Annotated in this window: 51 protein-coding genes and 3 pseudogenes (1 of these 54 running past the window's edge); 17 read left to right on the top strand and 37 right to left on the bottom strand. The window is 67.5% G+C overall.

Going from position 1 to position 57,671, the window contains the following annotated elements; all coding sequences use genetic code 11:
• The 5 genes from benC to NM2_RS32635 all read left to right on the top strand — a co-directional run.
• On the top strand, positions 1 to 2,075 hold the 3' portion of the coding sequence (gene benC, locus NM2_RS32655) for a benzoate 1,2-dioxygenase electron transfer component BenC (protein WP_067676996.1). The gene continues 862 nt to the left of window position 1, outside the view; the window shows 2,075 of its 2,937 coding nt (coding positions 863-2,937); its start codon lies beyond the left edge, outside the window; its stop codon occupies positions 2,073 to 2,075.
• Positions 2,076 to 2,137: 62 nt separating this feature from the next.
• Positions 2,138 to 5,041, top strand: coding sequence for a LuxR C-terminal-related transcriptional regulator (locus NM2_RS32650; RefSeq protein WP_245718321.1), 2,904 nt, complete (start codon positions 2,138 to 2,140; stop codon positions 5,039 to 5,041).
• Between the two features lie 192 nt (positions 5,042 to 5,233).
• On the top strand, positions 5,234 to 5,584 hold the full coding sequence (locus NM2_RS32645) for a hypothetical protein (RefSeq protein ID WP_157121447.1): 351 nt from the start codon (positions 5,234 to 5,236) through the stop codon (positions 5,582 to 5,584).
• Positions 5,585 to 5,794: 210 nt separating this feature from the next.
• On the top strand, positions 5,795 to 6,043 hold the full coding sequence (locus NM2_RS32640; protein ID WP_067676993.1) for a thioesterase, FlK family: 249 nt from the start codon (positions 5,795 to 5,797) through the stop codon (positions 6,041 to 6,043).
• A gap of 256 nt (positions 6,044 to 6,299) precedes the next feature.
• Positions 6,300 to 6,731 carry a hypothetical protein gene (locus NM2_RS32635; protein ID WP_067676991.1) on the top strand — a complete coding sequence of 144 codons (432 nt, stop codon included), beginning with the start codon at positions 6,300 to 6,302 and terminating at the stop codon, positions 6,729 to 6,731.
• A gap of 32 nt (positions 6,732 to 6,763) precedes the next feature.
• Here the strand turns inward: NM2_RS32635 and NM2_RS32630 are convergent, their stop codons facing one another.
• Together NM2_RS32630 and NM2_RS32625 are read right to left on the bottom strand one after the other, a co-directional pair.
• Positions 6,764 to 7,213 (bottom strand): VapC50 family PIN domain-containing toxin, encoded by a 450-nt coding sequence (locus NM2_RS32630; RefSeq protein ID WP_067676989.1) that lies wholly within the window; start codon positions 7,211 to 7,213, stop codon positions 6,764 to 6,766.
• Complete coding sequence (locus NM2_RS32625) at positions 7,213 to 7,689, bottom strand: helix-turn-helix domain-containing protein (protein WP_067676987.1); 477 nt, start codon at positions 7,687 to 7,689, stop codon at positions 7,213 to 7,215. The genes NM2_RS32630 and NM2_RS32625 overlap by 1 nt, the downstream gene beginning before the upstream one ends.
• Before the next feature lie 157 nt (positions 7,690 to 7,846).
• On the opposite strand from NM2_RS32625, the gene NM2_RS32620 reads away from it, so the two are divergent.
• Positions 7,847 to 8,575 (top strand): DsbA family protein, encoded by a 729-nt coding sequence (locus NM2_RS32620; protein ID WP_067676985.1) that lies wholly within the window; start codon positions 7,847 to 7,849, stop codon positions 8,573 to 8,575.
• Between the two features lie 111 nt (positions 8,576 to 8,686).
• Here the strand turns inward: NM2_RS32620 and NM2_RS32615 are convergent, their stop codons facing one another.
• Positions 8,687 to 9,046 (bottom strand): DoxX family protein, encoded by a 360-nt coding sequence (locus NM2_RS32615; RefSeq protein ID WP_067676983.1) that lies wholly within the window; start codon positions 9,044 to 9,046, stop codon positions 8,687 to 8,689.
• A gap of 172 nt (positions 9,047 to 9,218) precedes the next feature.
• Here NM2_RS32615 and NM2_RS32610 point away from each other — a divergent pair, with 172 nt between their 5' ends.
• Positions 9,219 to 10,055 carry a sigma-70 family RNA polymerase sigma factor gene (locus NM2_RS32610; RefSeq protein WP_174575712.1) on the top strand — a complete coding sequence of 279 codons (837 nt, stop codon included), beginning with the start codon at positions 9,219 to 9,221 and terminating at the stop codon, positions 10,053 to 10,055.
• Positions 10,056 to 10,346: 291 nt separating this feature from the next.
• Here NM2_RS32610 and NM2_RS32605 read toward each other — a convergent pair whose 3' ends face one another.
• Genes NM2_RS32605 through NM2_RS32575 form a run of 7 tightly spaced genes read right to left on the bottom strand, consistent with a single transcriptional unit; the run spans position 10,347 to position 18,098 of the window.
• Positions 10,347 to 11,378, bottom strand: coding sequence for an aldo/keto reductase (locus NM2_RS32605; RefSeq protein ID WP_067676979.1), 1,032 nt, complete (start codon positions 11,376 to 11,378; stop codon positions 10,347 to 10,349).
• Positions 11,375 to 12,142 (bottom strand): ABC transporter ATP-binding protein, encoded by a 768-nt coding sequence (locus NM2_RS32600; protein ID WP_067676978.1) that lies wholly within the window; start codon positions 12,140 to 12,142, stop codon positions 11,375 to 11,377. Before NM2_RS32600 ends, NM2_RS32605 begins: the two co-directional genes overlap by 4 nt.
• A gap of 46 nt (positions 12,143 to 12,188) precedes the next feature.
• Positions 12,189 to 13,283, bottom strand: a complete 1,095-nt coding sequence (locus NM2_RS32595) for an ABC transporter substrate-binding protein (protein ID WP_084531801.1) — start codon at positions 13,281 to 13,283, stop codon at positions 12,189 to 12,191.
• Positions 13,268 to 14,128 carry an ABC transporter permease gene (locus tag NM2_RS32590; protein WP_084531800.1) on the bottom strand — a complete coding sequence of 287 codons (861 nt, stop codon included), beginning with the start codon at positions 14,126 to 14,128 and terminating at the stop codon, positions 13,268 to 13,270. Before NM2_RS32590 ends, NM2_RS32595 begins: the two co-directional genes overlap by 16 nt.
• A gap of 30 nt (positions 14,129 to 14,158) precedes the next feature.
• A complete protein-coding gene (locus NM2_RS32585; RefSeq protein WP_067676977.1) occupies positions 14,159 to 15,568 on the bottom strand; it encodes an LLM class flavin-dependent oxidoreductase in 1,410 nt (469 codons plus the stop codon).
• 3 nt (positions 15,569 to 15,571) lie between these two features.
• The gene (locus NM2_RS32580; protein ID WP_067676974.1) at positions 15,572 to 17,035 is read right to left on the bottom strand and encodes an NtaA/DmoA family FMN-dependent monooxygenase; all 1,464 of its coding nucleotides are present in this window, start codon (positions 17,033 to 17,035) and stop codon (positions 15,572 to 15,574) included.
• 52 nt (positions 17,036 to 17,087) lie between these two features.
• Complete coding sequence (locus NM2_RS32575) at positions 17,088 to 18,098, bottom strand: aldo/keto reductase (protein ID WP_067676970.1); 1,011 nt, start codon at positions 18,096 to 18,098, stop codon at positions 17,088 to 17,090.
• Between the two features lie 365 nt (positions 18,099 to 18,463).
• Here NM2_RS32575 and NM2_RS32570 point away from each other — a divergent pair, with 365 nt between their 5' ends.
• Together NM2_RS32570 and NM2_RS32565 are read left to right on the top strand one after the other, a co-directional pair.
• Complete coding sequence (locus NM2_RS32570; protein WP_084531804.1) at positions 18,464 to 19,252, top strand: IclR family transcriptional regulator; 789 nt, start codon at positions 18,464 to 18,466, stop codon at positions 19,250 to 19,252.
• Positions 19,253 to 19,437: 185 nt separating this feature from the next.
• Positions 19,438 to 20,649: a GNAT family N-acetyltransferase gene (locus NM2_RS32565; RefSeq protein ID WP_067676968.1), complete on the top strand. Its 1,212-nt coding sequence runs from the start codon at positions 19,438 to 19,440 to the stop codon at positions 20,647 to 20,649.
• A 183-nt stretch (positions 20,650 to 20,832) separates the two neighbouring features.
• Here the strand turns inward: NM2_RS32565 and NM2_RS32560 are convergent, their stop codons facing one another.
• Positions 20,833 to 21,534 (bottom strand): NAD(P)-dependent oxidoreductase, encoded by a 702-nt coding sequence (locus NM2_RS32560; protein WP_067676967.1) that lies wholly within the window; start codon positions 21,532 to 21,534, stop codon positions 20,833 to 20,835.
• Positions 21,535 to 21,642: 108 nt separating this feature from the next.
• Between NM2_RS32560 and NM2_RS32555 the strand changes: the two genes are divergently transcribed.
• Positions 21,643 to 22,359: a TetR/AcrR family transcriptional regulator gene (locus tag NM2_RS32555; protein WP_245718320.1), complete on the top strand. Its 717-nt coding sequence runs from the start codon at positions 21,643 to 21,645 to the stop codon at positions 22,357 to 22,359.
• Here the strand turns inward: NM2_RS32555 and NM2_RS32550 are convergent.
• The 6 genes from NM2_RS32550 to NM2_RS32525 all read right to left on the bottom strand — a co-directional run bounded on the left by NM2_RS32550 (position 22,356) and on the right by NM2_RS32525 (position 31,422).
• Positions 22,356 to 26,117 carry an ABC transporter ATP-binding protein gene (locus NM2_RS32550; protein WP_067676964.1) on the bottom strand — a complete coding sequence of 1,254 codons (3,762 nt, stop codon included), beginning with the start codon at positions 26,115 to 26,117 and terminating at the stop codon, positions 22,356 to 22,358. The two genes, NM2_RS32555 and NM2_RS32550, sit on opposite strands and share 4 nt — an antisense overlap.
• Positions 26,114 to 27,457, bottom strand: a complete 1,344-nt coding sequence (locus NM2_RS32545; protein WP_067676962.1) for an LLM class flavin-dependent oxidoreductase — start codon at positions 27,455 to 27,457, stop codon at positions 26,114 to 26,116. The genes NM2_RS32550 and NM2_RS32545 overlap by 4 nt, the downstream gene beginning before the upstream one ends.
• 39 nt (positions 27,458 to 27,496) lie before the next feature.
• Complete coding sequence (locus tag NM2_RS32540; RefSeq protein ID WP_067676960.1) at positions 27,497 to 28,252, bottom strand: ABC transporter ATP-binding protein; 756 nt, start codon at positions 28,250 to 28,252, stop codon at positions 27,497 to 27,499.
• Positions 28,228 to 29,079: an ABC transporter permease gene (locus NM2_RS32535; RefSeq protein WP_067676958.1), complete on the bottom strand. Its 852-nt coding sequence runs from the start codon at positions 29,077 to 29,079 to the stop codon at positions 28,228 to 28,230. The genes NM2_RS32540 and NM2_RS32535 overlap by 25 nt, the downstream gene beginning before the upstream one ends.
• A 4-nt stretch (positions 29,080 to 29,083) precedes the next feature.
• Entirely contained in the window at positions 29,084 to 30,130 is a 1,047-nt protein-coding gene (locus NM2_RS32530; RefSeq protein ID WP_157121445.1) for an ABC transporter substrate-binding protein, read from the bottom strand.
• Between the two features lie 92 nt (positions 30,131 to 30,222).
• The gene (locus tag NM2_RS32525) at positions 30,223 to 31,422 is read right to left on the bottom strand and encodes an ROK family transcriptional regulator (protein ID WP_084531797.1); all 1,200 of its coding nucleotides are present in this window, start codon (positions 31,420 to 31,422) and stop codon (positions 30,223 to 30,225) included.
• A 348-nt stretch (positions 31,423 to 31,770) separates the two neighbouring features.
• On the opposite strand from NM2_RS32525, the gene NM2_RS32520 reads away from it, so the two are divergent.
• Both NM2_RS32520 and NM2_RS32515 read left to right on the top strand, forming a co-directional pair.
• Positions 31,771 to 32,736, top strand: a complete 966-nt coding sequence (locus NM2_RS32520; protein ID WP_067676952.1) for a TauD/TfdA dioxygenase family protein — start codon at positions 31,771 to 31,773, stop codon at positions 32,734 to 32,736.
• A gap of 109 nt (positions 32,737 to 32,845) precedes the next feature.
• Positions 32,846 to 33,904 (top strand): LLM class flavin-dependent oxidoreductase, encoded by a 1,059-nt coding sequence (locus tag NM2_RS32515; RefSeq protein ID WP_067676950.1) that lies wholly within the window; start codon positions 32,846 to 32,848, stop codon positions 33,902 to 33,904.
• A gap of 67 nt (positions 33,905 to 33,971) precedes the next feature.
• Here the strand turns inward: NM2_RS32515 and NM2_RS32510 are convergent, their stop codons facing one another.
• From NM2_RS32510 to NM2_RS32470, 10 genes are all read right to left on the bottom strand, one after another.
• Positions 33,972 to 35,309 carry an NtaA/DmoA family FMN-dependent monooxygenase gene (locus tag NM2_RS32510; RefSeq protein WP_067676948.1) on the bottom strand — a complete coding sequence of 446 codons (1,338 nt, stop codon included), beginning with the start codon at positions 35,307 to 35,309 and terminating at the stop codon, positions 33,972 to 33,974.
• Positions 35,310 to 35,480: 171 nt separating this feature from the next.
• Entirely contained in the window at positions 35,481 to 36,695 is a 1,215-nt protein-coding gene (locus NM2_RS32505) for an acyl-CoA dehydrogenase family protein (RefSeq protein ID WP_067676946.1), read from the bottom strand.
• Positions 36,692 to 37,660, bottom strand: a complete 969-nt coding sequence (locus NM2_RS32500; protein ID WP_067677042.1) for an LLM class flavin-dependent oxidoreductase — start codon at positions 37,658 to 37,660, stop codon at positions 36,692 to 36,694. Before NM2_RS32500 ends, NM2_RS32505 begins: the two co-directional genes overlap by 4 nt.
• Before the next feature lie 37 nt (positions 37,661 to 37,697).
• Positions 37,698 to 37,832, bottom strand: coding sequence for a hypothetical protein (locus NM2_RS52680; protein WP_281182561.1), 135 nt, complete (start codon positions 37,830 to 37,832; stop codon positions 37,698 to 37,700).
• A 37-nt stretch (positions 37,833 to 37,869) separates the two neighbouring features.
• Positions 37,870 to 39,114 carry an LLM class flavin-dependent oxidoreductase gene (locus NM2_RS32495; RefSeq protein ID WP_067676943.1) on the bottom strand — a complete coding sequence of 415 codons (1,245 nt, stop codon included), beginning with the start codon at positions 39,112 to 39,114 and terminating at the stop codon, positions 37,870 to 37,872.
• Positions 39,111 to 40,385, bottom strand: a complete 1,275-nt coding sequence (locus tag NM2_RS32490; RefSeq protein ID WP_067676941.1) for an acyl-CoA dehydrogenase family protein — start codon at positions 40,383 to 40,385, stop codon at positions 39,111 to 39,113. The genes NM2_RS32495 and NM2_RS32490 overlap by 4 nt, the downstream gene beginning before the upstream one ends.
• Positions 40,382 to 42,028 carry a dipeptide ABC transporter ATP-binding protein gene (locus NM2_RS32485; protein WP_439956952.1) on the bottom strand — a complete coding sequence of 549 codons (1,647 nt, stop codon included), beginning with the start codon at positions 42,026 to 42,028 and terminating at the stop codon, positions 40,382 to 40,384. Before NM2_RS32485 ends, NM2_RS32490 begins: the two co-directional genes overlap by 4 nt.
• Positions 42,025 to 42,900 carry an ABC transporter permease gene (locus NM2_RS32480; RefSeq protein ID WP_067676939.1) on the bottom strand — a complete coding sequence of 292 codons (876 nt, stop codon included), beginning with the start codon at positions 42,898 to 42,900 and terminating at the stop codon, positions 42,025 to 42,027. The genes NM2_RS32485 and NM2_RS32480 overlap by 4 nt, the downstream gene beginning before the upstream one ends.
• Entirely contained in the window at positions 42,897 to 43,919 is a 1,023-nt protein-coding gene (locus NM2_RS32475; RefSeq protein ID WP_084531803.1) for an ABC transporter permease, read from the bottom strand. The genes NM2_RS32480 and NM2_RS32475 overlap by 4 nt, the downstream gene beginning before the upstream one ends.
• 12 nt (positions 43,920 to 43,931) lie before the next feature.
• Positions 43,932 to 45,557, bottom strand: coding sequence for an ABC transporter substrate-binding protein (locus NM2_RS32470; protein WP_067676935.1), 1,626 nt, complete (start codon positions 45,555 to 45,557; stop codon positions 43,932 to 43,934).
• A 255-nt stretch (positions 45,558 to 45,812) separates the two neighbouring features.
• Between NM2_RS32470 and NM2_RS51050 the strand changes: the two genes are divergently transcribed.
• From NM2_RS51050 to NM2_RS52675, 3 genes and pseudogenes are all read left to right on the top strand, one after another.
• Positions 45,813 to 46,154 (top strand): hypothetical protein, encoded by a 342-nt coding sequence (locus tag NM2_RS51050; RefSeq protein WP_218026037.1) that lies wholly within the window; start codon positions 45,813 to 45,815, stop codon positions 46,152 to 46,154.
• Between the two features lie 15 nt (positions 46,155 to 46,169).
• Positions 46,170 to 46,469 (top strand): annotated as a pseudogene (locus tag NM2_RS53120) (nucleotidyl transferase AbiEii/AbiGii toxin family protein); the annotation flags it as partial.
• 47 nt (positions 46,470 to 46,516) lie between these two features.
• On the top strand, positions 46,517 to 46,651 hold the full coding sequence (locus NM2_RS52675) for a hypothetical protein (protein ID WP_281182558.1): 135 nt from the start codon (positions 46,517 to 46,519) through the stop codon (positions 46,649 to 46,651).
• Between the two features lie 176 nt (positions 46,652 to 46,827).
• Here NM2_RS52675 and NM2_RS53485 read toward each other — a convergent pair whose 3' ends face one another.
• From NM2_RS53485 to NM2_RS32425, 7 genes and pseudogenes are all read right to left on the bottom strand, one after another.
• Entirely contained in the window at positions 46,828 to 47,103 is a 276-nt protein-coding gene (locus NM2_RS53485) for a hypothetical protein (RefSeq protein ID WP_067676932.1), read from the bottom strand.
• A 63-nt stretch (positions 47,104 to 47,166) separates the two neighbouring features.
• A pseudogene (locus tag NM2_RS32450) lies at positions 47,167 to 48,201 on the bottom strand (aldo/keto reductase).
• Positions 48,198 to 49,238, bottom strand: coding sequence for an aldo/keto reductase (locus tag NM2_RS32445; RefSeq protein ID WP_067676930.1), 1,041 nt, complete (start codon positions 49,236 to 49,238; stop codon positions 48,198 to 48,200). The pseudogene NM2_RS32450 and the gene NM2_RS32445 overlap by 4 nt, the downstream one beginning before the upstream one ends.
• 38 nt (positions 49,239 to 49,276) lie before the next feature.
• A complete protein-coding gene (locus tag NM2_RS32440; protein WP_067676928.1) occupies positions 49,277 to 50,893 on the bottom strand; it encodes a dipeptide ABC transporter ATP-binding protein in 1,617 nt (538 codons plus the stop codon).
• A complete protein-coding gene (locus NM2_RS32435) occupies positions 50,890 to 51,768 on the bottom strand; it encodes an ABC transporter permease (RefSeq protein ID WP_084531794.1) in 879 nt (292 codons plus the stop codon). Before NM2_RS32435 ends, NM2_RS32440 begins: the two co-directional genes overlap by 4 nt.
• Positions 51,765 to 52,718 carry an ABC transporter permease gene (locus NM2_RS32430; protein WP_067676926.1) on the bottom strand — a complete coding sequence of 318 codons (954 nt, stop codon included), beginning with the start codon at positions 52,716 to 52,718 and terminating at the stop codon, positions 51,765 to 51,767. The genes NM2_RS32435 and NM2_RS32430 overlap by 4 nt, the downstream gene beginning before the upstream one ends.
• A gap of 4 nt (positions 52,719 to 52,722) precedes the next feature.
• Positions 52,723 to 54,375 carry an ABC transporter substrate-binding protein gene (locus tag NM2_RS32425; RefSeq protein WP_067676924.1) on the bottom strand — a complete coding sequence of 551 codons (1,653 nt, stop codon included), beginning with the start codon at positions 54,373 to 54,375 and terminating at the stop codon, positions 52,723 to 52,725.
• 274 nt (positions 54,376 to 54,649) lie between these two features.
• On the opposite strand from NM2_RS32425, the gene NM2_RS32420 reads away from it, so the two are divergent.
• Both NM2_RS32420 and NM2_RS32415 read left to right on the top strand, forming a co-directional pair.
• Positions 54,650 to 55,987 (top strand): NtaA/DmoA family FMN-dependent monooxygenase, encoded by a 1,338-nt coding sequence (locus tag NM2_RS32420; RefSeq protein ID WP_067676922.1) that lies wholly within the window; start codon positions 54,650 to 54,652, stop codon positions 55,985 to 55,987.
• Between the two features lie 251 nt (positions 55,988 to 56,238).
• Positions 56,239 to 56,721: a hypothetical protein gene (locus tag NM2_RS32415; protein WP_157121444.1), complete on the top strand. Its 483-nt coding sequence runs from the start codon at positions 56,239 to 56,241 to the stop codon at positions 56,719 to 56,721.
• Here the strand turns inward: NM2_RS32415 and NM2_RS49520 are convergent.
• The 3 genes and pseudogenes from NM2_RS49520 to NM2_RS32405 form a co-directional block, all read right to left on the bottom strand.
• Positions 56,697 to 56,852, bottom strand: a pseudogene (locus tag NM2_RS49520) (23S rRNA (adenine(2503)-C(2))-methyltransferase RlmN); the annotation flags it as partial. The gene NM2_RS32415 and the pseudogene NM2_RS49520 sit on opposite strands and share 25 nt — an antisense overlap.
• A gap of 57 nt (positions 56,853 to 56,909) precedes the next feature.
• Positions 56,910 to 57,341: a RidA family protein gene (locus NM2_RS32410; RefSeq protein WP_067676919.1), complete on the bottom strand. Its 432-nt coding sequence runs from the start codon at positions 57,339 to 57,341 to the stop codon at positions 56,910 to 56,912.
• A gap of 23 nt (positions 57,342 to 57,364) precedes the next feature.
• A partial coding sequence (locus tag NM2_RS32405; protein WP_157121443.1) for a M24 family metallopeptidase occupies positions 57,365 to 57,671 on the bottom strand: 307 nt, incomplete at its 5' end.

Below are 57,671 nucleotides of genomic sequence, written 5' to 3'. Positions count from 1 at the left end.
TCCGCGACGAGCACCTGTACGACGGCGACGTCGCGGTGTATCTGTGCGGACCACCCGCGATGGTTGAGTCGGTGCGCAAGGAATTCGCCTCGCGTGGAATCGAACCCACCGGGTTCTACTACGAGAAGTTCGCATTGTCGGGCACAGCGTCACCGGTGAGCCGTGGCGATGCGAAGCCGGACCGCGGGACCGATGACGCGGCCGCAGCCGAGCGCGAGCCCACCGTCACGCCGATGTCCGATGCGGAAGCTTCTCCACCGCAAGTGGATTCGATGATCTCCACGCTGCATGACGAAAATGTCTCCGCCACCGCGACTTTCGGTGGTCGCGCCATCGCGGGCCAGGAAATCTTCGCCGCCATGTCTATCGCCGCACTCGAAACGACCCGGACACCCGACGCCGCACCAGACGCGGACACCGTACGGGACAACGGCGGTCGCGCTGTCGCGGGTCAAGAGATCTTCGCTCCCACATCCATCGCCGCGCTCGAAACGACCCGGACACCTGACGCCGCAGCAGCACCCGCACCAGACGTGGGAACCGTATCGGACAACGGCGGTCGCACGACCACGTCCCGGAAGCTCTCCCTCGCCACCTCATTGACCGCGTTGAATTCTGCTGCGCCGCTACAGGATTCGACCGAAATCCGGTCGATCGCGAGCCGAGCCGACCGACCGGGCGAGGGCACTGCCCCCGAGCTGGACCCCGTCGATCCGATGCGGCCGAGCTGGGCGGCGCGCGACATCGCCGGGCAGCCGATGTTTCCCACGCTCGAATCCCTCGTGCCACTGCTCGTACCGGCCGAGTCCACCGGCGGATACGAGATCGGTGAGGAGCATCCCTCGATCCACGAGTCCGACGCGGTCTTCGAGGCGCGCGAGGCCCTCGAACTCGGTGCACTGGAACTGACCATCGGCCGCCTGGACATCGGGCAGCTGGCCGGATACCGGCTGCTGGCCGAGTCCACGCTGCCGTACGTGGACGGGGACCGATTCGTCGATGCCGCGGCCTACACCGAGGCTAATGCCGCATTCCATGATTACCTGTTCACCCTCACCGGCAACGAGCACCTGTTGCAGGCCTACCGCGCGCTGGGCGTGCAGGGCCGCATGGAGGAGACGCTGCGCCATGCGACGTGGTGTCATCCACGGTGTGCGCGGGACCACGTCGACATCGTCGCCGCGTTCGAGGCCGGTGACCGGCAGACCGCGCGACAGCTGATCGTCGAGCACGCCGAACGGTCGAAGACCACGATGCGGCGGGCGATGACCGACAAGGCGGCCGAACAGCGTCCGGCATTCATCTCCCCCGGCCGGTTCGACGGCAAGGTCGTCGTGGTGACCGGTGCGGCACAGGGTATCGGGGAGCGAACCGCTCGGCGGATCAGTGCCGAGGGTGGTGCGGTCGTCCTGGTCGATCGATCCGAGCTGGTGCATCAGCTGGCCGGTGAGCTGCCCCGATCGAGTGCGGTGACCGCCGATCTGGAGACCTGGACCGGCGCCGAGCGGATGATCACCCGGGCACTGGACCGGCACGGGCGGATCGACGTGCTGATCAACAATGTCGGCGGGGCCATCTGGTTCCAACCGTTCACCGAATTCACCGCCGCGCAGATCCAGGCCGAGATCACCCGCTCACTGATGACGACGCTGCTGGCCTGTCGCGCGGCCCTGCCGTCCATGACCGAGCGCGGCCGGGGCGTCATCGTGAACGTGTCCTCCGCGGCCACGCGCGGCATCCACCGCATCCCGTATTCGGCGGCCAAGGGCGGCATCAACGCGCTGACCGCTTCTCTCGCAATGGAATACGCCAACGCCGGAATCCGCGTCGTCGCCACCGCGCCCGGCGGCACCGACGCCCCGCCCCGCCGGATCTCCCGCGGCGGATCGGCCCGGCACAGCGCGCAGGAGCAGGCGTGGTTCCAGGCGCACATCGACCAGACGATCGATTCCAGTCCGATGAAGCGCTACGGAACCCTGGACGAGCAGGCGGCCGCGATCACGTTCCTCGCCTCCGACGAGGCGTCCTACATCACCGGGACGGTCCTGCCGGTGGCGGGCGGGGATCTGGGCTGAGCCGACCACCGTGCACCCCGCGATCGCGTTCCCGCGCCGGTCGCGGGGATTACCGTGAGGGTGTGACTGGAACGAGCCCGTCGAGCGCGGTACATCCGGCCGCCCTCGCGGCCCTGATCACACACCTGCACGCGGTCACGAACTACGGCCCCGGCCTCATCCTGCTGACCGGCCGCCACGGCGACGGCAGAACCACGTTGCTCCGCGAACTGGCCGCCCAGCACGACGGCCCGGTCCTCTGGTCCACCGCCGCGTCGTGGGAGACGCACTACCCCTTCGGCGTAATCCGCCAACTGTTCCCCGGACTCGCCACCGCCGCCGATCCCGGCCGAGTCGATGCTCCTGCCCCGGATCGCACTGTCGCCCGCGACCAGATCGAGGCCACAGCGGCCGCGACGCTCGGAGGGGCCACACGCTCAACATCAACTACCGGCCCCAGCGATTCCGTGACATCCGCCGAGGCTGCGATCCCCGGCACAGCATCCGATCCAGAGCCGGACTCCGAAGAGATGGACGCAACGACCACGAATCTGGGCAATGAGCCGGGGCCCGTGGAGGTTGCGGCGGCGATTGCGCGGCAGATCGGTGCCAGGGGCACGGTACTGGCCCTGGTGGATGACGCACAGTGGGCGGATATTGCCTCGTTGCAGGCACTTTCGTCGACGGTGCGGCACCATCGCGGAGCTCGGCTGCTGATCGTGGCCGCGACGGTCGTCGCGGATACGAATGTCGCGCCGGACACGGTCGAGTTGTTGCCGCGGATCGCCACGGACACCGTCCGAATCGGCCCACTCGGTACGGCCGAGGTCGGGCAGCTCGCCGCGCGGCACGGGATCGCGTTGCATCCGTCGATGGCCGAACGACTGTGCGCGCACACTGGCGGGCTGGTTCGCGACGTCGAGCAGTTGCTGGCCGAGGTTCCGGCGCGGGTGTGGGCGGGCTTCGATCCGGATCTTCCGGCTCCGGCCACTGTCAGGGCGAAAGTACGTGCGGCACTGAGTGATTGCACACCTGCGGCACGTCGCCTGATCGAGGCGACGGCCGTTCTCGGACCCGGGACCCCGGTGCACGATGCGGCGACGTTGGCCGGTATCGATGACGATCTGCTCACCGTCCTGGACGAGGCGGCCCGGACCGGGCTGGTGCGATCGGGACCGCAAGGGCTCACCGAGATCGGTCCGGCCGGCCCGATGCCGCGCGCTGCGGTGCTGGCGGATATGGGTCCGGCCGCGACGGCCGCATTGCGTTGTCGCGCAGCCGAATCCACCGAGGATCCGGTCCGTCGGCTCCGGCTGCTGGTCGCCGCCACACCGGTCCCGGATGCCGGACTGGCCGAACGACTCGACATGCTGGCGGGTGAACAGGCGGCGCAGGGCGCGTGGGGAACCGCGGCCTCGCTGCTGCGCGACGCCGGACGCCTCACCGCCGATCGGCTCACCCGCGAAGGGCGATTGACCCGCGCGGTGGACGCGCTGATCGGGGCCGGTGACATCTTCGCCGCCGCGGCCCTGATTCCCGAGGTGGAAAGTCTGCGCGAGACGCCGCTGCGCAACGCGGTTCTGGGCTATCTCGCGATGGTCCGGGGGCGGCCCGCCGAAGCGGAGATGCGCCTGGCCCGCGCCTGGGATCTGGTGAACGCCGAACGGGAACCCGATGTGGCGGCGCTGATCTGCCAACGCTATGTACTTCATGCGCTGTGCCGTTGTCGCCCCGCGGATCTGGTGGACTGGGCGGACCGATCCATCGCACTGGTCGGGTCGGGCGATCCGGCGGCGGTCGAGGCGGCGGCGATTCGCGGACTCGGCCTGATCCACGGCCGCGCCGACGAGGCCCGGCAATCGTATGCCGAACTGTCCCGACAGGTCCGGACCGGAGCCCAGGTGCAGCGCATCATCATGGGACGCGGCTGGCTCGAGCTCATCACCGACGAATTCGACGATGCCCGTGCGGATCTGGAAAGTGCGGTCCCGACAACATATCTCGGCGGATCCACCCGAATCTCGCTGTGGGCCAGAGCATGGCTGGCCCGCGTCCAGTTCCTCACCGGCGATTGGGACGACGCGCTGAACACCGTCGCGGAGGCCGCCGAACTGGTCGAACGCACCGGCATCGTGCTCTCGGCCCCGCTGCTGCACTGGACCGCGACAGCCGTGCACTGCCTGCGCGGCGACTGGGCCGCGGCGCAGGCCGCGCTACAGCATGCGGCGACCGGGCCGCAGGATTACGAAATCATGCGGGTGCCTTCCTATCTGGCGCGCGCCCAGTGGGCCGAGGCACGCGCGGATGCGGCCGGAGTGCTGCGCGCCCTGCATCCGATGACGCAGGCGTGGGCGGTCGACGGCCTGGACGATCCCGGCCAGTGGCCGTGGGCAGACATGTACGCGCACGCGCTGATCACCGAGGGCCGATACGACGAGGCCGAAACACTGCTCACCCGGCACGAACACCATGCCGCCGAACTCGGACGTCCCAGCGCGCAGGCGCGGTTGCAGGCCGTGCGGGGTCAACTGTTCGGGGCACGCGGCGATCTCGAACGCGCCCGCGCGGCCTTCGCGGCGGCACTTGAACAGCTCGAGGGCATGCCGCTGCGATACGACCGCGCCCGGGTGAGCCTGAGCTACGGGCAGATGCTCCGCCGCGCCGGTAAACGCCGCGACGCCGACGCCGAACTCTCCACTGCCCGTGACCTTTTCGCCACTCTCGGCGCACACACCTACGTGATCCGCTGCGACCGGGAACTCAAGGCGGGCGGCGTTCGAGCCCAGCGCGCGGGCCGGACCGGCGACCAGTTGACCCCGCAGGAGGAGGCCGTCGCCACGCTGGTCGCCCGCGGCATGCCCAATCGGGAGGTCGCGGCCGAACTGTTCATCACCGCGAAAACCGTTCAGTACCACCTGACTCGGATCTACACCAAGCTCGGCATCCGCTCCCGAGCCGAGCTCGCGGCCCTGCACGGCGACATCTGAGCACCGCCCGCCGCCTGAGCGCACCCGTGCACCACTACACGTACCGGGCGGTACCCACCGAAGGCCGCCGCGGTCACAGACACACATCATGGAAAGTGCGGACAGTCACGACACGATCCGGAAATCGCCGATCTGCACAGAAGCAGTTGCTGACTAGTGACTAATTCTCGAACTTCCGGTATGTTCTGAAGGGTGGCGGATGCTAGAGAGTTGCTCACCTACCAGGTGACGATCTCGCGGCCCGACAACTACGGCGAGACGTGGTGGCGGGTCGGCAATGCGGGCAGCCCCGCGCAAGCCGCTGCCGCGCTGGTCGAACTGGCTGTTCGCTGCGCCCTGGAACCGACCTCGCCCACGGGCCGCTGCTGGTTCGTCTGCGATGTCCGTTTTGCCGATGACGTGCAGGTCGACTACTTCGTAGGTTCCATAAGCACCACCCATCTGGGCGATCAGCTCCGGGGTGCGGCGGCCCGTATCCGCGAGGTGACCGATGCGGCCTCACACGCCACTCACCCGACGCTCCCACCGCGCGGCTCGCACTGACCGAACCCTCACACAGCACCATCCAGCGAATACACATTCGACTAACAGCTAACTCTTAGCAATGCATGATCGGCGTGTGCACCGCCAGTCGTCGAATCCGACCGAACGGTCGCGCGCCCACTGTGTGGCCGCCATCCGAATTCGGAGCGCGATCCGGTCGAGAGCAGAGCGCGATGAACCGCGGGCAAACTCCCGGGCAGCATTCGCCCAATGCCGATCGGCACCCGCCAGTACCTCGGTCATCTCGGCCCGATCACGGTCGGCGCTGAGATCACCCTCACCACCCGATGCGTCCGCGCCCGCGGCCGTTTCAGCAGTTGGCAAGTGACAGTGCGTGATTCGCACGAGATCGTCGGCGAAGGCCGGATGGACTTCGTCGCCGTCCGCCGTCCCCACTATGAGGCCCGCCGCCTCGCACCCAAACGCGCCGCTGCGTCCTCTGCCCTCAACACCAACTGAACAGCCGAATCCCACACGAGCGCAGGCGAAGTCGGAGGGCCTGCGAAAACGATGGAAGCCTCCCTCGGCCCAGCGGCGGAGGGAGGCTTCGGCATTCTGCGTCTCCATCACGTCCATCCACCAGTTTCGCCGGTCATCGCTACGACCAGCTGGAACATCGAATCAGCCGTGCGTTCGCAGCCGAACCCCCTCAGGTTTCATCCAATATCAGCTTGTATAAATAGCGCATGAGCGGAGGCGGGACAGGACACACCGTATGAGTTCATCCCAGGCCGTCGTCACCGCCATCCTGTTCATCTGGCTCGGGATGGTGCTGGCGATCTCCTTCGTGGAGGCGCCCCTGAAATTCCGCGCGCCACAGGTCACCCTGCCGATCGGACTCGGCATCGGCCGCTTGGTGTTTCGCGCGCTCAACAGCATCGAGGTCGGCTTCGCCATGGCCACGGTGGTGGCTCTGCTGTTCGCACCGGTCGGCGGCGGCTCGGTCGCGGCGGTGATCGCCGTGGCGATGCTCGCGGTCCAACTCCTGTTCGTCCGCCCCGGTCTGACCCGCCGCAGCGACGCCGTCCTCGCCGGTGACGACGCTCCCCGCTCGAAGGCCCACTACGTATACATCGCCTTGGAGGTCATCAAGACGATCGCCCTGCTGGTCGGCGGAATCCTCGTCCTGACCGACGCCGTCGCCTGAGCGCGGCCCCGACAAGCTCGATCCCGAGCCATTCAGTCGAGACGCCTGCGGACCTCGGCTGCGAAGCCCGGCACGCCAGATCGGTCGAGCACATCGAGCAGCCCCTGGATGTGCTGCGGCGGACGCTTGTGTTCAGCCACTTGCCTGTACAGCAACCTGATCACCTGGCCAGGCGCCAGGTCCAACATGTCCAGCAGGAACGTGTCCGGGTGCAACAGCTCGGGAAGACCCTCGCCGATGGGTCTGACCTCGAAGTCGACCAGCGCATCGGAGAAGAACCCGTTCAGCGTGCTGATCAAACGGTCGACCTTGGCCAGCACCGAGTCGTCGCCCGGCTGTCGAGCGGACAAGTTGCGCCGCAGTTCGGCCAGGATCTCCCTCGACCACAACGGCTGGATCAGATCGGCCTCGGCCAGACGCGGGATGGTGTCACGAAAATGGGCCGGATACAGAACGCAGGTGTCGAGGAAAACTCGCTGCATCAGTCCTGTCGCCTCAACGGTTCGACGGGGATGTCGTCGTAGAGGCCGAGGCCTTCGGAGATTCTCGTCAACTCCGACAAACCGGCCGTGCGCTCGGCACGACGATACTCGCGGAATGCCAGCACGTCGGTCAGGCGGACGCGACGATGCCGTCCTGGTCGGGTGAACGGAATCTCGCCCGCTTCGAGCAGTTTCACGAAGGTAGGTCGGCTCATACCCAACAGCTCGGCGGCCTCCTGCGTCGTCAATGTGGTGTGCAGGGGTGCAACCGTGACCGCCTTGCCCTCGGACAGTGCCAGCGCCACCAGACGAAGGCCCTCGAATACCTCGGCCGGCAGGGTGACCGCCTCGCCCTCGGCCGAGCGAAGGACCGCCGCGCCGGAGGACACGGGGGCGGAAGACAGGAACCGGCGTACCTCCGCGAGCTGATCCGGATGCTCCGGCAGCAGCGTGCGCTCATTCAACGTCTCGCTCATAACACCTCCTCCGACAGCCATTCGGCCTCACTTTCGAATAAATCGAAAACGGCGGGATGGGGATCCGGGGTCGGTGGATGGTGGAGTTGGGTCGCCTCGGGTGGGAAAGGCCGCTTAAGCTGAGGCCCCGAACGTCCGGTGAACGGGGGAGGCTGAGATGAGTTTCAATCCTGGCGGTCCGCCGCCGCAAACGAATCGCAAGTATCTGGTCGTGGTTCCGATCGTGGTGGTGTTGGCGGTGGTCATCGCGGCCGGTGTCGTGCTGGTGTCCCGGAACGCGTTCGCGAAGGAGATTCCGGGGAACGCGATCGCGGTGGCCGGGGCGTCGTCGGCGCGGAATGTGCTGGCCGACGGTGCGGTTCGGATCGGCGATCCGCATGCCAAGGTGACCGTGCGGGTCGTGATGGATCTGCAGTGTCCGTACTGCAAGATGTTCGAGGCGAACAACGGGGCGACGCTGGAGAGTGCGGTGCGCGACCACAGCGCCGCGGTCGAGTACAGCGTCATCACCTTTCTCGACCGCGCGAGCACCACGCAGTACTCCTCACGCGCGGGCAACGCCTCGTTCTGTGTCGCGAACTCGGGGCTCGAGCACTACCAGTCGTGGCTGGCGGCGATGTTCGCCCAGCAGCCCGAGGAGGGCGGCGACGGCCTCACCGACGATCGGCTGATCCACATCGCACAATCGGCGGGATACACCGAAAGCACTGTGGCGCAATGCATTATCAACCGCAGCTATGACACGTACCTGCGCGCGAAGACCCGGGCGGTACTCGCCGGCGGCGTGGACTCCACCCCCACGGTCACCGTCAACGGCAAACAGGTCACCGACAGCAACGCCCTCATGACCCCGGGCGGCCTCGCCCCGGTCATCGCGGCAGGCTGAGTCCGCGCCCTCGGCGTGCGGCTCCTACGCACAGCTCGCAGTTCTTCGGTCGCGTATGGAACGCCGAATCCGCACTCCCCCAACAACTCCCGATGATCCGTCTCGCCTGGTTCACGCACCGACCGCAACGTGGGCCAGGTACACGGCAGACGCCAGTGCGAGGAGCAGGTAGAGGCCCGGAAAGGCGATGTTGTACACAACGCGCGCTCGGATGTGAGCGACGATCGCGCCGACGAAGAACAGGATCAGTCCGATCCCTGCCGCGACGCCGAGCCAGGGCACCCGGATCAATCCGATGACGAGCCCGGCCGCCCCGGCCAGCTTCAGCGTCGCGAGGTAGGGCAGAGTTCGGGCGGGAACGTGCACCTCGGCGGAATTCTTCAGCACGAACCCGGCGTGGGCGTAGTCGGCGACCGCGATGGAGGCGTTCGCCACGATGCACACGATCGTGGCGATGAGCAGCGCGATCATGCCTCGCACCCGCCTCGGTCGGTGGCCGTGCGGATCTGTGGGGATGTGGTCCGGAACCGGACCCTCTGTACGCTCATCAGCAGGTTGCTTCCTCGAGTATTGGTGAACTTCGGAACGAGATGTGGTCGTCTCGTCCATCCCGACGTCCCCCGCCTCGGAAAGGTGACACCTGGTGGTACCGGTTGTGGAATTCGAAGCGGCCCGGCCGCAGCTGACCGCGGTGGCATTCCGTTTGCTCGGATCCGTGCACGACGCCGAGGACGCCGTGCAGACCACCTGGATAAAGGCATCGACCGCCGACGCGGCGGATGTGCGCAACCCGGCGGCATGGTTGACCACGGTGCTCACCCGGGTCTGCCTCGACCAGTTGCGAGCGCGGCACCGCCGCCGCGAGGAGCCCTTGCTCGCGGACATGATCCCCGCCGAGGAACTCGCGGCGGACGAACATTATCTGCGGCGCGAGAACGTATCCCGGGCTCTGCTGGTGGTCCTGGACCGCCTGACCCCGCCCCAACGTGTCGCCTATGTCCTGCACGACCTGTTCGACGTCCCGTTCCGGGAGGTGGCCCGGACCCTAGACACCACCTCCGACAACGCGAAGAAGCACGCCAGCCGGGCACGCCGACGAATCGAACAGACCACCCCGGCATTCGACACCACGGTCGACAGCGCGGTCGTCGATGCCTTCCTCGCCGCAGCGGCCGGTGGCGACATCGACCGGATGCTCGCTCTGATGACCGACGACTGCGTGCGCACCGCCGACCCCGCCCTCATTCCCGCGGGCACGCCGTCCGTCGTCACCGGGGCACGCCCGGTTGCCGAGGAGACGAGGCTGTTCGCCGACCGAATCCGCGCCGCCACACCGATGGTGGTCGCCGGTCGGCAGACCCACGTCATCGCCCCCGGCGGCCACGTATTCGCCGTTCTCGACATCACCACCCGGAACGGTCTGGTCAGCCGCATCGCCATCGGTCGAGCCGGCGCGCGCACTCCCGTCTCGATGCCGTAGACAACGGGATCATCGACGAGATCCGCTGGGACAGCGGCATACTCGGAGACCATCCCGCCATCGCCTGTCGCGTGTCGATGGTGTCCCGACTCGGGCGACGTTGCGTTGCAGGCGAACACAACGCCGCCCGGGGCGGAAGACTCGAGCTGGGCGTCGCCGCGTGTCCACCTTGTGGCGCGGGAAGGTTCGCGCGGGCGGCGGTGTCCGGGATTCCGGCCCGCGCCCGGTTCCCGCCGCGCGGTCAGCGGTGCCCGGACGACGTCGGCGAAAGCTGGGGTGAGCGCCGAAAGCTCAACGCCTCGAACCAGTTCCGTGCACACCATGCTCGTCGATGAGCGCCAGTTCCTCGTCGGTCAGTGCGGGAAAGGACAATGCCGCGAGGTTGTGGTCGAGTTGTTCGGTGGAGCTGGCGCCGATCAGCGCCGAGGTGACTTCGGGCCGACGCAACACCCATTGCAGCGCCAGCTGCGCCAGTGACTGGCCCCGCGATTCGGCGATCTTGTTCAGTGCCGAGGTGCGCTGCCGATACGTGTCGTCGATGACCTCCGGCGACAGGAAGGCGCTGTTGCGCGCCCGCGCGCCGTCGGGAATCGTCTCTAGATACTTGTCGGTCAGAAGTCCTTGTGCCAGTGGCGAATAGACGATCACACCGAAACCGTCGGCGGTCGCGGTGTCGAGCAGCCCGCTGCGCTCGGGCCCGCGGTCGTAGATCGAATACCGGGTCTGATGGATGAGCAGCGGCACACCCTCGCGCCGCAGCAGCTCCGCGGCCTCGTGCGCCCGGTCGGGCTGGTAGTTGGAGATGCCCACGTACAGGGCCTTGCCGTGGCGCACCGCGTCTACCAGCGCGCCGACCGACTCCTCCAGCGGAGTGTCCAGGTCGGGGCTGTGGTGATAGAAGATGTCGACATGGTCGGTGCCCAGATCGCGCAGGCTGTGCTCCAACGAGGTCAGCAGCGACTTGCGCGAGCCGCCCCGCAGGTAGGGGCTCGCACCGATCGGGTTGCCCGCCTTCGTCGACAGGATCAGCTCGTCGCGATAGGGCGCCAGATCCTTGGCCAGCACCGCACCGAAGTTCTGCTGCGCGGTCCGATGCGGCGGCCCGTACCGATCTGCGTTGTCGAAGTGGGTGATGCCGAGATCGAAGGCGCGCAGGATGATTCGGCGCTGGGTGTCGAAGGGGTAGTCGACGCCGAACTTCTGCCACAGGCCGAACGAGATCGACGGCAGATCCAGACCGGAACGTCCGCTGCGGCGATACGGGATCGTCTCGTAGCGATCGGAAGCCGCGGCGTAGGGCGAGTCGGGGGTGTGGACGGTCATCGGGTCCTCTCTGGTTGGTCTTCGATCCGGATCAGCGCCTCGTAGATCTCGCTTTCCCGCGCGAGCAGGCCGATATCTCCCCGGCGGCGCGGCCGGGGCTCATCGATGACGAACTCGCGGGCCACTCGCCCCGGCCGCGGCGACAACAGAATCACCCGGTCGGCCAGGTACACGGCCTCGCCCACATCGTGCGTGACGAACACGACCGTCCGGCGGCGAGCCTCCCACAGCGCCAACAGGTCCCGCTGCAACTGAATCCGAGTCAGGTGATCGACGGCGCCGAAGGGTTCGTCCATCAGCAGGACCTCCGGCTCGGTCGCCAATGTCCGCGCGATCCCGGCGCGCTGGCGCATCCCGCCCGACAGCTGGTGCGGATACTTCTTCTCGAATCCCGAAAGACCCACCTGGGCAAGATATTTCGCAGCCGTAGCCCGGCGCTCGGCCTTGCGCACGCCGCGAAATTCCAGCCCGATCTCGATGTTCCGCTGCACCGAACGCCACGGATACAGGGACGCGTCCTGGAACACCACCCCGACGCGGTCGCTGGTTCGGTGCACCGGCTCGCCGTCGAGCAGCACCTGTCCCTCGGACTTGTCCTGCAACCCGGCCAGAATCTCCAGCAGAGTGCTCTTACCGCACCCGCTCGGGCCGAGCAGGACGACGAATTCCCCGTCCTGGATGGTCAGATCGATGCCCGCCAGCGCCTGCACCGGCGGATCGGTCGGAAATTGTTTGCCCAGGCCCCGCACCTCGAATGTTGCCACGAGCAATCACCTCACTGATGTCGTTGCGCCGCTGTGCTTTCGGGGCTCAGCGGACCGGCTTCGGATACGAGAAGGGTTTGACGAACTCCTGCGGGATGAACCGGGTATCGATGTACTTCGCGGCGTCGTACTTCGAATTCTGGAAGCCGACGGAGATCTCCGTCTCCTGGGTGTCATCGATGGCACGGGGGTCGACGGCCGGATTGTCGTCCCAGATGTCGTCCTCCTGTTTCAAGGCCAGATCGACCGCACGGGGGTCGATGGTGCTCAGCTTCGCCTGGAGCCAGGGCAGGTACTCGGCGTAATGCTCCTTGGCGTAGGTGTAGGCCGTGAAGTAGGCCCGCAGGCCCTTGCGCAGCAGTTCCGGGTTCTTGTTGATCACGTCGTTGCCCGCGATCAGCACCCCCGTGTGGTAGGTCGGCAGGTAGTCCCATCCGCGAGCGAGCGTCACCGATTTGCCTTGGAGCTGTCCCAGAGCGGGGAACGGCTGGTGAATGATCGTCGCGTCGACCTGGCCGGTGGTGAGCGCGCCGTACGCCTGCTGGTTCACACCGTCCGCGACGAACTTGACATCCTTGTTGGGATCGACACCGTTGGCGCTGAGTATCTTTCGCGTATAGGTTTCCATTCCGCTGCCGGACTGGGCGATTCCGATCGTCTTGCCCTTCAGATCGGCGATCGAATTGATGCCGGGGCGAGCGACGAGGAAGAACGGCCCCTTGCTCCGGAACGCGGAACTGACGATCTTGATGGGCGCGCCCTTGGCCGCCGCCCGCAGGTAGGTGCTGGTCGGGCCGAACGCGAAGGTCAGCTCCCCCGTCGCGACCCCGGTCACCGCGTCCTCGACCTGGGTGAACTTCACATCGAGGCCCTCCTTGGCGAAGATGCCCTTCTCCACTCCGAAACGAATCGGCAGCTGCGTGTACTGCGTGCTGTCCTGGAGAATCAGAGTGCTGTGACCATCGGTGCCGGAGCTGTTTCCGGCGAGCGAATCGACGGTTCCCGAGCAGCCGCTCACGGCCGACACCAGCGCGACCGCGACGGCGAGAACCACCGGAATTTTCTTCTTGAACAACGTTTTTCCTTCGATGCTGTGCTGTGTCTGCTCGCGTGCGCCGTGCTCGGTCAGGCGTATTTCCATCGGAGCAGGACCTTCTTCTCCAGCAGATTGACGGCCGAGACGATGAGGACCGAGAAGATCGTGATCGAGAGCACCAACGCGAAAAGTTTCGCGGTGTCGTAGACGCCGATCGCGCGATTGAGCAGATTCCCGAGTCCGGCCTTGGACGCGACGATCTCGGCGAACAACGCCGCCACCAATGCCGTGGCCGACTCGATGCGCAGTGCGGCAACGATATTCGGCGCGGCGGACGGCAGGATCACCTTGACGATCGTCTGGATCTGCGATGCTCCGTTGGCCCGCGCCACCTTCAGATGACTTTCCTGTACCTGCTTGATGCCCGCGATCGTGTTGAAGACGAACAGGAAGTAGCCGAACAGGAAGACGATGACGATCTTGTGATTGACGCCGACGCCCAGATACAACGTCAGCAGCGGGATGATCGTCACCTTCGGCACGGCCATCGCCGCACTGACGAACGGATTGAGAAAGCGCTCTCCCGTTCGCGACAAGCCCATGTAAACGCCTGTGCCGACACCGAATACGAAGGCCAATGCCGTACCGACGACCGCCTCGTACAGGGTGATCAGCAGATTGCCGAACAGATGTTCCTGGGTGATCAGCTGCGGGAACACGCCCAGAATCTGGGTGGGCGAGGCGAGGTAGATCGTGCCGATCCGCCCCGAGTCGACGAGCCACTGCAACAGGGCGAGCACCGCGGCCACGACGCCGAGCTGGCCCGTCAGAATTGCCAGGTTCTTCGGCGACAGCACGGCGCGCAGCCGCCGCTTCGGCCGGGCCGCCGCCGGCGTGCGAGGCGTCCGGACGACCTGTCCGGCGGCGATCTCCGCCTGGTCGAGACTCATGCTGACACTCCTGTCTTGGTTCGCATCGGCTCAGCCACCGAATCCGTTGTGCCGGTTGGCAGGTCGCGGCAGGCTCAAATGGTCCCGGAAGGTCGGACCGGTGTATTCCGTGCGATAGAGCCCGCGGCGCTGCAACTCGGGCACCACCAATTCGGTGAAGGCCCGGACCGATCCGGGGACGAAATCGGGAAAGATGTTGAAGCCGTCCGCGGCCCGCTCCTCGAACCAGTGCTGGATGTGATCGGCCACCTCGACCGCATCACCCACCACCGTCCTCGAGCCCACGGTGATGCCGTTGATCAGGTCGAAGAAGGTGATCGGCGCGGCACCGGCCACAGTGCGCCGGGTGGTCTCGGTGATCTCGCGGAACACCTTGCGCCCCGCGGCGCTGCTCCGGTCGAAGACCTCGCGCGGCACCGCGTCGTGATAGCCGTAGCCGGTCACGTCGACACCGAGCACCTGGGACACCGAGGCCAGATTGCGTTTCAGGCCCTGCCCGAGCCCGCCGTACCGCACCGAATCCACCACCTGCCCTTCGGGATCCAGCGGCAGCAGCGAGTTGAGCCGGTCGTACACCCGCACGGCCTCGGCGGTGGTTTCAGCCACCACGACACTGAGTCCGGGCAGTATCTGGATGTCGTGGTCGGTGCGTCCGTACCGGGCCGCCCGCGCCTTCACATCGGCGTAATACTCCTTGGCCGCTTCGAGATTCGGCTGACCGGCGAAGATCACGTCGGCCTCGCGCGCACCCAGTTCCCGCGAGCGGTCCGAGGTGCCCGCGTGCAGCAGGACGACCTGCCCCTGTGGCGGCCGTGCGACATTCAGCGGGCCGCGCACCGAGAAATGCTTGCCGACATGGTCGATCGGGTGGAGTTTGGCTTCGTCGAGGTAGCGACCGGTGGATTTGTCCCGCAGGAAGGCGTCGTCCTCGGTGCTGTCCCACAGCGCGCGCACGACATCGACGAATTCCTCCGCCCAATCGTAGCGAGTATCGGTGTCCCAGTGGACATCTCGGCTGAAGTTGTAGGCCGCCGCGCCGTCCGCGCCGGTCACCAGGTTCCACGCCGCCCTGCCGCCGCTGAGGTGATCCAGTGATGCCATCAGCCGCGCGACGGTGTAGGGATCGTAATAGGTCGGGTTCGCGGTGACGGCGATGCCGATGTGCGTGGTCGCGGCCGCGATCGCCGACGCCACGGTGAACGGCTCCATCCGCGACATCTGCGCCGGATTCGTCTTCGCCAGTGCGGGATCGGTCGCCAGGCGGTCGCCCAGGAACAGGAAATCGAACTTCGCCCGCTCGACGAGCCGGGTCACCTCCTGGATGAATGCGATGTCGAAGGCCCCGTCGGACTTCGCACCGGGATATCGCCACCCCGCGGTATGCGTTCCGGTCGCCCAGAACATCAGCCCCAGATGCAGTTCACGTCGTGGTTCGGACACCGGTCACCGTCCTTCGGCAGATGTGTCGGCCTGCGCCCAGTGGTTCACCGGACGCTCCAGCCCCAGATGTTCGCGCAGGGTGCGGCCGGTGTACTCGCGGCGGAACAGTCCCCTGCGCTGGAGCTCCGGGACGACCAGCTCGACGAATGTCTCCAATTGCTCTGTGAGAAAAGCGGATTGGATGTTGAAGCCGTCCGAGGCGCCCGCTTCGAACCAGGCCTGGATGTAGTCGGCGATATCGTTCGGGTCGCCGACGACCACGTGGCCTCCGACGATGTGCGCGTACAGCAGATCCCGGATCGTCAGCGGGTCCTGCCCGCCCACCGATCGTCCCGTCCGCGCCGCGACGGTGTCCAGCAGCGCGCGGCCCACCGGATTCAGCGCCGCGGCCGTGTCCGGCCCGATGGGGTCGGCCAGTTCGGCTCCGGTGAGGTCCACGCGCACTCGCTGGGACAATGCGCCCAGATTCCGGTAGCCCTCCCCCTGCGCTTGCCGACCGGCCGTGGCCGGTCCCGGCGTCCAGTGTCCGGGATCCCTTCCGCCGAAACGGATGTCGTCGTCCAGAATGATCAGCGCGTTGAGCCTGTCGTACAGCACGCGAGCCTGCTGCCGGGTGGCCGCCACGATCGGGGTGAGGCCGGGCAGGATGGCGATGCGGGACGGATCACGGCCGAATTCCGCTGCGCGGCGGCGGATATCCGCGGAGTAATCCCTGCCATGCTCGATGGTGGTGGCGGCCGCGAACAGCACATCGGCCTCGCGGGCCCCGAGATCGCGTGAGCGATCGGAGGTTCCGGCATGCAGTACCACGGGATGTCCCTGCGGCGGCCGGGCGACGTTCAGCGGGCCCCGAATCCGGAAGGCCGCGCCGACGTGGTTCACCGGGTGGATCTTGTCGCCGTCCACGAATTCACCGGTTGCCGCGTCGCGGATGAACGCGTCGTCCTCCCAGCTGTCCCAGAGGCGGCGCACGACGCTCACGAATTCGTCGGCTCGGTCGTAACGTGCTGTCGCGTCACCGTGTTCGGATCGGCTGTAGTTGCCCGCCGCGCGGCCGTCGGCGCCGGTCACGATGTTCCAGGACGCCCGGCCCGCGCAGATGTGGTCCAGCGAGGCGGTCAGCCGGGCCAGGTTGAACGGCTCGTAATAGGTGGGGTTCGCGGTGACGACGATGCCGATTCGTCTGGTCAGTGTCGCGATATAGCCTGCGGCGGTGAACGGTTCGATGCGCGAGAGCACCGAGGTGTTGCTGAGCTGGTACTCCGGTCCCGTCGCGAGCCGGTCACCGAAGAAGAAGAAATCGAACTTCCCGCGCTCCGCGATCTGCGCCAGCTCGGTGATGTACCGGGCGTCGAAGCCGCGGTCGTGCACCGCCTCCGGAAGCCGCCAGCCGGCCGGATGCGTACCGTTCGACCAATACATGTAGCCCAGATGAAGGCTCCGGGGCGCGCCCGAATCTGCGGTCATGTGAACACCTTTGGGAAGTGGAGACGAATGCTGTGGACAGGCGCGGCAATGCTCAGGCGGTGGTGACGGCCCCCGTGACCTGTCCCGGTGCGCCGCTGAGGTCGCCGCGGAACAGCGCGGACAGTTCCGCGAATTCCGCGGGCGTCGGCCGCCACCGCGCCGCGCCGAGGTTCTCGTCCAACTGCTCCGGCCGGGTCACCCCCGCGATCACGCTGGACACCGGATCGTGCGCCAGAAGCCAGCCGAATGCCAGAGCCGTAGGGGAAAGCTCACGCTCCCTTGCGAATTCGAGGTAGCGATCGATGGCATCCCACGGCGCGGCGAGGAGCAGATGCTTCTTGAGATTGGTGATCTTCGCCTCGGCCGGAGCGAAGTCCCGGCGGTATTTTCCGGTCAGCAGCCCGTTCTGCAGTGGGAAGTAGGGGAAGAATCCCAGTCCGTACGCGGCCAGCGCGGGCAGCAACTCCTTTTCCGGTTCACGCCAGAGCAGATTGTATTCGTTTGTGGCAGAGACGAACCGGGTCAGGCCGTTGATCCTGGCCACGTACTCCGCGTCGGCGATCTGCCAGGCGGCGAAATTGGAAGTCCCCGCGTATCGGATCTTCCCCTCCCGCACGAGATCGTCGAGCACCGAGAGGGTTTCCTCGACCGGGGTGATCTCGTCGGGAGTGTGGATCTGGTACAGGTCGATCCAGTCCGTGCCGAGTCGGCGCAGCGAGGACTCCACCGCGAGCCGCACGTATCGCCGCGACCCGCGAACGCCCCAGTCCGGCCCGTTGAGCCCGTTCACACCGATTCCGAACTTCGAGCCGATGACGACCCGATCACGGTGTGGCCCAAGCGCTTTGCCGAGCATGGTCTCGCTCTGCCCCGGTTGGTCACCGTAGACGTCGGCGACATCGAAGTAGGTGATCCCGAGATCCAGCGCCCGCCCGACGATGCGGTCCACCGCCGTCTGAGTATCGGCCACCATCCCGCTGCGACCGAAGGTGCTCGCCCCGATACCCACCTCGGAGACCACCAGACCGGACCGCCCGACGGTGCGATAGCCCTCGTGGAGCACGGTTTTCGACGGTGGGCGCCCCGCTGTGACAGCGGGAGAGGACGCGGCGGCAGGTGCGGACATCGGCTTCTTTCACGTTGATTCCGGATCGACCGGTGGGTCGGAACGGACTCCGAGGACGAACATCGCCGAGCGTATGGATCAGCACATCCTCAGACAACACATGTCATTCCGATGCACGGAATAATTGACACACGGCCATCGATATGCTTCGGCCGGTCGAATCCATCTGGAATGCACTTATCGCCGATCTCATTGTGTGTCATGCGAACCTGTGCCACGATGTGATTCCGATATCCGGAACCTACTGCGTCGTAGCGGAGCGTCGCCCCGATGATCGTGCCGAAGGCGGGAAAGGACTACAGGTGGCGGTGGACGGCTCGGGCCTGCAGACGGTCGCACGCGCGCTCGCCGTATTGCGTTGCTTCCAAGGCGATAGCGAACTCGGCGTCACCGATATCGCCCGGATGCAGGATCTGCCGATGAGCACCACACACCGGCTGCTGCGGGCGCTGCTGGACTCGCAATTCGTCGAGCAGGACACCGGAACCGGGCGGTACCGCCTGGGTGTGGCACTCGCGGAGTACGGGCATCTGGCTTACCGGCGGCACCGCATCTATCTGGCCGAACCACACCTCGAACAGCTCGGGATCGAAACCGGCACGGCGGTCTCCATCGCCGTGCGGCACGGCAGCGACGCCATCAATCTGGCATTCACCAGGTGGCGAGAGGCACACGGCCACAACCTGTCCGAGGTGCGGTTCCCGCTGCACGCCAGTGCCCTCGGCAAGGCTCTGCTCGCCTGGTCGCCGACGACGCGCGAGGATCTGGCGCAGCTGTCCTACGACCGCGGAACCGAACGTACGCCGCAGAACCCCGACGAGCTGGCCGCGGAACTCGAACTCGCCCGCCGGACCGGCTATGCCATCAATGACGAGCAGACCGAGTGGGGCTTCCGGATCATCGCGGTGCCCGTTCTCGGTCCGGACGGTCATGCCCGCTTCGCCCTCGCGCTGCGCGGCACCACCGAATTGATGATCCCCGAACGGATTCCGTTTCTCGCCGATCTGGCGCGCGTCACCGCGTCCGCGATCGGCGACGCCATCCTGCGGGAAGGCGGCGCACCCGCCGACCATCCTGCCATCACCTATTGAGCATCGGTAATGTCGGATCGCCGACCCGGGCGGTGTCGCGTTCCGGATGAACACCACACTGTCCAGAGGCGGAAGCCTCGAGTTCGACTGGGCGACGCCGCGTGATGTCGGGACCGGCTGGCCGCCCCCAACGGCCCAACTCGGTGCGTGCAGGCTCCGATCACCCGACACCCGAAGGAGACACAGTGACGACCGACCCGGCCCGCCTCGAACTGGAAACGCTGACGAGTGCGGACGACGTGCGCGCCGCCGGAGCGATATTCCGCACCGCGATGGTCGGCCTGTCGCCGTTGTCGCCGGACGCCGACGGGCTGGTCGAACCGGGCCGTACGTTGGGCGCGCGGCTCGACGGACAGTTGGTCGGCGCCGTCGACGCCTACACCAGCTGGCTGGTGGTGCCGGGCGGGCAGCGGGTGCCGCACGCCGCGGTCACCCACGTGGGCGTCCTGCCGACCCACACGCGCCGCGGCGTGGTGAGCGCGCTGCTGCGCCGCCAACTGTCCGATATCGCCGCTCGCGGGGAGATCGTCGCGACGCTGCGCGCGACCCAGGGCGGGATCTACGAACGCTTCGGCTACGGGGTGGCGAGCTCGTACGCCGGTGTGGCATTGGATCGCCGACGTGCTGGCCTGCGGGACACCGTGCCCCAGGCAGGTCCGGTGCGCTACCTCGATCCCATCGACCGGTGGCAGGAATTGGCGAAAATCTATGCGCCCGAACGGATATCGTGGACCGGCGCGATCGACCGGCCGTCGTACTGGTGGCGGTTCCACGAATTGGCCACTGGCGATACGGGCTGGACCGTGGTGCACGGCGAGCTGGGAGACGAGGACGGCTTCGTGCGCTACCACGCGGCCGACTCCACGGGCTGGCCGCGAAATCCACAGCGCGCCATCGTCGTCGACGACTGGGTGGCCACCAGCACGACCGCTTACCTCGGTCTGCTGCGGCACCTGCTCTCGCTCGACATCGTCGACCGCATCGTCTTTCCCTTCATGCCCCTGGACACCCCGATCCGCCACCTGTTCGCCGATGAGCGAGTGGTCGAGGTGACCGGCGTCCACGACGAGACCTGGCTGCGTCTGGTGGACGTTCGCGCAGCCCTGGCCCGGCGCGGCTACCGCGACAGCGACCCCCTGGTCCTGTCCGTCACCGATCCCCTCCTACCCGCCAACACCGGCAACTACCGGATCTCCGCCGAGGGAGCCGATCGTGTCGACGCCCCGGCCGACCTCGCAACCGACGTCTCCGCACTCGCCGCGGTATACCTGGGCGGATCCACCTGGCAGGCCCTGTCCCTCGCCGGTCGGGTGACCGAAATACGCAGTGGGGCACTGGAACACGCAGAAGACCTGTTCGCCACCGGATCGGCCCCGTTCTCCGGCACGTACTTCTGATCGAACGGTCGACGTGGTCGCGTACTACGGGCAGGTCGAGCTGAGCGTGACCAGCCGCGTCATCCTCAGCGGAGACCGATCAGCCCAGCCTCGCGCAAGGCCCGTGCTCGAGGCCCAGCGGGGCCGAAACCCACTCGTGCACATAGTGTTACAGCGCCGAATCCGCGCCCGGCCGCGCCCCGGCTAGTAGCCGATCGTGAATCGGCGTTGTACGAAACGGGGAAGTTCGGCTTCGTCGATCAGGGCCACCGCGGCGTCCTCGATGGAGATGCGGCTGTGGCCGTCGGCGTCGACTATTCGCCGGTCCTCGCCGATGCGGAAGCGGCCGGTGCGCTCGCCGGGCGCGATCAGTTCGGCCGGGCTGAAGTAGGTCCAGCGGCGATTCGAGACGCGCAGCACATTCAGGGCGTCCCGGTGTCCACGCACCGCGACCGCGTAATCGGCTGGTAGGCCGAGGCTTTCGAGGTCCCGGCGGAGCTGGTGGTCGTCGTCCGCGCCCACTCGGCCGGGTTCGAGTTCCAGGCTGCCTGCGCCCCCCACCACGATGAGCCTGGTACGGGGATGGGTTTCCAGGGCTTTCAGCAGGGAGCGAGCAGCATTCGCGTAGACGGTCGGATCGGCGATGGACCGGGTGACGGTGTCCTCGAAATCCTTGGCGGCGTTGCCGGGCTGGTAGCAGCTGACGAGCACATCCAGGCCCGGAAGCTGGGCGGCGACGGCGTCGCTGTCGAAGATGTCGAGATCAGCCCAGGTCAGATTCTCGTGTGCGGCATCGACAGCGGCGGCGGCTCGGGTGAAGGCCCGGACGTGGTGACCGCGAGACAGGGCCTCGGCGACCACGCGTTGCCCGATATTGCCGGTCGCGCCGATGACTCCGATGAACATGATTTCTCCTGAGGTGTCGGAAAGCGTTGAGAGACGCTACGCACAAACTTTACGGCGTGCAGTTTATGCGCAACGTAAATTTTTCTCACGGAGATGTACGATGTTGCGGTGGCCACTGCGACACCGACCAGGCGCGAACGCCGCCGCACCGAGACGACGGCGGAAATCAAAGAGGTCGCTCTGCGGCTCATGGCCGAGGGCGGGCCCGGAGCGATCACACTGCGCGCCATCGCGCGAGAGATGCGGATGACGGCCAATGCCGTCTACAGCTACTTCAGCACCCGTGACGACCTGGTGACGATCCTGATCCAAGATGTCTACGGCGAGCTGGCCGATACGGTGATCGCCGCCCGCGACATCCGTGAGCCCGACGACGCGGCCGGGCGAATCATGGCGTGGGCTTGCGCATTTCGTGAATGGTCACTGGCGAATCCCGACGGGTTCCGGCTCATCTACGGTGACCCGGTGCCGGGCTACCAGCCGCCGGAGGGCGGTGCGGCGCCGGAGGCCGAGCACCGGGTGTGCGCGGGGCTCACCGAATTGGCCGCGGGCGCCTGGCCTTCGGCGCAATCGCTGTACGCCGACTACGACTTCGAATGGTCGGACTTCGACCCGGCCCTGGTGAAGGAGGTCCGCGCGGAGTTCCCGAATCTCCCGCCGGCGGCGATCGCTGTCGCCCTGCGCATCTGGGGCCACCTGCACGGCCTGGTTTCGCTGGAGATTCGCGGCAGCCTCGGAGCACAGACGATCAACCCCGAAAAGCTCTACCGGAACGAGGTGAACGCCCTCATCCGCTCGTTCGGCCTGGAACAGCCGACGATCTAGCGCTGTCCAGCCACCGATTCTCGATCGACATCGGTTCGCGTCGCCCCGACGTATGCCTGCCACAGTGCGGCATAGGCGCCGTCCGCGCGCAGCAGCTCCGCGTGCGGGCCCACCTCGGCCAGGCGACCGCCCACCATCACCGCGACGATGTCGGAGTCCGCGGCGGTCGCGAGGCGGTGGGCCACCACGATCGTGGTGCGGCCCGCGGTGAGCACATCGATGGCCGCGCGGACCCGGGCCTCGGTGGCGAGGTCGAGGGAGGCGGTGGCCTCGTCGAGGATGAGGATGTCCGGTTCGACGAGCTGGGCCCGGGCCAGCGCGAGCAGTTGCCGCTGTCCGGCGGACAGCAGGCGTCCCTGCGGGCCGATCGGGTGGTGGTAGCCGTGGTCGAGCGCGGCGATCATCTCGTGCGCGCCGACTGCCCTTGCCGCCCACTCGATCTCGGCCGGATCGGCATCCGGCCTACCGTAGGCGATGGCGTCGCGGACGGTGTCCCCGAACAGATACGGCTCCTGCGGCACCACACCGAGACGCTTACGGTAGTCCTCGAGCTGAAACTCCCGAATATCGTCGCCGTCAACCAGGATTCGTCCGTCGGTCGGGTCGTAGTAACGGGCCAGGAGTTTGACCAGCGTGGATTTCCCGGCCCCGGTCTCACCCACCAGCGCGACCCGCTGCCCGGGTTCGATCCGCAGCGTGACGCCCCGCAGCACATCGGCGTCCTCGGGCCGGTACCGGAAACCGACATCCCGGATCTCGATCGCGCCGTCGACCCGCCGTACCGCTCGCGGCCGCTCCGCCTGCGGGGTGGACACCTCCACCGCGAACAACCGGCCGAGCCGATCGACGCCCACCACTGCCTGCTGATAACTGTCGAACACCTGTGAGAGCTGCTGAATCGGCGAGAACAGCAGATCGATGTAGAGCAGGAACGCGATCAGCGTTCCGGCGCTGAGGTCACCGGCGCGAACCTGATGCACCCCCACCGCGAGCACCGCGGCCGTCGCGACCACCGACAGGAATTCGATGAACGGGAAGAACACGGCCATCAGGGTCTGACTGCGCAGCCGCGCGTCGCGGTACTCCCACGAGAGTCGGTCGAACCTGTTCTGGTTCAACGCTTCTCGGCGGTACGCCTGGGTGACCTTGATATTGTCGACATTCTCCTGCAGATAGGCGTTGACCACGCTGACCTTGTCCCGCGCGGTGTTGTAGGCGGGCACCGACGATCGCCGGAACCATATCGTGGCGGCGATCAGGATCGGCATCAGCGCGAGCACCACCAGGGCCAGTTTCGCGTCGATCACCAGCAGTGCGACCACCACGCCGCCGATGGTCAGCGAGGAGGTCAGCGCCGTGGACAGGCCGGTCTGCAAGAAGGTCGACAGACCGTCGACATCGGTCGTCATGCGGGTCATGATCCGCCCGCCGAGTTCGCGTTCGTAGTACTGCAACCCGAGGCGTTGCAGCTGGGCGAACGTCTTGACCCGCAGGCCGAAAAGCAGCCGCTCCCCGGCCCGTCCGGTCACCCGCACCTGCGCGACACTGATCCCCCAGTCCACGAGCACCACCGCCGCCGCCAGTGCCGCCGCGCCGAGCAGGACGTCCCGCGCGCCGACCAGTACGCCCTGGTCGATGCCGGATCGCACCAGCACCGGGATCAGAATCTGTGCTATCGCATCGAGTGCGACCAGGGCCAGGCCCGCCAGCAGCGGCCTCGCGAACGGGCGCAGCAACCTGCGCAGGCTGAATTCCGGATCGGCTGTGCGGGTGAAGCTTTCGGGCACGTCGGGTTCGCCGGACACTGGCGCCAGCGCGTCGATGAGTTGCTGCACGTCGCCACTGGGCGGTGCGGAGATCATCATGCCGCCGCCGCGTCCGAAGCCACCCGCACCGGCCGCATGATGGGAGAACGCCCGCGCCATCTGCTCCAGGGTTCGGGTCTCGTCGCCGTACTCCGTGGGTTCCGCCCACAGCATCTCGGTCGGCACGGCATCGGTCGTGGTACGCAGTGCCGCACCGATTTCCGCCGCATCCGGCGGAGTGAACAGCGTCGCGAACAGCACACCGGACTCCTGGAGTTCGGCCAGGGTGCCAGATTCGGCGACGCGGCCGCGATCCAGGATCACCACTTCGTCGGCCAGCGCGAGGGTCGAAATGCGGTGCGCCACAACCACCGTGGTGCGACGTCGCACCTCTGCGGCGATGCGTTCGAAGATGGTCTGCTCGACCTTCGCATCGATCGCGGACGTCGCGTCGTCGAGCACCAGTACCGGCGCATCGGTGATCAACGCGCGAGCCAGCGCCAGACGTTGCCGCTGACCACCGGAAAGCCGCTGTCCCCGTTCGCCGATCGGGGTGTCGAGCCCATCGGGCAGCCGCCGGACGAATTCGTCCGCGGCCGCGAGATACAGTGCGTGCCATACCTGTTCGTCGGTGGCCTCCGGCCGTCCGTAGGCCACGTTCGCGCGGATGGTGTCGGCCATCAGGTGGGTGTCCTCGAAGACGATCGCCACCCGGCCCCGAACCTGCGGCAGCTCCCGCACGTCCACGCCGTCCAGGCGCACCACACCGGCATCCGGATCGATCAGCCGCGGCAGCAGTGCGGTGAGCGTCGACTTGCCCGAACCCGCACCGCCCGCCAACGCCACGGTCCTACCGGCGGGAATCGTCAGGTCCAGATGGTCGAGGACCGCGGTGTCGCCGATCCGTACGGTCACATCCAACAGGTCGATCCGCGGCGTCGCGGCAGCCGCCACGGGCGGCGTGTGCACAGTCGGCTCACGGCGAGGCCCGGCGTCGATGACCTCGCGCACCCGATCCAGTGACGCTTTACCCTGCTGGCTGACGGTGAGCAGGGTGGAGAACTGCCGCACCGGGCTCACGAACGAGCCCAGGTAGGTCATGAACGCGAGAAACGTTCCGAGACTGATGGATTGGTGCAGAGCCAGCAGACCACCCAGCACGAGAATGAACACCTGCCCCAGTGCGGGCAGCGCCGCCATCGCGGGAGTGAACCGGCTGGTGATCCGCACGACGCGCAACCGGGACCGGAACAGATCGCGGGCGCGCTGTTCCAACTCGCCTGTCTCCCTGCGCTCCTGGCCGAACCCCTTGACCACGCGCACCCCGGCGACCGCCGACTCCACCCGCATCGCCACCTCCGCCGCCTGGGCCTGCGCATCCCAGTTGGCGGGGAACAACTCTCGCTGCGAGCGCCGGGTGACGATCCACAGCGCCGGAAGCAGGACCAGGGCTACCACCGCCAGCGGCAGTGACATCGTCGCCATCAGCACCAGCGCGCCGAGCAGCAGCGCCACATTGCCGGTGACGACCGGAATCAGTTGCAGGAACATCTGAATCAGCGTGATGTCGCTGATCGCGCGGCTGACCACCTGTCCGGTCGTCACCGTCATCTGTTCGCGTCCGGGCATGTGCACCAGCGCGGCGAACAGATCCGAGCGCAGGTCGAACTGGACTCCCAGCGAGAGCGTGGACGAGCAGACCCGCCGCAGCATCGACATGCCGAACCGGACCACACCGATCACGATCAGCACGGTCACGGCGGCGGCCAGCGGCACCCGGGAATCGCCGAGCGAATCGACCACGTGCCGCACCACCAGAGGCAGTGCGGCGGTCAGCGCGGCACTGCCCGCGGCGCCGACCGCCGCACCCGTGACAGCCCGCGGATGCGCCAGACATCGGCGCAGCAGGTACCGCCACCAACTCCGATCCGCAGCCGAATTCGACTGGCTCACTGGGCAATCGCCGCGTCGGCCGCCACGCTGAACTGATTCTCCGGTCGTGCCAGCCCGTAGTGCCCACGCAGGGTGGAGTCGGTGTATTCGGTCCGGAACAGCCCGCGCTCCTGCAGAATCGGCACCACCCGGTCCACGAAGACGTCCAGTCCCGAGGGCAGCGCGGCGGGCATCACGTTGAATCCGTCGGCCGCGCCCTCGGTGAACCATTCCTCGATGGTGTCCGCGACCTGTTCCGCCGTGCCCGCGAAGGTCCGGTGGCCGCGTCCGCCGCCGAGGCGGGCGATCAGCTGACGCACCGTGAGCCGTTCGCGCCGAGCGAGATTCACGATCAGCGTGAACCGGCTCTTCGCCCCCTGGACCTCGTCCTCGGTGGGCAATTCGGCGGGCAGTTCGCTGTCCAGGTCCAGCGCCTCGACGGGCAGGTTGAACCGCTCGGCGAGGGTGCGACGCTGATACTCCGGCTGGATCAGGTTGGTGAGCTCGTCGTCGAGTTCCCTCGCGTGCGCCTCGGTGTCGCCGATGACGGGGACGATGCCCGGCAGAATCTTGACCGTGCCGGGATCGCGGCCGAGGCGGCGAGCCCGGTCCTTCAGATCGGCGTAGAACTGTTTGCCGTCCGCGAGGGTCTGCTGCGCGGTGAACACCGCCTCGGCGTAGCGGGCCGCGAAGCCCTTGCCGTCCTCGGACGAACCCGCCTGCACCAGAACGGGATACCCCTGCGGGGAGCGCGGCACGTTGAGCGGCCCGGCCACCCGGAAGAACTCACCGACGTGGTTGATCTCGCGAACCTTGTCCGGATCGGAGTGGATGCCGAGTTCCTTGTCGCCGATATAGGCGTCGTCGTCCCAGCTGTCCCAGAGTTTGGTTGCCACGTCGACGAATTCGGCGGCCTTCTCGTAACGCAACCGGTGATCGGGGACGTCGTCGAGCCCGAAGTTGCGGGCCGCGTCGGCCCCGGCGGTGGTGACGATGTTCCAGCCCACCCGGCCACCGGACACCCAGTCGACCGAGGCGAAGCGGCGGGCCAGGTTGTAGGGATCGTTGTAGCTGGTCGAGGCGGTGGCGATCAGGCCGAGACGGCTGGTGCGCAGCGCGATGGCGGTCAGCAGCACGGTCGGCTCCAGTTTGCCCACCGGACGGCGGCCCGGATCTCCCTGTATCACCGGCGAATCCGCGAAGAAGATGGAATCGAACTTGCCCCGCTCGGCCGTCTGCGCCAACCGGATGTAGTGCTCGATATCCAAGTGCGCCAACGGATCCGATCCCGGCAGTCGCCACGATGCCTCGTGGTGGCCGGTGGACATCAGGAACGCGTTCAAGTGCAGGGTTCTGCTCATCGGGAGTGAGAATCTTTCCGGTAGTGGAGGAATCGGTGCTCAGGCCGCGATCGGATCGGCGCCCAGCGCGCTCAGCAGCGACCGCCGGATCTGCTGGAACTGCGGCTGCGCCGGATCGCGCGGGCCGTCGAAATCGATGTCGATGTCGACCTCGATGCGACCGTGATCCAGGATCAGCACCCGCTGAGCGAGCGTGATGGCCTCGTCGACGTCGTGGGTCACCAGCAGCACGGTCGGGCGATGCGCCTCGACCAGGCGGCGCAGCAGGGCGTGCATGCGTATGCGGGTCAGCGCGTCCAGGGCGCCGAACGGTTCGTCGGCCAGCAGCAGTTCCGGCTCGCCCACCAGGGCGCGCGCGAGTGCGGCGCGCTGCTGCTCGCCGCCGGAAAGCTCACCGGGCCAAGCCTTTTCACGTCCGGCCAGGCCCACCTCGGCCAGCAGTGCCGTGGCGACGGCCCGGCGCGAGCGCGGCTGGCCGTACAGGACGTTGGGCAGGACACGTTTCCAGGGCAGCAGCCGCGAGTCCTGGAACACCATCGATGTCCGCCCCGGCACCCGCAGCAGGCCCGCGCCCGCCACACCGTGGTCGATACCGGCCAGCGCCCGCAACAGCGTGGACTTACCGGACCCGCTCTTACCCAGCAGCGCCACGAACTGGCCTTCGGGAATCGTCAGATCGACGTCGTCGAGGACGGCCCGGCCACCGAATTTGCGGGTCAACCGCTCCAACTGCACACCCGGCCCGGCTTCGGCGGATTGTTCGGCCGAGGTCAGTCCGCCAGGGTTCGTCGCCACGACAGCACCTTTCGCTCCAGGATTCGAATGCCGGAATCGCACAGCAGACCGAAGATTCCGTAGACGGCGAGCGCGACGAGGATGACATCGGCCTGGCCATAGTTCTGGGCGTCCTGCATCATCTTGCCGAGGCCGTCGGTCGCGTTGACCGATTCGACCACCACCAGCACCAGCCAGGACGTGTTCACCGCCAGCCGCAATCCGAGGAAGAATCCCGGCAGCGATCCGGGAATCACCACCTGCCGGATGAATTCGAAACGGGAGACGCTCTGGATCTCCGATAATTCGACCAGCCGCCGATCGATACCGATCAGCGCGGAATGCGTTGGCACATAGAGGGTTACCGCGGCCGCGAGCATGATCAGCACGACCTTGAAGCTGTTGCCGATACCCAGCCACAGGATCATCAACGGGACCAGGCCCAGGGTGGGAATCGAGCGTTTGACCTGGACCACGCCGTCCACCAGGGATTCCCCGATTCGGGAGAGCCCGGCGATGAGCGCGAGCGCGGTGCCGATCAGAATTCCCAGGAGCACCCCGGTGGCCACGCGCGTCATGGACACCTCGATATTGGTCAGCAACTGACCATCGGTGAGCAATTGCCAGGCGGTCGACACGACGGTCCAGGGTGCGGACAGTTTGCGCCGGTCCAGCAATCCGAGGTACGCCCCCGCCGACCAGACGCCGAGCAGCAGCACCACGCCGAGCAGCCGGGCGAACGGAAGCTGCCTGCGCAGACCGAGTCGACGGCGAGCCGGGCGTGCGGTGAAACCGGCCGCGGCCCGTGGCGCGGTGAGGGCGGGAAGATGTGCGGAAACGACGGTCATCGGGTCACCCTTGTGCTTCGGTGCGATATTGCGGAGCCACCGCGTCGGCGGCGATCTTCTCGAATCGCCGGTCGAAGAGCTGGTGGGCGTCGAAGGATTTCCCGAACGCACCCGAGCTGGTGATCAGGTCGATCGTCTTCTGCTCCCAGTCGATCGATCGGTCCCAGTTCTCCGGGAAATACGGGCGTTCGGTCGTGGCCATGATGCGACGGCCGTTGGCCTCGCTCACACCCTGATTCTTGACGTAGTAATCGGCGATCCACCGGTCCTGGTTCTCCCATTCCCAGACCTTCGCGCGCGCCCAGAACTTGACGAATTCCGCGATGGCCGCGAGCTTGCGGTCATCGCCCAGCACCGAGGTCGGCGCCCACAGAACGCCCAACGCGTCGACCGCGTCGGACTTCACCGTGGTCGCCCCCGCGGACCGATACTGCGCGAGGTACTTCGTCAGCGACGGTTCGGCCAGCGGGGCCAGATCAACCTGTTTGCCCTGCAACGCGGTGAGGAACTGCGGGCTGTTGAGCTGAACGAGCGTGACGTCCTTGGTACTGAGCCCGGCCTGCTGGAGAGTCCGCAGCACCACACCGCCCTGGGCCTGCCCGGGCGAGAAGGCGATCTTCTTGCCGCGCAGATCCCCCAGCGTGTGGATATCACTGCCCGGGGCGGTGGCCAGGCCGTAGTTGGGGGTACTGCGCGACAGCACGGCGACGATGCGGGTGTCCAAACCCTGTGCGTGCGCCTGGATGGACGGAATTCCGGCATTACTGGCCAACTCGACCGAACCGCCCTTGAACGCCTGGATCACATCCGGTCCGGCGGAGACGTTGGGCCAGTCGGGCACGGTGAACGGCAATTTGCCGATCTGCCCGCTGCTGGTCAGCGCGACCTGCATATCGGTCGCCGAGATTTTGAGCGACGTGCCCGGCGGAACACTGGTCGGTAGTGGCTTGCTGAAGTCGGCGGACCCCCCGGAGGTCGCACAGGCCGAGGTGGCACAGGCGGCGATCAACACCACGAACGACGCCGCGCCGACCCTACGGGTGAGGCGCATCCTACGCGCGCTCGGTCGCGTTTCGATGAGCTTTCTCATTTGTCGATCGTCGCGAATTATGTTGCAGCCCACAATATTCGGTCGACTTAAAATTACCGAGACTCGAACTGCGGTGCTGCCGCCTCCTTCCGCGGCGCGCCGAAGCCGTCCGCGAGGACGGCGAGCGGGTCGGCGTAGAGGCGGTGCAGCAGCACCGCGGCGGCCGAGGTCTCGAGTGATCGGCCCGGGAACGAGGTACCGATGACGCGTTGGCGCGCGGACGAACTCACCTGCGCCCGTGCGGCGATGGCGTCGAGATAGGCGGCGCGGATCGCGGGCAGAGGGTGCAGCGCCCGGTCGGTGATGATGAGCAGTTCCGGATTCAGCACATCGAGCAGGGCGGCGGCCACCGTGGCGAGTCCGCGCGCGCGTTCCTCGAACAGCGCGTGCACCCGGGGATCGGTCTCGGCAGCGGCGATCAGCCCGGGAATCGTCGGCTGTTCGGCGAGTCCCAGTGCGGCAGCGCGCCTTTCGAGCGACCGATCGGAATAGGTGTCCAGCGGGCCGGGCCCGTCCGGTCCCATGCCGGACGGAACCAGAGCGGCCAGCGAACCCGCCGAGGAGCCGGGGCCGTAGTGGACCCGGCCGTCGACGGCGAAGGCGGCATCGATGACATTGCCGACGAACAGCACCGCGGCCGACGAGTCGAAGTCCAAGGCGCCGAACAGTTGTTCCGCGTGCACCATCGCGCGGGCATGGCTGTCGAGTTCGACGGGCAGCCCGGTCAGTCGCGTCAGCAGATCCCGGATCGGGGTGTCCCGCAGGCGCAGCAGCGGATGCGTGAGCACCACACCGGCCTCCGGATCGACCCAGCCGCCGGTCGCGAACCCGACCCCGAACAGGCGGATGTCCCCCGGGAGTTCGCGGCGCAGCGCGGTGAACGCGGCGGCCGCGTCCTCGACCAGGTCGACGCCCTCGAGCGTGCGGTGCGGGACCAGCGCGTCGGCGACGATCGTCCCGGCGATGTCGACCACCGCGACCCGGGTCTGGGTGGCCGCGAAATGGATGGCCGCCACCGCGTTTCGCCGATCGAGCTCCAGCGGCGAATGCGGCCTGCCCACCCGCTGCGACCGGTCCACCGGGGGTGATTCGCGCAGCAGGCCCGCTTCCAGCAGCGCCCGGGTCTGGCTCGTCACCGTCGCCGGCGACAGGCCCGCGTGCGCGGCGATCACCGATCGTGATGCGCTGCCCAACGTCAACAGTGCGCGCAGCACCGCACCCGCGGCCGTCGGCCATCCTCTCGCCGGTCTCATAGGCCTCGGTTCCGTCGGGTCCACATTCGTCTCGGGCCGAGCCTACGAGAGCGGGCGGCGTTCGGGACCGTTCCGCCTCAGCGTGATCCGAACCCGGCAAATTGCCCGGACGACAGCCTCCCGCCGGGCAGGTTCGCCATTCTAAAACCGGTCCGAATTTCTTCGCCGAGAAAAATAAATATCTCGGACAATTGAAATCATCGCGCGGGCAAAGAGTGCGGTTTCCGGGCGTGCGGAATTAATATCCGTTCTGCCACGGGGCAGCAAACGAGTTGACCCCCAAGGCATTCCGGCACCGGTCGCGACGATCGACCGAGTGCATTCCGAAAGCCGATGGAGCGCAGAGACATGACAGAAACCATCGAACGCACCGATACCCTCACCGTGCGGCGGGTCGCCGGACATATCGGTGCGGAAATCTCCGGTGTCGACCTGAGCCAGCCCCTCGACGACGACACCGTCGCGCGCCTGCGCCGCAAACTGCTGAAGTACAAGGTGCTGTTCTTCCGCGACCAGCACCTCGGTCACACCGAGCAGATCGAGTTCGGCCGCCGATTCGGCGAGCTCACCCACGCCCACCCGCACGAGGACGCGCCGCCCAGCGATGCCCCGCAGATCCTCACCATCGACCCCCAGGTCTACGAGCGGCGCTACGGCTCGCCGCGGCCGGACTACCAGGAGCGCCAGTACACCTACTACAGCGGCTGGCACACCGATGTCACCGCCTCGGTCAATCCGCCGGCCATCTCCATCCTGCGCTCGGAGGTGGTTCCCGATTTCGGCGGCGACACCACCTGGACGAATCTCGTCGCGGCGTACGAGGGACTGTCCGAGCCGCTGCGCGCATTCGCCGACGGGCTGACCGCGGTGCACCGGTTCTCGGCGGGCCGCAGGCTGGACGACAACGAGGCGTACGCGCGCCGGATCAACGATAATCTGCTGATCTCGGAGCATCCGGTGGTTCGGGTGCACCCCGAGACCGGTGAGCGGGCGCTGTTCGTCAACCCCGGCTTCACCGATCACATCGTCGGGGTGTCCCCCGTCGAGAGCGCCAAGATCCTCGAGTTGTTCTTCGGTCACCTCAGCAGCCCGCGCTACACGGTCCGGTTCCGCTGGGACGAGCACAGCGTCGCGGTCTGGGACAACCGCGCCACCGCCCACCTCGGCCCCCAGGACCTCGGCCACCTGGACGTCACCCGCACCCTGCACCGGGTGACGGTGGTCGGCGACCGCCCGGTGGGACCGAACGGCTTCGTCTCGCAGATCATCGCGGGCGAGGAATTCAAGACCGAGGCGCACGTCAAGGTCTCGTGAGGAGTCGGTGGCCCACCTCGGAGGTGGGCCACCGGAGTCACTCCCGAACATTCTTCCTCGGCGGTAACCAGCCATCCGCCGCGGATCGCGACCACCGAACAGGACACCGATGAGCGCCGAATTCCTCTGGTACATCCCCAATCAGGTGACGCCGGGCCACCGGGGCGATACCGTCACCACCGATCACAACAGCCTCGAAACGCTCACCGCGCAGGCGCTGGCACTCGAGGAATACGGCTGGAAGGGCGCGCTGCTCGGCACCGGATGGGGACGGCCGGACACACTCACCGTCGCGACGGCCCTGGCCGCACGCACCCGGTCGTTCGAGCCGCTCATCGCCATCCGGCCCGGATACTGGCGGCCCGCCCATTTCGCCTCGGCCACAGCAACACTGGACCACCTGTCCGGCGGCCGGGTGCGGATCAACATCGTGTCGGGCAAGGACGATCTCGCGGCCTACGGCGAATCCGAGGAGGATCAGGCCACCCGGTACGGGCGCACCGAGGAGTTCATCCGCCTGGTCCGCCGACTCTGGACCGAGCAGAACGTCACCCATCACGGAACCCATTACCGGGTCAGCGATTCCACGGTCCGGCCGCGCATCTCGGCGCGCGCGGACAGGCCGCATCCCACGCTGTATTTCGGCGGGGCGTCGGCCGCCGCCGAGCGTGTCGCGGCGACCGTTGCCGACGTGCAGTTGTTCTGGGGCGAACCGCTCGCCGACGTCCGCGAGCGGATCGAGCGGCTCCGGGACCTGAGTGAACGGCACGGACGCGAACTTCCCCCGTTGGAATTCGGTCTTCGGGTCACCACCGTCGTCCGCGACACCACCGAGCAGGCCTGGGCCGATGCCCAGGAACGAGTCGCGGAAATGGCGAAAAGCCAAGCGAAGAGCCAGAATTCACCTCGACGTGCTGCGGTCGGGCAGCAACGGCTCTACGATCTCGCGGCGCGCGGTGACGTGCTGGACGACAATCTCTACACCGCGCCGGGCCGAGTCGGCGGTGGCGGCGCGGGCAGCACCTGGCTGGTCGGCTCGGCTCAGGACGTCGGCAAGGCGCTGCGCAAATACCAAGACCTCGGCATCACCCATTTCGTCCTGTCGGACACCCCCTACCTGCAGGAGATCCACCGCCAAGGCGAGCAGTTGCTGCCACTGCTGCGGTGAGCGGATGCGCTGCGGCGCACGGCCGATACGCATCCTTCGCAGCAATGCCGTTGTCCTGCGGTTGTTTTCAGGCCGATTCAGCGGTCACGCGCGCCTGCCTGTGCGGGAACGGCAGACCCAGGCGCGCACGGAGTGTCCGGTCTCGATACTCCCGCTGGAACAGTCCGCGCCGTTGCAGGATCGGCACCACACCGGTGGCGAAGTTCTCCAGATCCACGGCGGTTTCGGCGGGCATGATCGTGAATCCGTCGGCGGCTCCGGCTTCGTGCCACTCCTGTAGATCGTCGGCGACCTGTTCGGGCGTACCGACCAGCAACCGATGGCCCGAGCCGCCGGCACTGCGCTCGATCAGCTCGCGCGGCGTGCGCGGCCCGGCGGCGATCAGCGCGCGGGTGGATTCGCTGAATCCGGTCGAGAATGCCTGCGCAGGAATCGTTTCCGGCAGATCGGCCAGGCTGATCCGATCGTCCGGACCGAACGACCCCGCCGACAGGCCGAGGCCGCCGAGGAGGTTGGCGGTGAGCCGCTCGATCGGCAGCAGATCGCGCAGTTCGTGTACGCGATGACGTGCCTGTTCCTCGGTGTCCGCGACCAGAACCACGACACCGAGTGACACCTTCACCTCGTCCGCCCGGCGACCGGAGGCGACCGCACGGCGGCGGATCTCCTCCCGGAACGCGACCGCCCGGTCGCGGGTCTGGGCGACGGTGAACACCACGTCCGCGAAATCCCCGGCGAGCCTCAGGCCCCCTTCGGACCCGCCCGCCTGAACCACGACCGGCCGCCCCTGCGGGCCCGGCGGCACCGGCAGCGGACCGGCCACGGAGAAGAACTCCCCCTCGTGATCGATGCGGTGGATGCGGTCCGGATCGGCATAGCGGCCCGATGCCTTGTCGGCGATCAGCCAGTCGGATTCCCAACTGTCCCAGAGCTTGGTGACGACATCGAGGAACTCCCACGCACGCCGATAGCGGGTTTCGCGATCGGGATGGGCGAATCCGCCGAAATTCGCTGCGGCAGCGGAAGTTCCGGTGGTGACTATATTGACCGCGGCCCGCCCCTTGGTCACGTGGTCCAGCGCCTGGAATCGCCGGGCGAGGTTGTAGGGCGAGTTGTAGGTGGTCGACGACGTGATCACGACACCGAGGTTCTCGGTCACCGCCGCGACGTTGCCGAGCAGGACCAGCGGGTCGATACCCGTTCCCGGCGCCTCCTCGATCTCACCGCGCAGCGCCGGGCCGTCGCCGAGGAAGACCGCGTCGATCTTCGCCGCCTCGGCGACCCGCGCGAGCCGCTGGAAATAGTCGATGTCGAGATAGGCGACGGGGTCCGCATGCGACAACCGCCAGGCATGCCGGAAGTGTCCCGGCGTCATCAGCGACAGGTTCAGGTGGAAGCCGGACATCTCACCCGCCGAGCGGGATCGACGGCTGATACGGACCGGAACGTCCGCTGGGGCGATACCGGATCGTCCGGTAGCGATGGGATGCGGCGGTGCAGGGGGTGTGGGTGGTCATCGGATCCTCTCGGGTCGGTCATCGATGGTGACCATGATCGGAATGAAAGATGCTCGGGATCAGAACAATCCGGTGGTCGGCGGTTCGGCGCCGGTAAGGTGATAGGCGCCCGCGACCGCCTGTTTCCATTGGCGCGGATTGTGATTGGCGACGGTGCGGGCATTGCGCCAGTGCCGGTCGAAGCCCAGATCGCGGTTCGTGATCGAGCCGCCGCCCACGTCGAACAGCAATTCCGCTGCGGCCAAGGCCGATTCGATGGCGATCACACCCGCCTGTGCGACCTCGACGGCGGCCGCGGCGCCGGCGGAGCGAGCCTGCGGTCCGGTGTGGACCCGTACGGACTCGAGGGTTTCCGCGGCCAGCAGAACCACCGCGCGGGCCGCCTGGGCGCGGGCCGCGATCTGGCCCACCGTCTGCCGGACATACGGATCCTCGACACTCGCGGCCGCGGAACTGTGTTTGATCGGCCGGGCCTTGTCCCGCGCGAAGGCGACCGCGTCGTCGAACGCACGCGCGGCCACTCCCGCCTCGACCGCGGCGAGGTACAGCTGAGCGAACGACCCCTGCCACGGATTGTCCGGCACGTCGTCCTCGGTCTCGGTGACCTCGTGGCCGTACACCCACACTTCGGTGAAACGTGTTGTCCCACTGGCGGTCAGGCGCTGTCCGACGGCGTCGAAATCGTCGAGTCGCTCGACGCCCGCGCGATCGAAGGGCACAGTGAAGCGAATGACCGTACCGTCCTCGGTGCGGGCCTGGGTCGAGAACCAGGCCGCGTACAGGCCGCCGGTCGAGTAGTACTTCTCGCCGTCGACGATCCAATCGGCACCCGCGCGGCGGGCCGTCGCATTGACCTGCCCGCTCGCCCCACCGGTGCGCTCGTTGGCGGTTCCGGCGAACAGATCGCCGTTGCGCAGTCGCTGCAACGTCAGGTCCCGCTGCGGCAGATCCGGGCGGCTCGCCACCCGGTTCGCGACCAGAAAGGTGCCTCGAAGTGCTTGGGCCACATTGGAATCGGCGCGCGCGATCGTGATGATCAGTTCCGCGACCGTGCGCAGCGAGCCGCCCGCGCCGCCGTCGTCGCGGGCGATCCCGGTCAGCGCGATCCGGGTCGCGGCAAGGGCGCGCACCTCGGCGAAGGCGTAGTCGCGGACCGCCTCCCGAGCGGCGGCGGTCTCGCCCAGTCGTCGCAGAATCGGCTCGGCGGCGGCGCGGATCTCCGTGACGGTGGGTCCGGCCGTCTCCGGCGTGCGATGCGGGTGGATGGCGGTCATCGCAGCACCGCCGCGACCGGCCGCAGTCCGAGCGCGGCCCGCAACGTCGGACCGGGCGGGGCGGCCGGCAGGGTCGCCACCGCCTCCGCGGCGGCCAGCACGCCTCGGGTGCCGCCCGTGGGCGCCAGTTCCACCGCGTCGAGTTCGTAGGCGTGTGCCCAGTCGGCCAGTCGGGCGACCGCCGCGCGTCCGTCGCGCTCGTCGGTCACCGTCACCGCGGCGCGGCCGATCAGCGCCACCTCGGTACGTCGTCTGCCGACGCGTTCCAGGGCGGCGGTCAGGGCACGGTCGGCATCAGCCGCCGCCGCGTCCGCGACGATCACCGCATCCGCCGATCGGGCGGCGGTGTCCCACCCGAGCAGATCGGGATCGGCGGCGACCACGAGCGGACGCCCCTGCACCGATGCCGGACCGTCCAGCGGGCCCGCGATGCGATAGCCGCGGCCGTCGTGATCGATCCCCCCGATCAGCGCCGGGTCGGCCACCAAGGCACGTTCCTGATCGCCGATCAGTGCCGCGCGCGGGAACGATTCCCACAGGCGGGTAAGGATTTCCGCGTACTCCTCCCAGCGTTGCCGAGGGCTGGGTGCCGCCGACCGCGATGTGACCGCATCGCTCACCTCATCCCCCTCCCCGGGGTGCAGCACCACCCCCGCGCGGCCGCCGTTGGCGCGATCGAACGACAGGATCCGTCGCGCGAGGTTGTAGGGCGCGTTGTGTGTGGTCGTGACATCGAGCAGGTATCCGATATCACCCACTCGCCCGGCCAGGTACGCGGCGGCGACACTCGGATCGAGGGCCCGCCGGTCGCCGACCGCGTCGAGTATGCGCAGTGCGACGACACCGGCCCGCTTCGCGGCGGCGGCGATGCGTACCGCGTCATCGACCGGAACCAGTTCGGGCGCGACGGTTTCGGATGCGGTCGCGCCCACGGCGACATCGATCAAGACCGGGATCGTGCTCATGATGCTGTCCTCCATTCGGGACACCGGCCCGGCGCGCTCATCGAGCCACACCGGCCTGTTCCACGGCCGCGACGACGCGCAGCCGGTCCGTCACCGGAACCAGTTCCGGCGCAAGAGATTCGGATCCGATCGCGCCCACGGCGACATCGATCAGGATCGGGATGGCACTCATCGTGCTGTCCTGGCATTCGAGACGCCACTCGGCCTGCTCATCGAGCCGCCTCCAGTGGTCCGCGATCCCACACTCCGACGGGAACCTCGGGTAGTCCCAGACCGAGGTGTTCGCGGAGCGTCGTTCCGTCGTAATCGGTGCGGAACAACCCGCGCCGACGCAGTTCGGGGATTACGTGATCGGCGAAATCATCGAAACCGGAAGGCAATACGTCGGGCATCACATTGAATCCGTCTGCCGCACCGGCCCGGAACCAGCGCTCGATGTCGTCGGCGATCCGCTCGGGAGTTCCGACCACGATGCGGTGCCCGCCGCCGCCGGACAGCTTCTTCAGCAACTGCCGCAGCGTCGGGCTCTCCCGGTCGATGATGTCCTTGACCACGCGGTAGAAGGTCTGCGAGCCACCGGCGTCGTCGGGTTCGGGTAACAGTTCGGCGGGGATGGGCTCGTCGTCGGCGAGGCCGTCCAGTGAGATGCCGAGTTGTCCGGCCAGACGGGCGCGGGCATAGGCGTCGGGCAGTAGTTCGTCGAGCAGCTCACGCCGCCGGGCTGCCTCGGCCTCGGTGCTGCCCAGCACGGTGGACAGACCGGGCAGGACCACGATCTCGTCCGGATCGCGGCCGAATTTTCTTGCGCCCTCGCGTAATTCGGTACGGAACGCGCGCGCCTTACCGAGGTCCTGTTCGGCGGAGAAGATCACCTCCCCCACCCGGGACGCCAGTCGCTTGCCGTCGGTGGAGCCCCCGGCCTGCACCACGACCGGACGTCCCTGCGGCGAAAGGAATTCGGTGCGCCCGGCCCAGCTCGCCACGACCCGCTCGACGACCTCCGCCGCCCGCCGGTACCGCAGCGCGTGGTCGGGTTCGGCGTCACGGCCGAAGTTGCGCGCGGCCACCGGTCCGGCGGTGGTGACCACGTTCCAGCCGAAGCGGCCACCGCTGAGATGGTCGAGATCGCCCAGGCGGCGGGCGATTTCGACCGGATCGTTGTAGGACGAGGACAACGTGGCGATCAGCCCGATCCGCTCGGTGCGCGCGGCGATCCGGGCCAGCACCGTGGTCGGCTCCAGGTTGTTGCCGGTGCGATGTTCGATACTCGGGTCCAGGGACGGCCCGTCGGCGAGGAATACCGCGTCGAGGGTCGCCGCCTCGGCCTTGCGCGCGATCGAGGTGTAGTGCTCGATGTCGTAACTCGCCAGGCCGTCCGTTCCGGGAAAGCGCCACGATCCGCCGAACACCCCAGCGTTGAGGATGTTGACGTTGATGTGCAGTCGATCGCTCACCGCTCGCTCACCGCCTCGGCGGGCGCGGCCGCGGCGGCGGAGACCGAGGGCCGGTGCCGGTAGTACCCGGGCTGCGGGGTCGTGCCGTTGACCAGGAAGTCGCCCACCAGGCGCGGCTTGTAGACCACCGGGTTGTGCGAGGCCAGCGTGCGTGCGTTGCGCCAGTGCCGGTCCAGGTGCACACTGTTGCGCACCGCCGAGGAACCCAGCGCGTCGAAGGCCGTGGTCGCCGCGTCCAGCACCGCCTCGACGATGGCGACCTGGGCGGCGGAGGTCTCCAGGTACGCATGCCCGAAATCGGCCTCCGCCCCGCTGGTGTGGGCGGCCTCCAGGCTCACCGCGACGTGCCGCAGCAGGGTTTCCGCGGTGCGGCGGCGGATCTCGAGCCTGCCGACGACGCCGAGCACCTCGGGATCCTCGGCGGCGTTCTGGGTCAGCGCGTGCAGGCTGGTGCGAGTGCGTGCGCGCACCAGGTCCACGGTTTCGGCGACGATGCCGCGCGCGATACCGGTCAGATTCGCCAGATGCACGATCTGCACGAACGAGTCCAGCCCGCGCAGCGACTCCCGATAGCGCCCGATCTCACCGTGTTCCTCCACCGGTACGTCATTGAAAATCGTTGTGCCGCTGCCAGTTTGGCGTTGTCCGATACCGTCCCAGTCGTCGGCGTGTGCGACGCCGGGATGGTGTGCGGGGATGACGACGAAGCCGCGCTTGCCGTCCTCGTCGACCACGGCCGCGCGGATGTAGTCGGCGAACCGCGAACCCGTGGAGTAGAACTTGGTGCCCGAGACGAGGCGGCGGCCGTGCTCGTCGGTGCGCACTCGCGTTGTGGTCGAACCCCATTCGCCGGTCACGGTGCCCGCGGCCACCGCGGCGGCGATCACCGCCGACGGTTCGGATTGCGCGTTGCCGAATACCGCGCCCGCGCCGATCCGGCGCAGCCAGTAGGTTCTGACCTCGGAATCGGTTTCGGCGCGCAGGATTTCGGTGGTGGTGAAATGCCCGCGCCAGATCTGCGGAATATTCGAGTCGGCCCGGCCCGCCTCGGCGAGCAGATCGAACAGCGTCGGCAGGTCGACGTCGAAACCACCGAATTCGGCCGGAACCCGCAGTCGGCCGAATCCGGCGTCACCCAGCGCCCGGATCAGTTCGTCGGGGTGCTCGAACGCGAGATCGCGTTCGCCGACGCCCTTGGTGAATTCGACCAGTACCTCCCGGATCCGAGCCAGCGCGTCGGTCAGCGAATCCGGTTGCGGTAACGGGGTCATGATGTTCCTCCTGGAGCCGAGCGGCGGCCGGCGATCGCGTTGATCAACCGGTTGGTGTATTCCGTTGCGGGAGAGTCGAAAACGCGTTCGACCGGGCCCTGTTCGACGATCCGGCCGTGTTGCATCACCGCGACCCGATCCGAGATCGCCCGGACCACGGCCAGATCGTGGGAGATGAACAGGTAGGTCAGGCCCCGCTCGCGTTGCAGGGTGCGCAGCAGATCCAGGATCTGCGCCGCCACCGACACGTCGAGCGCGGAGATCGGTTCGTCCAGGATCAGGATCTTCGGTTCGAGGACCAGGGCGCGCGCGATGGCCACTCGTTGCCGCTGGCCGCCCGAGAGCTCGCGTGGATGCCGCCGCGCGATATCGGGCGGCAGTGCCGTGGCCTCCAGCGCGGCGATCACCCGGTCGGCGTCGGCACGGCGGCCCCGCTTGCGCCGGAACGAGCGCAGCGGCTCGTCGACGACGTCGTAGACCTCGAAGCGGGGATCGAACGAGGCGTACGGATTCTGGTACACGATCTGCACCTCGCGCCGCAGCGGCCGGAACTCGCGGCGGCCGAGACGGGTGATGTCGTTGCCCAGCAACGTCACTCGGCCCGAGGTCGCGGCGGTCAGGCCGGTGAGCACGCGGGCGGTGGTGGACTTGCCACTGCCGGATTCGCCGACGACGGCGAAGGTCTCCCCGGCGCGGACCTGGAAGGAGATACCGTCCAACGCGGTGAAATCACCGTAATCCTTGCGCAGATCCGCCACATCGATCACCGTCGGCCGATCGGCGGCGATCGGCGCACGGGCCGACGCGCGAGCACGTCGCGAGGGAACGCTGTCGAGCAGATGCCGGGTGTAGTCGTGGCGCGGGCTGCCCACGAGCCGGTCGGCTGGTTCCAGTTCGACGAGCCTGCCCGCGCGCATCACGCCGATGAGGTCGGCACGGTCGGCGGCGACGCCGAGGTCGTGGGTCACCAGCAATATGCCTGTGCCGCTGCGGGTTCGGATATCGTCGAGCAGGTCGAGTACCTGTTTCTGCACCGTCGCGTCGAGCGCGGAGGTCGGCTCGTCGGCGATGATCAGATCGGGTTCGGCCGCGATCGCCGCCGCGATGAGCACGCGCTGGCGCATCCCGCCGGACAGTTCGTGGGGATACTGCCGGAAACGGCGGCGCACGTCGTCGAGCCCGACCGCGTCGAACAGCTCGTGGACCCGCTCGCGGCGCGCGGTGGCATCCAGGTCGGTGTGCAGGAGCAACACATCCTCGACTTGGCGGCCCACGCGCCGCACCGGGTCCAGCGAGACCGCCGGGTCCTGCGGGACCAGTGCTACCGCACGTCCCCGGATATCGCGCCAGCCCTTGGCGGTCAGGTCGGTGAGCACCTGGTCGCGGAACGTGATCCGGCCATCCAGCACCGCGCCGTTATCCGGCAGCAGCCCGAGCACGGCATGCGCGAGAGTCGTTTTGCCCGAACCGGATTCACCGACCAGCGCCAGCGTCCGCCCGGGCGGAACCTCGAACGATACGTCGTGCACGACGGGTCCGAGACGGCCCGCGCGCCGGTAACCAACGGTCAGGTCGGTTACCGCCAGCACGGGTGCCAGGCCCACCGGCACCTCGGTGCGAGCGGATTCCTGCGCGATGGTCACGACGACCTCCTGGTGACGTGGCGGGAGATGTGGTTGGTCGCCAATACCACCGCGACGACGGTCAGCGCCGGCCACAGCGTGAGCCAGCCGCGGGTCGCGATGTAGTTGCGGCCGTCGGCGACCAACCGGCCCCATTCCGGTTCCGGCGGTTGGGCGCCCAGGCCGAGGAAACTCAGCGAGGCGATCCAGACGATCGCGATCCCGAACTGCACCGTGATCAACGCGATCGTCGGCGCGATCGAATTCGGGATCACATGCCGCCGCAGAATGTCGAGAGTCGAAGCGCCACTGGTGATCGCGGCCTCGACGTAGGCGCTGGTTCGCGCCTCGAGCACCTCGGACCGAATCAGCCGGGCGAAGGTGGCCGAGGAGGTCAGCCCCACCGCGATCCCCGCCTGCCACACCCCGAAGCCGAGCAGCACGACCAGGGTGATCGCGAGCAGGAAGCCAGGAATAGACAGCACCACGTCGATCGCGCGCATCAGCAGGCCGTCGGTGAATCCGGCGAACCATCCCGCCGCCGAACCGACCAGCGTTCCGACGAGTACGGCCACTCCGACCGCCAACGCCGATCCGGTCAGCGAGGCGCGCGCCCCGTAGACGACGCGGGCGTAGAGGTCGCGGCCGAGCTGATCGGTGCCGAACCAGTGCGCGCCCGAGGGCGGCTTCAGCTTGTGTGCGGTATCGACCGCATAGGGGTCGTAGTGCACGAAAAGTTCTGGAATCAGGGCCCACAACGCGACCGTGGCAACGACCACGACGGCCGCCACCAGACCCACGTGTCCTGCCGCCCAGCGCACTGTCGCCCGCACGCCGGGACGGGGTTCCGGGCCGGTGTCCGCAACCGGCGTCGGTTCGATGATCGCCGTCATGACCGCACCGCCTCGGGCAGGCGTTCGGTGGGCGCGGTGACGGAATCGGTTGCCGCGGTGACGGTTCCGGTCGCCGGGCGGCGAGCGCGGCCCCGGAGCAGCACCCGTGGGTCGAGCAGCGGATACAGCAGATCCACGACCAGATTCACCACCACGTAGACCAGGGTCGACAGCAGCACCACCCCCTGGACGACCGGCAGATCCTGCGTACCGACCGCGCTTACGGTGAGCTGCCCGATTCCGTCGCGCGCGTAGACCGCTTCGGTCACCACCGAACCGGCGATGAGTTCACCCAGCGCCAATCCCAGCAGGGTCAGCACCGGCAGTGAGGAGTTGCGCAGGATGTCCTTGCGGAAGATGAACCCCTCCCCCGCGCCCTTGGCGTGCAGCACATGCACGAACGGACGCGCGCGGGTCTGCCGGATCGAGGTCGCGAACACCTGCGAAATCGGCGCGGCGATCAGCAGACCCAGCGTCACGGCCGGGGCGATCAGCGCGGTGATGCTGCCGTCGTCGACCGAGGGGATCAGATGCATACGGAACGAGAGCAGCTGCAATGCCAGAATGCCGATGACGAATGTCGGCACCGAGGCGAACAGCGCCGGAACCGTGCCCAGCGCGGTTCGCGACCACCGCCACGGCGCGTAGTTGCCCGCCACCGCGACGACGGCCGCGAACAGCACACCGAAGACGAACGCGGATCCGGTGAGCTGCAACGTCTTCGGCAACGCCGCGCCGATCAGTTCGCTCACGGTCTTGCCGTTGGTGAGCGAGTAGCCGAGATTTCCGGTGAGCACGCCGCCCAGGTCACGCAGATACTGTTGGGGCACAGGACGATCCAGGCCATAGTAGGCCAGCATCACCCGGCCCGCCTGCGGCGAGATCTGGGCGTCCGGATTCTGGATGCGGTTGGTCACCGCGTCACCGGGCAGCGCACTGAGCAGTACGAACGACAGCGTGTACGCGGCCCACAACACCAGCACGGCCTGGGCCAGCCGTTTCACGATATAGCCGCGCATCGGCATTCCCTCCTACTTCGACAGCCAGGTGTCGTAAAGCCAGCTGCGAGCGGTCGATTCGGTCGCGAAGCCGTGCACGCTCGACGCGAGGCCGAACACCTGGGTCTCGTCGTAGAGCGGAATCACATACCCCTGCGAGAACACGTAGTCCTCGATCGCCCGCACATCCTTCGCGCGCGCCGCGGGATCGAATTCGAATGCCTGCGCCCGCACCAGATCGTTCAATTTCTGGTCCGGTGTCGTCTCGTCGAGTTCGTTGGCCGCGGAACTGTCGAATCCGGTGCGCAGCACATCGGGTTCGGCGCGCGAGGTCTGTCCCTGCACGAGTCCCCAGTCCGGCCGGTGCGCGCCCTCGGCGGCCTCGTATTCGGTCTGGGAGGCACTGTGGATGGTCAGCTCGACACCGGCCTTCTTCCATTGCGACTGAAGCAGTTCCAGCACCGATTGCGACACCTGGTAGTACGGCGCGACCCAGATGTCGAAGTGCAGCCGGGCGCCGTTCTTGGTCCGGATACCGTCGGCACCCTTCTTCCAGCCGTCCGCGTCGAGCAGGGCATCCGCCTTCTTCAGGTCGTAGCGCAGGTATGCGGTGGCGTCACCGCGGCCCGGGGTGCCCTTGACCAGCAGGCTGGTCGGGACCGGATAGCTGGGCGAGAGTACGGTCCGGTTGATCTCGTCGCGGTCCGTGGCCGCCTGCAACGCCAGGCGCACATTCTCGTCGGTGATCGGCGTCGCCGAATTCAGCTGGGCCGCAAGTTTATTGGTCTCTCCCTGCACCGGGAACGCCTCGATGTGACCGCCGCCGGAGGTGACGGTGTCCTCGTCGTAGGGCGCGATGTTGCGGGCGATCTGCGCCTGACCGGATTGCAGCGCACCGACCCGGGTACCCGCCTCGGGGACGGTCTTGAACACGATCCGCTCCAGATACGCCTTGCCCTGATGACGCGAACCCGTCGGCGCCCAGTTGTAGTCGTCGCGGCGTTTGAGCGTGATACCCGTTGTGCCGTCGACGGATTCGACCACGAACGGACCGGACCCGATCCAGTTGCGGGCCTGTCCCTGACCGTTGAGATCCTTGTCCAGGAAGGGGCGGGCCAAAATGGAACCGGCGCGATAAGTGGAGGCGACCTGCAAGAATCCGGCATTCGGCTTGGTGAACGAGATCCGTACCGTGAGCGGGTCGAGCACCTCGGCGCCCTGATAGTCGGAGAAGAACGTGTCCGGCGGAATTCCGAGTTTCGCGTCACCGAAACCGTGCTGATCGTAATTGGCCTTCACAATGGCAGCGTCCACCGGGTCGCCGTTGCTGAAGGTGACGCCCGGACGCAGATGGAAGGTATAGCTCAATTTGTCCGGGCCGATCTGCCACGAACTCGCCAGCCACGGTTCGATGGCGCCGGTTTTCGGGTCCTGCCAGGTCAGCCGGTCGGCCAGATTATTGGTGACCTGACTGTTGGACCAGATCGAATTGGTGGGCGTCCAGGCGTTGTACTGAATCGGATCGTAGAACTGCAACGTCCCGCCGTAGACGGGCGGACCGGCCGATTCCTCGCCGGACGAGGATGAATCACCGCATCCGGCGAGTACGGCGGCAACCGCGGCGACGGCCATGAGCGTGCGGAATCGAATATTCCTCATTGCGTTTGGGGATCTTTCGTCGAGTGGTCCTCACAGTGCACCACTCGCTTTGCCGGAAAGCGACGGGTCCGCTCACGCTGATCGAAACCCTAAGCGTCGGTTGATGATTGGCGCATGAAAAGGTTCAGTTGAACTAAACGATTCGATAAGCGTGACTGCACCGTCCGGTGCGCGCCCAGTGCCGAGAGCTTGTCTCAGACCGTCCTACGTCGACGGTAGGCTGACTACCAGAGAACATCCCACGAGGAGGGAATGATGCCGGAGCTCGCGCACGACAAGCCGGGGTACCACAAGCCTGTAGCGGTACCCGACGATCTGCACCTGCTCACAGGCCCGACCAGTGGCATCGTCAACCTCCCGACGCATCTCGACTGGTCCGGCCACGCCGAGTACGACCTCGACCGGCCCGGCAGAATCGTCGACCTCTACCGCACAGTTATCAACGAAGCAGCCAGCCCGACCGACCTGTACACGTACCTCGACGAAGCAGTCCTCAAACGGCTCTGGTCCTACATCTGGCTTCCGCTACAGATCAAGCGCGCCTGGGAATCCCGTTTCCCCGAACTCGCCCAGCTCAGCCGACTGGCCTCGGCATAAGGATTCGCCCTCGCCGGCGGCTACGCCATCCGCGCCCACGGAATGGGGAACCGCCCCAGCGGCGACGTAGACCTGTTCACCGACTGGCATCGTCGAGCCGACTTCACCGGGGCGGTCGAGGCCGTCATCACCGCCCTCGAACAGCACGGATACGTGGTCACCACGACGATGAGCGGCGACACCTTCGCCCGCCTATTGGTCGCCGCCCCTGCCGAACCCGATGCCACCACGGACAAACTGGAACTGTCGGCCGACTGGCGTGCACACCCACCGGTTCTACTCGACATCGGACCGGTCCTACACCCCGACGACGCCGTCGCAAACAAAATGCCCAGAGCGCTGACAGCGGCTTCGATTTTCGAATGTTCGCCGATGCACTCGGCGCACTCACCCAGATCACCGACGACGCATTCGCCGAGTACGACACCCCGGCCGAGCTCATCACTGCAATGCGTCGGCGATTCGCTGATTGGCGGCAAACACTCCTGACGCGATGACGACCGGCGTTGCCAGAGCGACGCCACCGTTTGATCGCCCAGCGCGGGGAAAATCTCGGACTGGACCGACCGTGGGCGAGGTCGCGCAGCTCCCGGCCGATGAGCCCGCCCACATGTTCATACCGTCGGATGTGTCGGTGGGCCGGGCGCGCGAGCTGCTCGGCGACGCCACCGCACTACCGGTCCGCCTGGCGCGCAAGAGTGCCGGACATGCGGTGATCGCGGAGATCCTCGGCGCGGTGTCGGCGTCGCGGCTCGCCGCCGCGCCCGACGCCGATCCGGTGACCGACCACCTCGATCCGCCGCTGCCGGTGATTGGGGTCCGCGAACCGGTTGACGTTGCCGTGCAGCGTCTTTCCGCCGATTCCGGACCGGTCGTATTGGCGCGAGACGGGTATGCGGTCGCAGTGGCCGATGCGGGGATTTTGATATTGATGACGATGTGCGGGCACGCCGAGTCTGCCCTTCGATCGTCCGCTCCGGATGCTGCCGGAGCGGACGGACCGACGCGGCGCTCAGGCCGAGCGACGCAATTTCGGGTCGGCGAGGGCGTCGGGGATCTTGCCGGTGTCGCGTTCGTTGAAATACGTTCCGGGCGGGACGATTTCGTCGATGCGGTCCAGCACGTCCGGTTCGAGTGTCACGTCCGCGGCGCGTAGCTAGGTGTCGAGATGGGCGCGGGTGCGCGGGCCGATGATGATGCCCGACACGTCCGGATGCGCAGCCGCGAAACCGATCGCCAAGTCGATAAGGTTCAGTCCGGCCTCCTCGGCCAGCCGGGCCAGTGCGTCGGCGGCGGCCAGTTTGAGGGCGTTGGCCGGGGCGTCGATATCGAAGCGGCCCGGGATCAGGTCGGCCCGGCGCGAGAGCGGCTGCGCGGCTCCGAGGCGGTAGTTGCCGGTCAGCCAGCCTGCCGCCAGCGGACCGTAGGTCAGCACACCGAGCCCGTATTTCCTTGCGATGGGCAGGGTTTCGCGTTCGATGCCGCGCACCAGCAGCGAATACGGCACCTGCTCGCTGACCGCCCGGCGCAATCGCCGCCGATCGGCCGCCCACTGCACCTCGATCAATTCCGCGGGCGAGAACACCGAGGTGCCGTAGTAGCGAATCTTGCCCGACCGGACCAGATCATCGAGTGTGCCCACCGTCTCCTCGACGGCGGTGACCGATTCGGGACGGTGCACCTGATACAGATCCAGATGATCGACGCCCAGGCGGCGCAGCGAATCCTCCACCGCCCGGATGATCCAGCGCCGGGAATTGCCGCGGTGCGCCGGATCGTCGTCGACCGGATTGTGGAACTTACTGGCCAGGATCACCTCGTCGCGGCGACCGGCCAGCGCCTTGCCGACGATGATCTCCGATTCGCCGCGGGAATAGGTGTCGGCGGTATCGATGGTGTTGATTCCGGCGTCGAGCGCGCGATGAATCAGCTCGATCGATTCGTCGTGGCCGGTATTGCCCCGAGCCCCGAAGTTCATGGCGCCCAACACGAATGGGCTGATCCGCACCCCGGTGCGGCCGAGGGTACGCAGGTCGGAAAGGGTCATCGGTGAGCTCCGGAAAGGTGGCGGCGGGTGGCGGAATCGACCAGCGACGGCGGTAGATAACCTTCGTCGGCGGGGCTGATCGTCACCCCGGGGGCGACGATCTCATCGATGCGGTCCAGGACATCGGCACTCAATCGCACATCCACCGCGCCCAGCTGACCGTCCAACTGTTCCGCGGTGCGCGGCCCGATGATTACCGAGCTGACGGCAGGATGCTGCAAGACGAACGCCAAGGCCAGCTGCACCAGAGACAGACCGGCCTCGTCGGCCAGTCCGCCGAGTTCCTCGGCGACGAGCCGTTTGCGCTGATTGACCGTCAGCGTGGGATCGTGCCGATGCGGCTGACGCTCGAGCCTGGAGGAGGCGGGCGCGTCCGCGCCGCCGCGGTAGCGGCCCGACAACCAGCCACCGGCCAGGGGACTCCAGGGCAGCACGCCCAATCCGTACCGCTGCGCGATCGGCAGCGTGGCGCGCTCGGCGCCGCGAGCCAGAATCGAATACGGCGGCTGCTCGGTGACTGGACCGCGCAGCTGCCGGTCCTGCGCCACCCACTGCGCCTCCACCAACTGGTGCGGTTCGAAGGTCGTGGTGCCGTAGTAGCGGATCTTGCCCGCGGTGACGAGATCGTCCAGCGCCCAGAGGGTTTCCTCCAGCGGGACCTCGGGATCGGGGCGGTGGATCTGATACAGATCGATGTAGTCGGTGCGCAGCCGGCGCAGACTGTCCTCGACCGCGCGCAGGATCCAGCGACGGGAATTGCCGCGGGAATTCGGGTCGCTGCCGATCTGCGCGTGGAATTTGGTGGCCAGCACCACCTGGTCACGGCGGTCGGCCAGAGCCTTGCCGACGATCTGCTCGCTTTCCCCCTGGGAGTACACATCGGCGGTGTCGACCACGGTGATACCGGAATCCAACGCCCGGTGGATGATCCGGATCGCGTCGTCACTGTCCTGATTGGCCCAGGCTCCGAAATTCATGGCGCCCAAGGTGAGTGGGCTGACCAGAACACCGGTCCGCCCGAGATAACGGGATGTCATGCGCTGTGCTGTCACTTTCTCTCGGAAGACACTGTCGTTCAGGCCGAGACCGGCACCGCAAGGGCCGCACCCGGTACCGCTGCCAGCAGCGTCCGGGTGTATTCGGTCGTGGGTGTCTCGAAAACCGTTGTCACCGAACCAGATTCGACGACGCTACCACTCCGCATCACGGTCACGTCGTCGGCGATCAACCGGACCACGCCCAGATCGTGTGTGATGAACACGTAGGTCAATCCGTGTTCGGCCTGTAGGTCCGTCAGCAGTTGCAGGATCTGCGCCTGCACCGACACGTCCAGCGCCGACACCGCCTCGTCCAACACCACCACCCGAGGCCCGGCCGCCAGAGCGCGCGCGATCGCGACCCGCTGGCGCTGACCGCCCGACAGCTCACCGGGCCGCCGCCGCGACTGGCCGCGATCCAGCGCCACCGCGTCCAGCAGCTCGGCGACCCGGCGTCGGCGCGCGGCGCGATCGCGGATCAGTCCGAATGCCAGCAGCGGCTCGGCGATGATGTCGGCCACCGTGAACCGGGGATCCAGCGAGGTGTACGGATTCTGGTACACCATCTGGATCTTCTGCCGCAGCGCCCGCGACCGGCGTCGCGGGCCGTCGATGCGCTCACCGTCCAGCCACACCGCACCGGCATCGGGCCGAATCAGTCCGACCACCAGACGGGCCACCGTCGATTTCCCCGCGCCCGATTCCCCGACGATCGCATGGGTGGTTCCGGCGCGGACCTCGAGCGACAGCTCGTCCACCGCCCGCACGCCCCCGCCGAAGTTCTTCGACAACCCCGTCACCCGCAATACGGTCGCGGGCGCGTCTGCCGGGGCGCGCACCGCGACCGCCCGCAACGAGGTCAACCGGCCGGAATGCGCCGCGGGTGCGGCGGCCAGCAGCCTGCGGGTGTACTCGTGTGCGGGGGCGCTCAGCAGTGCTCCCGCCGCGCCCTGCTCGACGATGCGGCCGCGCCGCATCACCACCAGTCGATCCGATCGTTCGGCCGCCACCCCGAGATCGTGCGTGACCAGCAGTACGCCGAGACCGAGCGTGTCACGTAAGACGTTGAGCCGGTCCAGGATTCGCTTCTGCACGGTGACATCCAGCGCGGAGGTCGGTTCGTCGGCGACCAGCAGTGCCGGATCGTTCGCCAGGGCGATCGCGATCAGCACCCGCTGCTTCATCCCGCCGGACAGCTCGTGCGGATAGCGGTCGTAGACCCGCTCCGGGTCGGGCAATCCCGCCGCGGCCAATTTCTCGACCGCGATCTGCCGCCCAGCGTCGGCGCGCCGGTGCAGGCGCAGCGCCTCGAGTACCTGTCTACCGACCGGCTTCACCGGATTGAGCGACGTCCCGGGATCCTGCGGGACGAACCCGACCACCGGTCCCCGCACCCGGGCCAGGCGCCGATCGCTCCACGTCGAGACGTCCTGCCCGCCGATCTCCAACGCCCGCGCCCGCACCTGCGCCGAGGGTGGCAGCAGCCGGAGCGCGGCATGGACGGTGGTGCTCTTGCCGGAGCCGGATTCGCCTACGACAGAGACGAATTCACCCGCCCCCACCTCGAGCGACACCCCGTCCACCGCCGGTGCGGCGGTGTCCCGATAGCGCACGCGCAGATCATCGATCCGCAGCAGAGGTCCGGTATTCGTCAACGTCGTTCTCCCAACGCCCGGCCGATTCGATTCACCGACAGCACTGCCACGGCGATCAGGACGCCGGGGCACAGTGCGATCCACGGGTAGGTGGCCAGGAAGTCCCGGCCCTCGGCGACCGCGAGTCCCCACTCCGGCTGCGGCGGCGGCGCGCCGTAGCCGAGAAAGCCCAGCGCCGCGACAGCCAGCACCGCCGAACCGCATTCCAGCGCGGCCAGGGACAGCACCGCCTGGATGGAATTCGGCAGCACATGCCGCAGCACCACGCGGACGAAACCGGCCCCGGAACCGTAGGCGGCCGCGACGAAATCGCTTCCGGCCACGGTCAGTACCTGTGAGCGCATCACTCGCGCGAAGGAGGCGACCGCCGAAGTGCCCACCGCGACAGCGATATTGACCGTTCCATACCCCAGCGCGGTCACCACGGTCATGGCCAGCAGCAACGCCGGAATCGACAGCAGCACATCCACGCAACGCATGACCGCGGCGTCGGGGCGACCGCCGATGATCCCGCTGAGCAGTCCGATCGCCGAGCCGATGAGGAAGCCGATGGCCACCGCGAGCAGCGTCGCGCCCAACGTCGTCGACGTGCCGTAGATCGCCCGCGCGAGCAGGTCGCGCCCGAGCCGGTCGGTGCCGAACGGATGCGTGAAGGACGGCGGCAGGAATCCCGAATCCGGATCGCCGTCGAGCGGGCTGCTCCCGGTGAACCAGGACGGCGCGAGCGCCCACCCGATCACCACGAGGACAATCAGCCAGGCCAGTACCAGTCCGGGCCGGGCGAGCCCGGCGCGCACCGCACGCAACACGCGGGTGCGCGGCGCGGTCGCACCGGGGTCGGCGACGTCGACATCGAGCGCTTTCAGCAGGCTCATCGCGCGCTCCCCGCGTAGAGCCGGGCCCGCAACCGCGGGTCCAGCAGCGGATAGATCAGATCGACCACCAGATTCACCACCACGAAGACGACCGCCGCCAGCACGACCACGCCCTGGACCACCGCGATGTCCTGGGTGCGCACCGCGGTTTCGGTCAGACGGCCCAAACCCGAACGGGAGAAGACGGTTTCGACGATCACCGCGCCCGCGAGCAGATTGCCGAAGGTCACCCCGGCGATGGTCAGCGCGGGCATTGCCGCATTGCGCAGCACCTCGCGCACCAGCACCCACAGCCGGGTCGCCCCCTTGGCCAGCGAGACCGTCACGTATCCGGCGCGCAGGCCGCTGTCGAGATTCTCCAGCAGCAGCCGCGCGATCGGCGCCGACACCGGGATCGCCAGGGTGATCGCGGGCAGTACCAGCGTGGCGACGCCGTCGTTGCCGATCGGCGGGAACCAGCCCAGCCGGAACGAGAATACTTGCAGCACAGCCAATCCCACCAGGAATACCGGTACCGATACCCCTGCCGCCGGCAAGGTGGCGAAGAATTCCGCCAGCCATCGCCATCGGGTGTAGGCCGCCACGATCGCCACGACGGCCGCCAGCACGAGCGCCAGAATCAGCGCGGTGACCGCCAGCACCGCGGTCTGCGGCAGCACGTCGGTGATCATCGACCAGGCGTTCTGCCCGGTCCGAGTGGACCGCCCGAAATCGCCGTGCACGGCCTGGCCGAGCCGATGCAGGTACTGGCCCAGCAGTGAGCGGTCCAGCCCGTAGTACACCCGCGCCCGCTGCTTGTCACCGGCGGTGACCAGATCGCCTTCGGACGGGTCGAACAGCAGGTCGACCGCGTCGTAGGGCAGTACGTACAACAGCGCGAAGGTCACCGTGTAAGCGCCCCACACCACGAATACGGCCTGTGCGATCTTCGCCGCCACATAGCGCAGCACGGCGTTACCTCGGTTCGATCCACGTGTCGTAGAAGACATTTCGCGACTGCGCCTCGTAGCCGATGTTGTGCACCTTGGGACTCGCGGCGGTCACCTGCGCCGGGTTGTAGACCGGTGCGGTGAGCACCTGCTCGTCGAGCAGGAACCGCTGCGCCTCCTGCGCGGCCTTCGCCCGCGCGTCGGGATCGAGGGTCCTGCTCAACGCGCCGAGTTTCGCCACCGCCTCGTCCGCTACCGGACCGGGAGCGAGTGCGGACATATTGCCGTACTGCGGCGAGTACACCTGCTGGAGCACGGCGATATCGGCGCGACTCTGATTGGCCGCCACGATGTTCCAGCGCCCCTTCTGGGTGCTGGCCGCGGTGTAGTCCGGAATCGGCAGCACGTTGAGCTGCAGATCGATGCCGATCTTGCGCAGGTCCTGCTGGATGAGCTGATAGGCGGGCTTGTTGTTGACCAGATTGTCGATGCCCAGCAGATCGAGCTGCAAACGCCGGCCGTCCTTTACCCGGATTCCGTCGGGACCCTTGTGCCAGCCGTCGGCCTCCAGAGCCTGTTCGGCCTTGGCCTGATCCTCGCGCAGGTCGTGCGAGAAATCGACATATCCGGGCACCCGCTGCGACACCACCGAGGTGGAGACCTTGTAACTCGAGGTCAGGACCGTCTTCACCAGGGCATCGCGGCTCCAACCCCATTGCACGGCCTGGCGTACCGCCTTGTCGTCGGTCGGGAAGCGGTCGGTCTTGAAGTCCAGAGAGATGTCGCGGCCGGGAATGAGCTGCGGTGCGATCCGGTAGCCCTGTGCCGCCAAGGGGGCCTCGTCGGTGTTGTTCACATCGAGGATGGCGTCGACCGTGCCCGCGCGCAGTGCGCCGGTGCGCACCCCGGCCTCGGGAATGACGTCGATTTCGACGGCGTCCAGATATGCGTCGCCATTGTGTTTCAGGCTCGCCGGGGCCCAGTGATATCCGGGCCGTTTCTTCAGCACGGTCTTCTGCTGATAGATGTGCTCGGCGATCGTGAACGGACCGGTCCCGATCACGTTCTGTGCCAGACTGCGCTGTTGCTTGGGCAGTATCAGCGTCGAATGTGCCACGATCCCGGAGAAATACAGCGACAGCGCCTGCAGGAATCCGGCACTGGGCCGGTCGAAGCTCACCCGCGCGGTGAACGGGTCGAGCACCTCGGTGCCCTGATATCCCACCCAGTAGGCGGTCACCGGGACGATGCCGAGTTTCGGATCGCCGCGGCCGAGCAGATCGAAATTCTCCTTCACCGAATCGGCGGTGAATTTCGTTCCGTCACTGAAGGTCACGTCGTTGCGAAGATGGAAGGTGAACTGGGTGAGGTTGTCGTTGTACTGCCATGAGGTGGCCAGCCACGGCTCGAGCGCCCCGGTCTTCGCATTCTGATGGACCAGCTTGTCGGTGACGTTGCTGGTGATCAGCGATTCCGGATACGAACTCCCCGAATGCGGATCGAGATTCGCCGGGGCATCCAGGACGCCGAAGCGCAGAGTTCCGCCCGCGACAGGGGTGGCGTTGTCGTCGGCGGCCGCGACGTGCCGCGCCGGGGCGGCGCATCCGGCCAGCGTCGCGGCGGTGACCAGCGCGAGCGCAAGAGCGCCGATACGTCGATGAATTCTGTTGTGTGACATCCTATTTCGATTCATTGAGGACCGGACGGCACAGCCGTGGCTCGCCGGGTCAGCGCTCGTGAGACTCCGGTCAGGCTAGGCCGTGGACGGGAGCGTTCCGAGAGTTGCGATCGGCGAGATCTCCTACACCGTCCATGAAGCGAATCTGAACGATCGGAACCGGATCGTTCCGGCCGCCGTGAAGACACCCTTGCGATCACGGTGATCCCGGAGATTGCGGCTCCGCGCGTCATCGGCACACAGTGATGGCAGGGGCCGAAAGAGGTAGGACGACATGGGTTTTCGCAGACTCTTCCTGAATGTGGGAGTCAACAGCACCGGCTACAGTGGCCAATCGTGGTCCGACCCCGACGCGCGTTGGGACCGCTTCCTGTCCTTCGAGCACTATCTCGATATCGCGCGGCTGGCACATCAGGGCACGTTCGACGCGATATTCCTCTCCGATCATCCCGCCCTGCAAGCGGTCAACACCGCCCGGCCGCTGCATTCGCTCGATCCCATCGTGCTGTTCACCGCGCTGGCCGCCCGGGTGCCCGATATCGGCTTCGTGATCACCGCGTCCAGTTCCTACAACTCCCCGTACAACCTGGCCCGACGGCTGGCGAGTCTGGACCACATCTCCGGCGGGCGGGTGATCTGGAACGTGGTTTCGAGCTTCAACCCCGACATCGCGGCGAATTTCGGCGCGGCCCCGCTGCCGCCGCGCGCCGAACGTTATCGCCGCGCCGACGAGTTCGTGGAGGTGGTCAGGCAGCTGTGGGGCAGCTGGAATCTGCACGCCATCGACGATCCGGCCCGGCCCGGTGACCCGCTGTGGGACGGTCACACCGCGACGCCGATCGACCATCACGGCGAATTCTTCGATGTCCGCGGCCCGCTCAACGTTCCGGCGGGACCGCAGGGGTATCCGCTGATCGCGCAGGCGGGCGGTTCACCGGCCGGTATCGATCTGGCAGGACGGCACGCGGACTTGGTCTACGCCTCGCTACTGGGCAAACAGGCCGCACGCGAATTCGGCGATCGGCTGCGCGCCCGCGCTGTCGCGCACGACCGCGACCCGGAATCGATCCGGCTGCTGCCCGGCCTGGTCCCGATCGTCGCCGACAGCACCGAACAGGCATTGCGCCGCCACGAACAACTCAACGGTCACGCCGACGAGACGGCGCTGGTGCACGCCTTCGCCGCGCGGCTGGGCGTTTCGGCGGCGCGCGTCGGGTTGGACACCGTCGTGGACCCGGACCTGTTCACCGCATCCGAGGATCAACAATCCCCGATCGGTTTCACTCAGTCGGTGCACGACCTGGCCGCCTCCGAATCGTTGACGCTGCGGCAACTGGCCCGCCGCGCCGAGGGCGGCCATCGGCTGGTGATCGGCACTCCCGCCGAGGTCGCCGCGCAGATCCTGGATTGGTGGCGCGAGGGCATCGTGGACGGTTACACCGTGCAGCCGCCGGTACTCCCCGCCGATCTGCGCGTCTTCGTCGACGAGGTGATCCCCCTCCTGCGCGCCGCGGGAGCGTTCGACAACCGATATCCGCAGGCCACAGTGCGGGCGCGCTTCGGCATCGCCGATCCGCTCCCCAGGGTCACCACGGCGGCCGCGGCCCGGTGATCGCGGCCGGACCCCATTACCAGCGGACCGGCGCACGGCGCCGACGTCTCGATGGTCACGGATACAGGGAGAGGGGCCACGGATAGAGGAATAGGTATGCACTGGGTAGATCTACCGATGTGATGGCACTCACTCGAAGCAAGACTGTAACTCGACATTTGCCCACGCAATCAGTGCAGGACTAGCCCATGAACCCGAGCAATCCGTCGACCATCACCGATAGTTCCCGATATGCACGATCCACATCGCCGATGACGAGAGTTCCCGCCGGATCCGGCAGGTCGCTGAGCCTGTCCGTGGACGATCGGAAACGGCCGAAACCGGCGGCCGGACCGTCACAGGAAAAGCCCTACGACCCGACATGGGTCCGGTCGTGCTTGCATCAGTGCGACCTCCTGGCTACCGCGCGATCGATCGACGCGGACGGGAAGACGCTGATCCGGTTCGCGATCCAGTGGGCGCCGTTCGGCGGGGCAGGCGCCGAGGAACTACTGGTGACCTTCGGTATCACCCGGCGGCAATTCGTCCAGTCGCTCCGCGACAAGCTGCTACCCCGCATCGACGACAGCCGGACCGTGCGCACGATCAAACGGAATCTGACGGAGGCGCTGTCCCCGGGGTGGCGAATGCAGCCGAGTACTTCGGCAGTGCCCGGCCCGACGTCCGCGCCGATCGCCTCGGCCCGCGCCAACTCCTCCTCGGCAGCGAGCTACCCCCATGCCGCAGTCTCCTGACCCCGCGCGTCACGAACCGTGCCCGCCCCTGCCTCCACGCGCCGAAAGAATTCGCGCTCAACAGGTTTCGGGTAACCATCCCGCTCCCTCCCCGGAGTCGGGTCCAACGGGTTCACGTGTACCCGGGAACCCCCGCCGGCGCGCTTGTCCGAATCCGCGTATCCAGCCGCGACGTTCGCACGGCGGACTCAGTGGCGCGTGGTGAATACGGCTGACACCTCCACGGCCGCGCCGGAAGGCAGGCTTGCCACGCCGACAGCGGCACGCGCTGGTGCGGCACCGCCCACCTCGGACCGCAACGCTTCGGTCGCGCCGTCGGCGACGGCGCTGTGCGCGGTGAACTCGGGCGCCGTGCGCAGGTACACGGTGAGACCGACCACGCCGTCCAGCGAATCGCCGGCCGCGTCCCTCGCCGCGGCAACCGCCCGGCGAGCCGCGTATCCGGCCAGCTCACGGGCACGTTCGACGCTCATGTCGACACCGACGACACCCGGTTCGAGCACGCCGTCATCCGTGCGCGGAGTCATACCGGCGGTGAACACGAACCCGCCCGCGACCCGCGCGGTCGCGTAGTCACCCGCCGCGACCGGGGACCCGGCCGCACTGACGCTCGACTCCATATTTCGGGACGCTGACGGCTCGCTCACCGCTGCGGCCCGATCTCGCACGAGGTCAGCACCTCGTGGCCGGTCTCGGTGAGCAGCACGGTCGCCGACAGGCCGATGCCCGCGACACCGCCGATCCGCAGTGTGGGCACCACGTGCACGACCATCCCCGCCTCGAACAGTTTCACCTCGTTCTCGCCGAGGGAGAGCAGATGCCCCTCGCCCCAGTCCGGCGCGAACGCGATCCCCACCGAGTACCCGCTGCGCTTGCGGTAGGTGTGCGCCAGCCCGGCCTCGGCGATCGCGGCCTTGCACGCGGCGTGCGCGGCGGCTGGCGAGCCGCCC

This window comes from Nocardia miyunensis NBRC 108239, assembly GCF_001613065.1.
In the GTDB taxonomy this organism is placed as follows: Bacteria; Actinomycetota; Actinomycetes; order Mycobacteriales; family Mycobacteriaceae; genus Nocardia; species Nocardia miyunensis.
Note: the sequence above shows the minus strand (reverse complement) of the source record. Positions and strands in the feature narration are given on the sequence as shown.

Bases quoted from the DNA above. Each gene is read 5' to 3' on its own strand.
- NM2_RS32640 (WP_067676993.1), top strand. From the start codon at position 5,795: ATGCCGATCGGCACCCGCCAGTACCTCGGTCATCTCGGCCCGATCACG.
- NM2_RS32635 (WP_067676991.1), top strand. From the start codon at position 6,300: ATGAGTTCATCCCAGGCCGTCGTCACCGCCATCCTGTTCATCTGGCTC.
- NM2_RS32630 (WP_067676989.1), bottom strand. From the start codon at position 7,213: ATGCAGCGAGTTTTCCTCGACACCTGCGTTCTGTATCCGGCCCATTTT.
- NM2_RS32625 (WP_067676987.1), bottom strand. From the start codon at position 7,689: ATGAGCGAGACGTTGAATGAGCGCACGCTGCTGCCGGAGCATCCGGAT.
- NM2_RS32620 (WP_067676985.1), top strand. From the start codon at position 7,847: ATGAGTTTCAATCCTGGCGGTCCGCCGCCGCAAACGAATCGCAAGTAT.
- NM2_RS32615 (WP_067676983.1), bottom strand. From the start codon at position 9,046: ATGATCGCGCTGCTCATCGCCACGATCGTGTGCATCGTGGCGAACGCC.
- NM2_RS32605 (WP_067676979.1), bottom strand. From the start codon at position 11,378: ATGACCGTCCACACCCCCGACTCGCCCTACGCCGCGGCTTCCGATCGC.
- NM2_RS32595 (WP_084531801.1), bottom strand. From the start codon at position 13,283: ATGGAAATACGCCTGACCGAGCACGGCGCACGCGAGCAGACACAGCAC.
- NM2_RS32590 (WP_084531800.1), bottom strand. From the start codon at position 14,128: ATGAGTCTCGACCAGGCGGAGATCGCCGCCGGACAGGTCGTCCGGACG.
- NM2_RS32580 (WP_067676974.1), bottom strand. From the start codon at position 17,035: ATGACCGCAGATTCGGGCGCGCCCCGGAGCCTTCATCTGGGCTACATG.
- NM2_RS32560 (WP_067676967.1), bottom strand. From the start codon at position 21,534: ATGTTCATCGGAGTCATCGGCGCGACCGGCAATATCGGGCAACGCGTG.
- NM2_RS32545 (WP_067676962.1), bottom strand. From the start codon at position 27,457: ATGAGCAGAACCCTGCACTTGAACGCGTTCCTGATGTCCACCGGCCAC.
- NM2_RS32535 (WP_067676958.1), bottom strand. From the start codon at position 29,079: ATGACCGTCGTTTCCGCACATCTTCCCGCCCTCACCGCGCCACGGGCC.
- NM2_RS32530 (WP_157121445.1), bottom strand. From the start codon at position 30,130: ATGCGCCTCACCCGTAGGGTCGGCGCGGCGTCGTTCGTGGTGTTGATC.
- NM2_RS32525 (WP_084531797.1), bottom strand. From the start codon at position 31,422: ATGAGACCGGCGAGAGGATGGCCGACGGCCGCGGGTGCGGTGCTGCGC.
- NM2_RS32520 (WP_067676952.1), top strand. From the start codon at position 31,771: ATGACAGAAACCATCGAACGCACCGATACCCTCACCGTGCGGCGGGTC.
- NM2_RS32515 (WP_067676950.1), top strand. From the start codon at position 32,846: ATGAGCGCCGAATTCCTCTGGTACATCCCCAATCAGGTGACGCCGGGC.
- NM2_RS32510 (WP_067676948.1), bottom strand. From the start codon at position 35,309: ATGTCCGGCTTCCACCTGAACCTGTCGCTGATGACGCCGGGACACTTC.
- NM2_RS32505 (WP_067676946.1), bottom strand. From the start codon at position 36,695: ATGACCGCCATCCACCCGCATCGCACGCCGGAGACGGCCGGACCCACC.
- NM2_RS32500 (WP_067677042.1), bottom strand. From the start codon at position 37,660: ATGAGCACGATCCCGGTCTTGATCGATGTCGCCGTGGGCGCGACCGCA.
- NM2_RS52680 (WP_281182561.1), bottom strand. From the start codon at position 37,832: ATGAGTGCCATCCCGATCCTGATCGATGTCGCCGTGGGCGCGATCGGA.
- NM2_RS32490 (WP_067676941.1), bottom strand. From the start codon at position 40,385: ATGACCCCGTTACCGCAACCGGATTCGCTGACCGACGCGCTGGCTCGG.
- NM2_RS32480 (WP_067676939.1), bottom strand. From the start codon at position 42,900: ATGACGGCGATCATCGAACCGACGCCGGTTGCGGACACCGGCCCGGAA.
- NM2_RS32475 (WP_084531803.1), bottom strand. From the start codon at position 43,919: ATGCGCGGCTATATCGTGAAACGGCTGGCCCAGGCCGTGCTGGTGTTG.
- NM2_RS32470 (WP_067676935.1), bottom strand. From the start codon at position 45,557: ATGAGGAATATTCGATTCCGCACGCTCATGGCCGTCGCCGCGGTTGCC.
- NM2_RS51050 (WP_218026037.1), top strand. From the start codon at position 45,813: ATGCCGGAGCTCGCGCACGACAAGCCGGGGTACCACAAGCCTGTAGCG.
- NM2_RS52675 (WP_281182558.1), top strand. From the start codon at position 46,517: ATGTTCGCCGATGCACTCGGCGCACTCACCCAGATCACCGACGACGCA.
- NM2_RS32445 (WP_067676930.1), bottom strand. From the start codon at position 49,238: ATGACATCCCGTTATCTCGGGCGGACCGGTGTTCTGGTCAGCCCACTC.
- NM2_RS32435 (WP_084531794.1), bottom strand. From the start codon at position 51,768: ATGAGCCTGCTGAAAGCGCTCGATGTCGACGTCGCCGACCCCGGTGCG.
- NM2_RS32425 (WP_067676924.1), bottom strand. From the start codon at position 54,375: ATGTCACACAACAGAATTCATCGACGTATCGGCGCTCTTGCGCTCGCG.
- NM2_RS32420 (WP_067676922.1), top strand. From the start codon at position 54,650: ATGGGTTTTCGCAGACTCTTCCTGAATGTGGGAGTCAACAGCACCGGC.
- NM2_RS32415 (WP_157121444.1), top strand. From the start codon at position 56,239: ATGACGAGAGTTCCCGCCGGATCCGGCAGGTCGCTGAGCCTGTCCGTG.
- NM2_RS32410 (WP_067676919.1), bottom strand. From the start codon at position 57,341: ATGGAGTCGAGCGTCAGTGCGGCCGGGTCCCCGGTCGCGGCGGGTGAC.